This is a genomic window from Frigoribacterium sp. Leaf263 (genome assembly GCF_001422285.1).
Taxonomy (GTDB): Bacteria; Actinomycetota; Actinomycetes; order Actinomycetales; family Microbacteriaceae; genus Frigoribacterium.
The window spans coordinates 555493-612590 of sequence record NZ_LMMO01000004.1; the positions used below are offsets into that span (position 1 = coordinate 555493).

General features: G+C 69.9%; 50 protein-coding genes and 2 pseudogenes (2 of these 52 only partly in view). 34 read left to right on the top strand and 18 right to left on the bottom strand.

Annotated features, from left to right (window positions below):
* The 5 genes from ASF17_RS11970 to guaA all read left to right on the top strand — a co-directional run.
* Positions 1–210: the 3' end of a cation:proton antiporter regulatory subunit gene (locus ASF17_RS11970; protein ID WP_055800022.1), read on the top strand. The gene continues 321 nt to the left of window position 1, outside the view; the window shows 210 of its 531 coding nt (coding positions 322–531); the start codon falls outside the window, past its left edge; its stop codon occupies positions 208–210.
* A gap of 5 nt (positions 211–215) precedes the next feature.
* Complete coding sequence (locus ASF17_RS11975) at positions 216–1724, top strand: cation:proton antiporter (RefSeq protein ID WP_055800024.1); 1509 nt, start codon at positions 216–218, stop codon at positions 1722–1724.
* Between the two features lie 67 nt (positions 1725–1791).
* A complete protein-coding gene (locus ASF17_RS11980) occupies positions 1792–2619 on the top strand; it encodes an SURF1 family protein (protein WP_162236422.1) in 828 nt (275 codons plus the stop codon).
* 63 nt (positions 2620–2682) lie between these two features.
* Positions 2683–3147, top strand: coding sequence for a DUF3817 domain-containing protein (locus ASF17_RS11985; RefSeq protein WP_055800026.1), 465 nt, complete (start codon positions 2683–2685; stop codon positions 3145–3147).
* A complete protein-coding gene (gene guaA, locus ASF17_RS11990; protein ID WP_055800029.1) occupies positions 3144–4730 on the top strand; it encodes a glutamine-hydrolyzing GMP synthase in 1587 nt (528 codons plus the stop codon). Before ASF17_RS11985 ends, guaA begins: the two co-directional genes overlap by 4 nt.
* A gap of 277 nt (positions 4731–5007) precedes the next feature.
* Here the strand turns inward: guaA and ASF17_RS11995 are convergent, their stop codons facing one another.
* Positions 5008–5853, bottom strand: coding sequence for a Bax inhibitor-1/YccA family protein (locus ASF17_RS11995; protein WP_055800032.1), 846 nt, complete (start codon positions 5851–5853; stop codon positions 5008–5010).
* A gap of 204 nt (positions 5854–6057) precedes the next feature.
* Between ASF17_RS11995 and ASF17_RS12000 the strand changes: the two genes are divergently transcribed.
* From ASF17_RS12000 to ASF17_RS15355, 6 genes and pseudogenes are all read left to right on the top strand, one after another.
* Positions 6058–7044, top strand: coding sequence for a glycerophosphodiester phosphodiesterase family protein (locus ASF17_RS12000; protein ID WP_055800035.1), 987 nt, complete (start codon positions 6058–6060; stop codon positions 7042–7044).
* A 103-nt stretch (positions 7045–7147) separates the two neighbouring features.
* A complete protein-coding gene (locus tag ASF17_RS12005) occupies positions 7148–9589 on the top strand; it encodes an ATP-dependent helicase (protein ID WP_055800038.1) in 2442 nt (813 codons plus the stop codon).
* A gap of 347 nt (positions 9590–9936) precedes the next feature.
* Positions 9937–10083, top strand: a pseudogene (locus tag ASF17_RS16155) (AAA family ATPase); the annotation flags it as partial.
* 49 nt (positions 10084–10132) lie between these two features.
* On the top strand, positions 10133–10390 hold the full coding sequence (locus tag ASF17_RS16020; RefSeq protein WP_235476591.1) for a hypothetical protein: 258 nt from the start codon (positions 10133–10135) through the stop codon (positions 10388–10390).
* A gap of 110 nt (positions 10391–10500) precedes the next feature.
* Positions 10501–12555: an ATP-dependent nuclease gene (locus tag ASF17_RS15350; protein WP_082475371.1), complete on the top strand. Its 2055-nt coding sequence runs from the start codon at positions 10501–10503 to the stop codon at positions 12553–12555.
* Between the two features lies 1 nt (position 12556).
* The gene (locus ASF17_RS15355; protein ID WP_162236423.1) at positions 12557–14452 is read left to right on the top strand and encodes a UvrD-helicase domain-containing protein; all 1896 of its coding nucleotides are present in this window, start codon (positions 12557–12559) and stop codon (positions 14450–14452) included.
* A gap of 443 nt (positions 14453–14895) precedes the next feature.
* On the opposite strand, the gene ASF17_RS12015 is transcribed toward ASF17_RS15355, so the two are convergent.
* Entirely contained in the window at positions 14896–15126 is a 231-nt protein-coding gene (locus tag ASF17_RS12015) for a hypothetical protein (RefSeq protein WP_055800044.1), read from the bottom strand.
* A 110-nt stretch (positions 15127–15236) separates the two neighbouring features.
* The gene (locus ASF17_RS12020) at positions 15237–15446 is read right to left on the bottom strand and encodes a hypothetical protein (RefSeq protein ID WP_055800046.1); all 210 of its coding nucleotides are present in this window, start codon (positions 15444–15446) and stop codon (positions 15237–15239) included.
* Between ASF17_RS12020 and ASF17_RS15630 the strand changes: the two genes are divergently transcribed.
* Positions 15433–15663, top strand: coding sequence for a hypothetical protein (locus ASF17_RS15630; protein ID WP_156357413.1), 231 nt, complete (start codon positions 15433–15435; stop codon positions 15661–15663). The genes ASF17_RS12020 and ASF17_RS15630 overlap by 14 nt on opposite strands.
* Before the next feature lie 870 nt (positions 15664–16533).
* On the opposite strand, the gene ASF17_RS12025 is transcribed toward ASF17_RS15630, so the two are convergent.
* Positions 16534–16767 carry a hypothetical protein gene (locus ASF17_RS12025; RefSeq protein WP_055800049.1) on the bottom strand — a complete coding sequence of 78 codons (234 nt, stop codon included), beginning with the start codon at positions 16765–16767 and terminating at the stop codon, positions 16534–16536.
* Between the two features lie 43 nt (positions 16768–16810).
* Positions 16811–17221 (bottom strand): ester cyclase, encoded by a 411-nt coding sequence (locus tag ASF17_RS12030; protein WP_055800052.1) that lies wholly within the window; start codon positions 17219–17221, stop codon positions 16811–16813.
* Between the two features lie 238 nt (positions 17222–17459).
* Between ASF17_RS12030 and sucC the strand changes: the two genes are divergently transcribed.
* The 8 genes from sucC to ASF17_RS12075 all read left to right on the top strand — a co-directional run bounded on the left by sucC (position 17460) and on the right by ASF17_RS12075 (position 28624).
* Positions 17460–18623, top strand: a complete 1164-nt coding sequence (sucC, locus tag ASF17_RS12035; protein WP_055800055.1) for an ADP-forming succinate--CoA ligase subunit beta — start codon at positions 17460–17462, stop codon at positions 18621–18623.
* A 15-nt stretch (positions 18624–18638) separates the two neighbouring features.
* Positions 18639–19526, top strand: coding sequence for a succinate--CoA ligase subunit alpha (gene sucD, locus ASF17_RS12040; RefSeq protein ID WP_055800058.1), 888 nt, complete (start codon positions 18639–18641; stop codon positions 19524–19526).
* 147 nt (positions 19527–19673) lie between these two features.
* Complete coding sequence (locus tag ASF17_RS12045) at positions 19674–21365, top strand: cell division protein PerM (protein ID WP_055800061.1); 1692 nt, start codon at positions 19674–19676, stop codon at positions 21363–21365.
* A 57-nt stretch (positions 21366–21422) separates the two neighbouring features.
* Complete coding sequence (purN, locus tag ASF17_RS12050; protein WP_055800064.1) at positions 21423–22016, top strand: phosphoribosylglycinamide formyltransferase; 594 nt, start codon at positions 21423–21425, stop codon at positions 22014–22016.
* Positions 22013–23635, top strand: coding sequence for a bifunctional phosphoribosylaminoimidazolecarboxamide formyltransferase/IMP cyclohydrolase (gene purH, locus ASF17_RS12055; protein WP_055800069.1), 1623 nt, complete (start codon positions 22013–22015; stop codon positions 23633–23635). Before purN ends, purH begins: the two co-directional genes overlap by 4 nt.
* A 408-nt stretch (positions 23636–24043) precedes the next feature.
* Positions 24044–25879: an ABC transporter ATP-binding protein gene (locus tag ASF17_RS12065; RefSeq protein WP_055800076.1), complete on the top strand. Its 1836-nt coding sequence runs from the start codon at positions 24044–24046 to the stop codon at positions 25877–25879.
* A complete protein-coding gene (locus ASF17_RS12070) occupies positions 25876–27801 on the top strand; it encodes an ABC transporter ATP-binding protein (RefSeq protein ID WP_082475317.1) in 1926 nt (641 codons plus the stop codon). Before ASF17_RS12065 ends, ASF17_RS12070 begins: the two co-directional genes overlap by 4 nt.
* Before the next feature lie 34 nt (positions 27802–27835).
* The gene (locus ASF17_RS12075; protein WP_055800080.1) at positions 27836–28624 is read left to right on the top strand and encodes a GNAT family N-acetyltransferase; all 789 of its coding nucleotides are present in this window, start codon (positions 27836–27838) and stop codon (positions 28622–28624) included.
* Positions 28625–28652: 28 nt separating this feature from the next.
* Here the strand turns inward: ASF17_RS12075 and ASF17_RS12080 are convergent, their stop codons facing one another.
* The 3 genes and pseudogenes from ASF17_RS12080 to ASF17_RS12090 form a co-directional block, all read right to left on the bottom strand.
* On the bottom strand, positions 28653–29102 hold the full coding sequence (locus tag ASF17_RS12080) for a hypothetical protein (RefSeq protein WP_055800082.1): 450 nt from the start codon (positions 29100–29102) through the stop codon (positions 28653–28655).
* A gap of 81 nt (positions 29103–29183) precedes the next feature.
* The gene (locus ASF17_RS16105) at positions 29184–29585 is read right to left on the bottom strand and encodes an MGMT family protein (protein ID WP_082475318.1); all 402 of its coding nucleotides are present in this window, start codon (positions 29583–29585) and stop codon (positions 29184–29186) included.
* Between the two features lie 73 nt (positions 29586–29658).
* Positions 29659–30111: pseudogene (locus ASF17_RS12090) on the bottom strand (GNAT family N-acetyltransferase); the annotation flags it as partial.
* A 119-nt stretch (positions 30112–30230) separates the two neighbouring features.
* Between ASF17_RS12090 and ASF17_RS12095 the strand changes: the two are divergent.
* The 6 genes from ASF17_RS12095 to ASF17_RS12120 all read left to right on the top strand — a co-directional run bounded on the left by ASF17_RS12095 (position 30231) and on the right by ASF17_RS12120 (position 38885).
* On the top strand, positions 30231–31505 hold the full coding sequence (locus tag ASF17_RS12095; RefSeq protein WP_055800089.1) for an ROK family transcriptional regulator: 1275 nt from the start codon (positions 30231–30233) through the stop codon (positions 31503–31505).
* 218 nt (positions 31506–31723) lie between these two features.
* Positions 31724–33115 (top strand): extracellular solute-binding protein, encoded by a 1392-nt coding sequence (locus ASF17_RS12100; protein WP_082475320.1) that lies wholly within the window; start codon positions 31724–31726, stop codon positions 33113–33115.
* A gap of 4 nt (positions 33116–33119) precedes the next feature.
* Positions 33120–34100 carry a carbohydrate ABC transporter permease gene (locus ASF17_RS12105; RefSeq protein ID WP_055800094.1) on the top strand — a complete coding sequence of 327 codons (981 nt, stop codon included), beginning with the start codon at positions 33120–33122 and terminating at the stop codon, positions 34098–34100.
* A gap of 2 nt (positions 34101–34102) precedes the next feature.
* Complete coding sequence (locus ASF17_RS12110) at positions 34103–34939, top strand: carbohydrate ABC transporter permease (protein WP_055800098.1); 837 nt, start codon at positions 34103–34105, stop codon at positions 34937–34939.
* Positions 34940–35033: 94 nt separating this feature from the next.
* A complete protein-coding gene (locus ASF17_RS12115; RefSeq protein WP_055800101.1) occupies positions 35034–38138 on the top strand; it encodes an alpha-mannosidase in 3105 nt (1034 codons plus the stop codon).
* A 120-nt stretch (positions 38139–38258) separates the two neighbouring features.
* Complete coding sequence (locus tag ASF17_RS12120; protein ID WP_055800104.1) at positions 38259–38885, top strand: NAD(P)-dependent oxidoreductase; 627 nt, start codon at positions 38259–38261, stop codon at positions 38883–38885.
* A gap of 120 nt (positions 38886–39005) precedes the next feature.
* Here the strand turns inward: ASF17_RS12120 and ASF17_RS12125 are convergent, their stop codons facing one another.
* Positions 39006–39878, bottom strand: a complete 873-nt coding sequence (locus tag ASF17_RS12125) for a hypothetical protein (RefSeq protein ID WP_055800107.1) — start codon at positions 39876–39878, stop codon at positions 39006–39008.
* 160 nt (positions 39879–40038) lie between these two features.
* Here ASF17_RS12125 and ASF17_RS12130 point away from each other — a divergent pair, with 160 nt between their 5' ends.
* The 4 genes from ASF17_RS12130 to ASF17_RS12145 all read left to right on the top strand — a co-directional run bounded on the left by ASF17_RS12130 (position 40039) and on the right by ASF17_RS12145 (position 45539).
* Entirely contained in the window at positions 40039–40707 is a 669-nt protein-coding gene (locus ASF17_RS12130; protein ID WP_055800110.1) for a response regulator transcription factor, read from the top strand.
* Positions 40704–42506 carry a HAMP domain-containing sensor histidine kinase gene (locus ASF17_RS12135; protein ID WP_082475324.1) on the top strand — a complete coding sequence of 601 codons (1803 nt, stop codon included), beginning with the start codon at positions 40704–40706 and terminating at the stop codon, positions 42504–42506. Before ASF17_RS12130 ends, ASF17_RS12135 begins: the two co-directional genes overlap by 4 nt.
* Positions 42506–44350 (top strand): AMP-binding protein, encoded by a 1845-nt coding sequence (locus tag ASF17_RS12140; RefSeq protein WP_082475325.1) that lies wholly within the window; start codon positions 42506–42508, stop codon positions 44348–44350. Before ASF17_RS12135 ends, ASF17_RS12140 begins: the two co-directional genes overlap by 1 nt.
* 172 nt (positions 44351–44522) lie before the next feature.
* Positions 44523–45539, top strand: a complete 1017-nt coding sequence (locus tag ASF17_RS12145) for a M23 family metallopeptidase (protein ID WP_055800113.1) — start codon at positions 44523–44525, stop codon at positions 45537–45539.
* A gap of 10 nt (positions 45540–45549) precedes the next feature.
* On the opposite strand, the gene ASF17_RS12150 is transcribed toward ASF17_RS12145, so the two are convergent.
* The 7 genes from ASF17_RS12150 to ASF17_RS12180 all read right to left on the bottom strand — a co-directional run bounded on the left by ASF17_RS12150 (position 45550) and on the right by ASF17_RS12180 (position 50636).
* Positions 45550–45936, bottom strand: coding sequence for a YrdB family protein (locus tag ASF17_RS12150; RefSeq protein ID WP_055800118.1), 387 nt, complete (start codon positions 45934–45936; stop codon positions 45550–45552).
* A 67-nt stretch (positions 45937–46003) separates the two neighbouring features.
* A complete protein-coding gene (gene purU, locus ASF17_RS12155; RefSeq protein WP_055800121.1) occupies positions 46004–46879 on the bottom strand; it encodes a formyltetrahydrofolate deformylase in 876 nt (291 codons plus the stop codon).
* A 99-nt stretch (positions 46880–46978) separates the two neighbouring features.
* Positions 46979–47398 (bottom strand): DUF1304 domain-containing protein, encoded by a 420-nt coding sequence (locus ASF17_RS12160; RefSeq protein WP_055800123.1) that lies wholly within the window; start codon positions 47396–47398, stop codon positions 46979–46981.
* Between the two features lie 163 nt (positions 47399–47561).
* Complete coding sequence (locus tag ASF17_RS12165) at positions 47562–48236, bottom strand: NADPH-dependent F420 reductase (protein WP_055800126.1); 675 nt, start codon at positions 48234–48236, stop codon at positions 47562–47564.
* Between the two features lie 79 nt (positions 48237–48315).
* Entirely contained in the window at positions 48316–48564 is a 249-nt protein-coding gene (locus ASF17_RS12170; RefSeq protein WP_055800130.1) for a hypothetical protein, read from the bottom strand.
* A gap of 231 nt (positions 48565–48795) precedes the next feature.
* Positions 48796–50142 (bottom strand): MFS transporter, encoded by a 1347-nt coding sequence (locus ASF17_RS12175; protein ID WP_055800132.1) that lies wholly within the window; start codon positions 50140–50142, stop codon positions 48796–48798.
* A gap of 296 nt (positions 50143–50438) precedes the next feature.
* Positions 50439–50636 carry a hypothetical protein gene (locus ASF17_RS12180; RefSeq protein WP_055800134.1) on the bottom strand — a complete coding sequence of 66 codons (198 nt, stop codon included), beginning with the start codon at positions 50634–50636 and terminating at the stop codon, positions 50439–50441.
* A gap of 127 nt (positions 50637–50763) precedes the next feature.
* Between ASF17_RS12180 and ASF17_RS12185 the strand changes: the two genes are divergently transcribed.
* The 4 genes from ASF17_RS12185 (at position 50764) to ASF17_RS12200 (ending at position 54378) form a co-directional block, all read left to right on the top strand.
* On the top strand, positions 50764–51207 hold the full coding sequence (locus ASF17_RS12185) for a MarR family winged helix-turn-helix transcriptional regulator (RefSeq protein ID WP_055800137.1): 444 nt from the start codon (positions 50764–50766) through the stop codon (positions 51205–51207).
* An 87-nt stretch (positions 51208–51294) separates the two neighbouring features.
* Complete coding sequence (locus ASF17_RS12190; RefSeq protein WP_055800139.1) at positions 51295–51735, top strand: OsmC family peroxiredoxin; 441 nt, start codon at positions 51295–51297, stop codon at positions 51733–51735.
* A 442-nt stretch (positions 51736–52177) separates the two neighbouring features.
* The gene (locus tag ASF17_RS12195) at positions 52178–53683 is read left to right on the top strand and encodes a cryptochrome/photolyase family protein (RefSeq protein WP_055800142.1); all 1506 of its coding nucleotides are present in this window, start codon (positions 52178–52180) and stop codon (positions 53681–53683) included.
* Between the two features lie 65 nt (positions 53684–53748).
* Positions 53749–54378 (top strand): hypothetical protein, encoded by a 630-nt coding sequence (locus tag ASF17_RS12200; protein ID WP_055800145.1) that lies wholly within the window; start codon positions 53749–53751, stop codon positions 54376–54378.
* Positions 54379–54397: 19 nt separating this feature from the next.
* Here ASF17_RS12200 and ASF17_RS12205 read toward each other — a convergent pair whose 3' ends face one another.
* Together ASF17_RS12205 and ASF17_RS12210 are read right to left on the bottom strand one after the other, a co-directional pair.
* Positions 54398–55570, bottom strand: a complete 1173-nt coding sequence (locus ASF17_RS12205; protein ID WP_055800148.1) for a GDSL-type esterase/lipase family protein — start codon at positions 55568–55570, stop codon at positions 54398–54400.
* Positions 55571–55662: 92 nt separating this feature from the next.
* On the bottom strand, positions 55663–57098 hold the 3' portion of the coding sequence (locus ASF17_RS12210; RefSeq protein WP_055800150.1) for an ABC-F family ATP-binding cassette domain-containing protein. The gene runs 280 nt beyond the window's last position; the window shows 1436 of its 1716 coding nt (coding positions 281–1716); its start codon lies beyond the right edge, outside the window; the stop codon is at positions 55663–55665.

The window sequence follows — 57098 nt, forward strand, 5'->3', positions numbered from 1 at the left end:
CTGGGTGCGCGCGGCGTGGTCGGGCTGACCGTCGTCGCCGTCGTCCGCGGCGACGCCGCCAACCCCGCCCCCTCGGGCGACTTCAAGGTCTTCCCCGGTGACACCCTCGTGGTCGCCGGGTCCCCTGAGAAGGTCGCCAAGGCCTTCTCGTTCTACCGCACCGGCGAGCTCAAGCACCGTTCGCCGGTCGACGCTCCCCCCGGGGGCTGACGCCCGTGCACCTGGGTGAAGAGCTGATCGTCCTCGGCATCCTCCTGCTGCTCGCGTACGTGCTGGGCCGGGCCGGCAAGCTCATCGGCCTGCCGTCGATCCCCGTCTACATGCTGGTGGGGCTGCTGGCGAGCACGAACACCGGCTGGTTCCCGCTCAGCTTCGAGTCCGACAGCATCGAGCTGATCGCCATCTTCGGGTTGATCCTGCTGCTGTTCAACCTCGGTCTCGAGTTCGACCAGGACGAGTTCTTCTCGAACGCCGGGCGGCTGATCGTGTCCGGGGGCAGCTACATCCTCGTCAACATGGGCGTCGGGCTCGTCTTCGGCTTCATGCTGGGCTGGGGCACCCGCGAGGCCCTGATCATCGCCGGTATGACGGCGACGTCGTCGAGCGCGATCGTGACGAAGCTGCTGATCGAGCTCAACCGGCTTGCCAACCGCGAGACGCCGATGATCCTGGGCGTGACCGTCGTCGAGGACATCTTCATCGCCGTCTACCTGGCCATCGTGTCGGTCGTGCTGAGCGGCGAGACCGACCCGGGGCCGGTGATCCTCAAGCTGGTCATCGCCTTCGCGTTCCTCGTCGTCATGTTCTCGATCGCCCGGTGGGGCGGCAGGGTCGTGTCGCGGCTCATGCGCACCAAGGACGACGAGCTCTTCACGGTGCTGTTCTTCGGTCTCGCCGTCCTGTTCGGCGGTCTCGGCGAGGTGCTGGGCGTCACCGACGCCATCGGCGCGTTCCTCATCGGCCTCATCGCCGGGGCGACCCGCTACCGCAACCGCATCGAGCAGTTCGCGTTGCCCATGCGCGACGTGTTCGGCGCGTTCTTCTTCTTGAACTTCGGTCTCGGGCTGAACCCGGCGCTGTTCCCGACCGTCCTCGGCCCGGTGGCGATCGCCATCGGCATCACGGTGGGGCTCAACATCATCGCCGGGCAGTTCGTGGCGTGGCTCAACAAGCTCGGCCCTCAGGCGGGCATCAACACGGCGGCGATCCTGCAGAACCGGGGCGAGTTCGCGCTCATCCTCGCCACGTTGTCCATGGGCGCGGGGCTCGACGAGCGGCTGCAGCCCTTCGCCGGTCTCTACGTGCTGCTCATGGCCGTCATCGGCCCCCTGCTCGCATCGAACTCCGAGCGCATCGGGGGAGTCCTGCTGCGTTCGCGCAAGCGCGCCGAGCAGGAGGCGATCGAGAGGCGCCGCCGCGAGAAGGCCGCTCGCGGCACCGACGAGATCGCCCTGATGGAGGCGGCGCTCGCCGGAGCGGACGACGACGCGACGGGCGACGGGTCACCGGCCGACGAGGAGGAGCGCCGCCGTCGCGCGGTGCCGGTCTCGACCGCGGCGGACCGCCGTCTCGACGCGGGCGCCGCCGATGCCGCGTCCGATGCAGGCGACGACGACCTCGACGACCTCGACGAGATGGACGCCGCCGAGGCGGCCCTCTGGGCGGATCAGGCCGGGCAGCAGTCCGACCAGCGGGCCACGCGACCACGCGACCCGGAGTACTGATCGACCCGCGCCTCCTCGGCTCGCGCACCCAGCGGGGTCACCGGCACGCGACGGTACGATGCCGTTCGTGAGCCGCACCGACGAACGTCCCCTGACGACCGGTCCCGACGGCTCGCCGCTGCCCGAGACCATGTGGCAGGTGGCCCGCCGCGGTCGATGGATCGCGATGCTCGCCCTGTCGCTGGTCATCTCGGGCATCTTCGCCTGGCTCGGCCACTGGCAGCTCGAGCGCAGCATCGAGAGCGGTCAGGTCGCCAACCCGGAGACCGAGACGGTCAAGGTGCTGTCCGACGTCACCGAGCCGCAGACCCCGTTCTACGACAGGGTCGGCGGTCAGATGGTCAGCGTGACGGGCGAGTTCGCGCCCGACGACTTCCGCGTGATCTCCGATCGCGTCAACGACGGCGAGCTGGGCTACTGGCTGATCGGACGCTTCGTCGACGACTCCACCGGGGCCTCGGCGGCCGTCGCCCTCGGCTGGTCGTCCGACGAGTCCGACGCGACCGAGGCCGTCTCCGACGTGCCCGTCGGCACCGAGCTGACCCTGACGGGCCGGTACTCACCGAGCGAGGCGCCCTCCGACGGCGACTTCGAGGGCGGGCGCGAGACGGTCGTGTCGCTCGCCGCCCTCGTCAACGAGTGGAGCGGCTTCGACGGCGACGTCTACGGCGGCTACGTGGTGGCGGCCGACAGCTGGGGCGCCCTCGAGGCCATCGACTCGCCCGCCCCCGACTCCGACGTGTCGCTGAACTGGCTGAACATCTTCTACGCCATCGAGTGGGTCGTCTTCGCCGGCTTCGCGATCTTCCTCTGGTTCCGTCTCGTGCGCGACGCCTTCGAGCGCGAGATCGACGAAGCCGAAGAGGCCCGCCTCGAGGCCGACGCGACCTCCTGACCCACCCGGCCCCCGCCTCCTCGGCGACTCTCGGGCCGGTCGCCCCCGAGTAGAATCGACGCCATGCCTCCCAAGCCCCGGCAACGCGACATCCCGAAGATCCCGGGTGCGGTGAAGTTCTATCGCATCGCGGCGTACGTCACCGGCGTGATGCTGCTGCTGCTCATCTTCGAGATGGTGTTCAAGTACACGCCTCTGCAGCTCGAGATGCAGCTCGGCGGCGAGGGCGGGTTCCTCGTCCCGAAGGACTCCATCACCACCGGGTTCAACCTGTCGACGGCGATCCTCATCGCGCACGGCTGGCTGTACGTCGTCTACCTCTTCGCCGACTTCCGCCTCTGGAGCCTGATGCGGTGGCCGTTCTCGCGGTTCCTCATCATCGCGCTCGGCGGTGTCGTGCCCCTGCTGTCGTTCTTCGTCGAGAGCCGCATGACGAAGCTGGCGCTGCGCGAGCACGCCGCACTCGTGGCCGACGCGCCGAACAGACCCGACCAGACCACCCCGAAGCCCCAGGGAGCATCCGCGTGACAGAAGCCACCGAGACCGCCCAGAGCCCCGTGCTCGTCGTCGACTTCGGGGCGCAGTACGCGCAGCTGATCGCCCGACGCGTGCGCGAGGCCAACGTCTACTCCGAGATCGTGCCGCACACGATCACCGCAGCCGAGATCGCGGCGAAGAACCCGGTCGGCATCGTGCTGAGCGGCGGACCGTCGAGCGTCTACGAAGAGGGCGCGCCCGGTCTCGACCCGGCGATCCTCGATCTCGACGTGCCCGTGCTGGGGATCTGCTACGGCTTCCAGGCGATGGCCAAGGCGCTCGGCGGCGAGGTCTCGCAGACCGGGCAGCGCGAATACGGCGCGACCGACGTCACGCTGGTGCCGGGCGAGAGCACGCTGCTCTCGGGTCAGCCGCTCGAGCAGACCACCTGGATGAGCCACGGCGACTCCGTCTCGAAGGCCCCCGAGGGCTTCGACGTGCTCGCCTCGAGCGCGTCGACCCCCGTCGCGGCGTTCTCGAGCGACGCGCGCAAGCTGTACGGCGTGCAGTGGCACCCCGAGGTCAAGCACTCGTCGTTCGGCCAGGCCGTGCTCGAGAACTTCCTGCACCGTGCCGCGGGCATCCCCGCCGACTGGAACAGCGGCAACGTCATCGCCGAGCAGGTCGCGCGCATCCGCGCCCAGGTCGGCGACTCGCGCGTCATCTGCGGTCTCTCGGGCGGGGTCGACTCGGCCGTCGCTGCGGCGATCGTGCACGAGGCCGTCGGCGATCAGCTGATCTGCGTCTTCGTCGACCACGGCCTCCTGCGTGCCGACGAGCGTCGCCAGGTCGAAGAGGACTACGTCGCCTCGACCGGTGTCCGCCTCGTGACGGTCGACGCCGAGCAGCAGTTCCTCGACGCGCTCGCCGGTGTCACCGACCCCGAGCAGAAGCGCAAGATCATCGGGCGCGAGTTCATCCGCAGCTTCGAGGGCGCCGCCGAGGCGCTCGTGCTCGAAGCCGCCGCCGACGGCGAGTCCGACGTGAAGTTCCTCGTGCAGGGCACGCTCTACCCCGACGTGGTCGAGAGCGGTGGAGGCACGGGTACGGCGAACATCAAGAGTCACCACAACGTCGGGGGGCTCCCCGAAGACCTGCAGTTCGAGCTCGTCGAGCCCCTCCGCACTCTGTTCAAAGACGAGGTCCGCGCCATCGGCCGCGAGCTCGGCCTGCCCGAGGTCATCGTCGGACGCCAGCCGTTCCCCGGCCCCGGTCTCGGCATCCGCATCGTCGGCGAGGTGACGCACGAGCGCCTCGAGCTGCTGCGCGCCGCCGACGCCATCGCTCGCGCCGAGCTGACGGCCGCCGGCCTCGACGACGAGATCTGGCAGTGCCCCGTCGTGCTGCTGGCCGACGTCCGCTCGGTCGGAGTCCAGGGCGACGGCCGCACCTACGGTCACCCGATCGTGCTGCGCCCGGTCTCGTCGGAAGACGCGATGACGGCCGACTGGACGCGCCTGCCGTACGACGTGCTCGCCCGCATCTCGAACCGCATCACGAACGAGGTCGCCGGGGTCAACCGCGTCGTGCTCGACGTCACGTCGAAGCCGCCGGGGACGATCGAGTGGGAGTGACGCGCAGCGCCGCTCCCGAGATCTGACCGGTCTCCGCGACTGGTCCGAAGACGCCCTTCACGGTCTCGTGAGGGGCGTCTTCCGTCGGGCTGGGGCGCGTGCCGCTCTGCTCGAGTGGTCGGAACATGCTCGTCGCGGGTTCAGGAGGAGCATCTTCCGACCACTCGATGAGCCGAGAGAGCGACGCCCGGGCTGGACTGCTCGCGCACGCCGCTCCATACGGAAGCGGGGCCCGCTCCTCTCGGAACGGACCCCGCCTCGGGTGCAGCTGTGTCGCCTAGTCGCTGCCTCGCAGGATCGCGAGCATGCGCAGGATCTCGACGTAGAGCCAGACGACGGTCATGACGATGCCGAAGGCCGCCGACCAGGCGTAGATGCTCGGGGCGCCGCGCTCGACGCCGGTCTTGATCTGGTCGAAGTCGAGGACGAGCGAGTACGCCGCCATCAGCACGACGAGGATGCCCAGGATGAACCCGATCGGAATGCCGGCGATGTCGCCGCCGCGCAGACCCCACGGGTTGCTGTTCGCGCCGAAGGCCATGAGGCCGAGGTTCAGCAGCGAGAAGACGCCGTAGCCGATCATGCCGATCAGGAAGATCTTGGTGGCGCGCTTGGAGGCGCGCACCTTGCCGCTCTTGAAGAGCAGGAGCGTCACGACGAAGACGGCGGCCGTTCCGAGGAGGGCCTGCGTGACGATGCCGTCCCACTGGTTCTCGAAGATCGCCGAGATGCCGCCGACGAACAGACCCTGGGCCGCCGAGTAGGCGAGCACGAGACCGGCGGAGGGCTTCTTCTTGAAGATGTTGACCAGGGCGAGCACGAAGCCCGCGATGGCGCCGACGAAGGCGAGGGCGGGGACGAACCAGCCGATCGCGGCGCCGACGAGCACGACCGCGAAGGCGATGATCGTCTTCGTGATGGTGTCTTCGTACGTCATGCGGTCGGTCTGCGACGGGCCGGCCGAGGGCTGGGTGTAGAGGTTCTGCAGCTGCTCGGCGGTCATGCCGTTGTATTCGGCGGGCCGCTGGTTCTGAGCGGCGCCGGCCTGCTGCTGCCGGATCACAGCAGCGCCGTTCGCCGAGAAGGCCGGCGACTGACTGAAGCCGGGATTCGAGAATGCCATCAGGATCCTTGTCTTGGTGATCGTGTCGGTCGTCGAGACTCGTCGACCGTTGGTCAACCGTAACGGTTGGTCTGTCTCGGATGGCTGGGGATTCGCCTGATGAGAGCCGTATTCGCGCCAGGCGAACATGCAGTTCGTGCACTGTTCGCGTCGAGTCGGCCGTGAACCCGTCGACGAGCCGAGGAGGCGCGCTACCGTGGCGGCGTGACTCCCGTCCCACAGGTCATCGCCCACCGCGGAGCCAGCGGCCACCGCCCCGAGCACTCCGAGGCCGCGTACCGCCTCGCGATCGAGCTCGGCGCCGACGCGATCGAGCCCGACATCGTCGCCAGTCGCGACGGCGTCCTGGTGCTGCGCCACGAGAACGAGATCTCGGGCACGACGGATGTCGCCGATCACGCCGAGTTCGCCGACCGGCGGACGACGAAGCGCATCGAGGGCGCCGACGTCACCGGCTGGTTCACCGAGGACCTCACCTGGGCCGAGCTCTCGACGCTGACAGTGCGCGAGCGGCTGCCCGAGGTCCGCCCGCGCAGCGCCGAGCACGACGGGACGGGGCGCATGCTCCGTCTGTCCGATCTGGTGCGCCTCCTCGACGCCGCCGACCGGCCCGTCGGACTCGTCGCCGAGATCAAGCACGCGACCCACTTCGAGTCGATCGGCCTGCCGCTCGACGAGCTCGTGGCCGACGAGCTGCGGAGCGTCGGCTGGGCGGGCGACGAGCGGCTGACGATCGAGAGCTTCGAGCGGACCGTGCTCGATCGGGTGCGCGCCCGGGGGATCGGGGCGCGTTACGTCTACCTGATCGAGAAGCGCGGAGCTGCGGCCGACCTCGTGGCGCGTCTCGGGTCGGCGGCTCCGAGCTACGCGTCGCAGCTCGAGGCGCCGTCGCTCGCCCGGTTCGCCGCCGAGGGGCTGCACGGCGTCAGTCTCGACAAGTCGACGCTGATCGACGCCGCCGGGTCGACCGACGCCCGCGTCGTCGATCGCGCCCAGGCCGCGGGTCTCGCGGTCTTCGCCTGGACGCTCCGGGCCGAGAACGCGTTCCTCTCGCGGGCTCACCGCGGACCGGGAGGGCGGGGCGCGCAGGGTCACTACGTCGACGAGTTCCGCGCGCTCATGGCGCTCGGTCTCGACGGCGTCTTCGCCGATCAGCCGGAGCTCGCGATCGCGGTCCGCGACGGACTCTGAGGCGCCGATCGGAGCCGGGGAGCCGAGGAGGCGCGGTGCCTGACCGCGCGACCCGCGCCTCCTCGATCCCACTGTCGGTGGCCCCGTTTAGACTCTCCCCGACATGACGATCGTGCTCGACCCCTCAGACCCCACCGGCGCGTCCGGCGATCCGTTGACGGCCGGGCTCAACCCCCAGCAGAAAGAGGCGGTCGAGTACCGCGGCCAGTCGCTGCTGATCGTGGCCGGCGCCGGGTCGGGCAAGACGAGCGTGCTCACCCGCCGCATCGCGGGTCTCATCGCGACGCGCGAGGCCTGGCCGAGCCAGATCCTCGCGATCACGTTCACGAACAAGGCCGCGGCCGAGATGCGCGAGCGCGTCGGGCACCTGGTGGGGCAGGCCGGCGAGGGCATGTGGATCTCGACGTTCCACTCGGCGTGCGTGCGGATCCTGCGTCGCGAGGCCGAGCAGTTCGGTTTCACCAAGTCGTTCACGATCTACGACTCGGCCGACTCGAGGGCCCTGCTCAAGCGGATCCTCAAGCAGCTCGACGCCGACACCCTCGGCTTCACGGTCAGCCAGGCCTCGGGCAAGATCTCGAAGCTCAAGAACGAGCTGACCGACGTCGAGACGTACGCCCGGCAGGTCAACGCCGGCGACCCGCAAGACGTCATGTTCCTCGAGATCTTCCGTCAGTACACGCGCGAGCTGCAGCGGGCGAACGCGTTCGACTTCGACGACCTCATCGCTCAGACGGTGTTCCTGTTCCGGGCGTTCCCGCACGTGGCGGCGACGTACCAGCGTCGGTTCCGGCACATCCTGGTCGACGAGTACCAAGATACGAACCACGCCCAGTACGCGCTGATCCGCGAGCTGACGCGGCCGGTCGACCCCGAGCTCGTCGACGAGCTCGAGCGCGGCGGTCAGTTCGTGCAGACGATGCGCGACGGCAGCGGGCGCATCCCGGGGGCGTCACTCACCGTCGTCGGTGACAGCGACCAGTCGATCTACGCGTTCCGCGGGGCGGACATCCGCAACATCGTCGAGTTCGAGCGCGACTTCCCGAATTCGAAGGTCGTGCTGCTCGAGCAGAACTACCGCTCGACGCAGAACATCCTCGACGCGGCGAACGCGGTCATCTCGAACAACTTCGATCGCCAGGCCAAGAACCTGTTCACCACGGTCGGCGCCGGCGAGAAGATCGTCGGGTTCACGGGTTACACCGGTCATGACGAGGCGCAGTTCGTCGCCGACGAGATCACGGCCCTGCACGAGGCCGGCACGGCGTACAAAGACGTCGCCGTCTTCTATCGCACCAACTCGCAGACGCGTGCGCTCGAAGAGATCTTCATCCGCTCGGCCATCCCGTATCGCGTGCTCGGCGGCACGAAGTTCTACGAGCGGGCCGAGATCAAAGACGCCATGGCGTACCTCATCTCGGTCGCGAACCCGGCCGACCCGATGGCCCTGCGCCGCATCATGAACGTGCCGAAGCGCGGCATCGGCCCGGCCACCGAGACCGCCCTGCAGCGCTGGGCCGACACGAACGCCGCTGAGGCGCCGACGCCTCTGCGCGACGCGATGCGCAACGCCGATCAGCTCGGGCTCGGCCCGAAGGTGACCGGGGCGATCCGCGGGCTGGCGACTCTGCTCGACGAGGTGCAGAAGACGGCCGCTACGGCGCCGGTGCACGAGATCCTCACCGCTCTGATCGAGGGCAGCGGTCTGGTCGAGGTGCTGCGCGCCTCCCGCGACCCGCAGGACGAGGCTCGCGCCGAGAACATCGACGAGCTCGTGGCGGTCACGAAGGAGTTCCAGAAGAACAACCCCGACGGCACGCTGCTCGACTTCCTCACCGAGGTGACCCTGGTCGCCGCGGCCGACGACCTCGACGACACGAGCGGCACGGTCTCGCTGATGACCCTGCATACGGCGAAGGGCCTCGAGTACGAGGCGGTGTTCCTCACCGGCGTCGAAGAGGATCTGCTGCCGCACCGCATGTCGGCCAGCGAGCCGGGCGGGCCGGCCGAAGAGCGGCGTCTGTTCTACGTCGGCATCACGCGGGCCCGTCAGAAGCTGTTCATCTCGCTCGCGATGACCCGCGCCCAGTTCGGCGAGGTCAACGTGGCGATGCCGTCGCGCTATCTGCAAGAGATCCCGGCCGAGCTGATCGACTGGAAGCAGTCGCCCGGCATGGCGAACGGTCGCGGCGGCACGCAGCCGCGGGCGCTCAATGCGCGACGCGAGGGCACGGGCGGCGTGGGCGGTTTCGGGGGCACGCCCCGCGCCTCCGGCGGGTACGGCGGCGGCAGCTACGACCGCGCGACGGCGGCCTCGAAGACCAAGCCCAAGACCGAGTGGGCGAACCGCGTCACAGGCACGGTGCGAGACAACGGCGACCTCGAGCTCGAGACGGGCGACCGCATCTCGCACATCGACTTCGGCGAGGGCCGCGTCATGGCGGTCACGGGAGTCGGCGCCCGCCGCATCGCCGAGGTGCTGTTCGACTCGGCCGGCCGTAAGAAGCTGCTCATCAAGGTCGCACCGATCGAGAAGATGCAGTGAAAAAAGGCAAAGGGCCGGCCGGAGAGCACGCAATAGACCGCTGGACGAAGACAGGCATCTTGCTGCAGGAGGTCGATGGGTCGCAGGAGGCCGACTTTCTAGAAGACTTAGAACCATTCCATGCTGAAACCTCACGGTTGTCCATGCTCAGCGAAGACCTGGCTGAGGATTAGAGACCACTTCGGCTAAGACGCCCATTGGCTGGCACCACTGATGAGCGGTTTTTCCTCCGACCCACCGCTTAAGCGAAAAATTGTCACTAAGATCGACGTTGCAGCTGTATTCACTTAGAAGTCAACAGTCGGAGCAATACCGACGGGCTTGGCCAGGACGACGTCGGGGGAACTGTGCACATAAAGCTCATCGAGATCGAGAATTTTCGGAAATTGCGGTCAGTTCGAATTGATCTTGAGGATAAGACCACCTTATTTGTTGGTGCTAACAACAGTGGCAAGACGTCCGCTATGGACGCCCTCCAGCTGTTCCTCGACGAGCCGAATGCCTTTACGATAACCGATCTGACTCTGTCGAATCTCAACGTCCTTGATCGAGTTGGGCGTTTCTGGGAACAAAATGCTGATGCTGATGCTGATGCTGATGCTGGTGCTGGTGCTGGTGCTGGTGCTGGTGCTGGTGCTGGTGCTGGTGCTGGTGCTGGTGCTGGTGCTGGTGCTGGTGCTGGTGCTGGTGCTGGTGCTGGTGCTGGTGCTGGTGCTGGTGCTGGTGCTGGTGCTGATGCTGGTGCTGATGGGTCACCTACCAAGCAGCCGGTGCCAAAGGGCGAGGAGGCCCTGCAGCTAGATCCAAACGCGAGTGAAGGCCTACCAGAGCAGACACATCCCCTCAAAGGCGGTGCTGAGGCAGAAGGGGAGGAGGCTACCGCAGAGGCTCCGGATCTCACGAGCGCAGACATGGCGGCCTCAGCGCTTCGGAGTGTTCTACCAACTCTCGATGTCTGGTTGGCTGCTGAGGAAGCCGAGTTGCATCGAGTCGATGAGCTACTTCCTATCCTCGAAGACTTCACAGGAACGGCGGGTGTCCGCCTGGAATGGGCACCACGCGACATTGATGAACTCAGATCAGCCTTCTTGGAACGTCGAGACGGCGTCAAGGCGACACTTGCAGCTGGTGGACCAACAGACGAGCCCACGCATCTGTGGCCGAGTGGTCTGTCAGACTTCCTTTCGCGTAAAATGCAGGCACATTTCAGTGTGCGTGCCTACAAGCTAGACCCAAAACAGTTCGTCGAGTTTAGCGCAGACCCTGACAAAGGAGGTGCGAATTCTCCAGATGATGAGACGTTAAAGCCTCAGAAGTTGACGGAGACTGCGAGGCCACTAAATCGCAATCCCCTGACAGAGTTGATTCACATTGATATTGTCAATGCGCAGAGGCACTTGGGCGGAGAGGATCGGAATGGTCGACTCTCCCGGCAGGTTGCTAAGTACTATAATAAGCATCTTGACTTCGGTCTTGCGCCGGAGCCTCAAGATTTAGAGGCCATCCGGGCGACGCAGAGCGCATCAAGCCTATTTGACCTACGGCTGAGGTCAGCCTTTGAAGGCCCTCTAGCAGAGATTGCAAGGATGGGATATCCAGGAGGTTCGGATCCTCGCGTTGTTATCCGAACAAGCTTGCAGCTCGTGGACGGCCTTACCCATAACTCGGTTCTTCGTTATCAACTAGGCCCCGATTCAGACAAAGCGGATAATGCACTTGAGTTACCTGAAGGCATGAATGGCCTGGGGTATCAGAACCTAGTCTTGATGATCTTTAATCTTATGCTATTCCGAGACGGTCGACATAAGATAGGTAAGGCCTCAAGTTCAAGTGCGCAACCGGGCGTGGCGGCGACTCTCGCACCGATTCATCTTGTTCTAGTGGAGGAACCTGAGGCTCATCTGCACGCGCAAGTGCAGCAGGTGTTCATTAAACACGCGTATGCAACACTCAAGGGAGACGCTTCAAAGCATAGGCAGGATCTTGGAACGCAACTGATCGTCAGCACGCACTCGAGTCATATTGCTCACGAAATCAATTTCTCGGCAATACGCTATTTCAGGCGACAGGAGCAGAGTGTCGAGCCTGTGCCGCTAACGACAGTCCGCAGCCTGGCGGGAGTATTTGGTAATGGGACCGCCAATAGTAAATTCGTTCAGCGATACATAAAAGTGCAGCATTGCAACGTCCTCTTTGCTGACGGACTTGTTCTTCTCGAGGGTGCCGCAGAGCGCATTTTGGTACCGCATCTTGTTTCGTCCCATTTCAAGAAACTTGATCAAAGCTATATTGAATTTCTCGATATCGGAGGGGCTCATGCGCACACACTTAGACCGTTGGTGGAGGCATTAGGGATACCAACGCTGGTAATCACGGACATTGATGCTGCAACAGGAACCACCGCCAAGAAAGCGCGGCCAGCCTCCGGTCAGGGCCAAATCAGCACAAATTACACCCTCGCAAACTGGCTCGGGGAGGCAAATATTGATGCCTTGATTGGGCGCGACAGCGACTCTAAGACGGTTGTTTCCGGTTCGGGCGGCAGTGTCCATTTTGCTTATCAGACCTCAGATGCAGTTTTGCGAGGCGGGTCAGTCTTAGGGACTGCGATTACGTCTACATTTGAGGACGCACTTGCATTTGCTAACTTCGACATGGTAGAGACGATGAAAGAAAGTGGCCTCGCAAAGGCGTTCGCCACAGCCCTACAGGGTGCAAATAAAGACAACCTCGATGCCGTTACTGCGAAGCTCTTCAAAGCCTTGAGTGCAGGTGGCAAGGCTAAGTTTGCTATGGACGTCCTTGCTGCTATTTCTGAAACAAAACCGCTTCGCGCCCCTGGATATATTCACGATGGTCTTCTTTGGTTACAGGGCCAGGTTTCTCAATTGCCGCTTGTTGCAGGTCTTGATGAAGCAACTTCCGCGCCGGCGGTCAGTTCAGCTCCTGCACCCGGAATGGCATGATATGAGCGACCTACAGGTGCCTGCGCCCTCAATAGGGGCTGATGAACTTATTGCCACATACCTCACGCTTGATAAGCCGCAATCATTTTTCCTATCGGCAGGAGCTGGGTCTGGCAAAACATGGTCGCTTGTAGCTGCTCTGAACACAGTGCGTCGCACTCGGGGCAAGCGGCTGCTGGAAAATGGGCAGCGTGTTGCTGTGATTACTTACACGAAGGCCGCGAGCGAAGAGATCCGTGGCCGTTTGGGAAACGCAAGCATTGCTGACGTATCGACACTTCATTCATTTGCATGGAGCTTGCTTAGCGGATTTGACGAGGACATAAGGCTGTGGCTTCGCGATCACCTCGAGGTAAAGTTGCGGGAGCTTGTCCTTAAGGAGTCAATGGGCAAGGCAACCAGCAAGGCGAGTATAGAGCGACGGCTCAAGATCAAGCGTTACTCGAGGCAGATCGAACTCCTGCCTAGTGTGCACCAATTTACTTATAGTCCCGACCAGATTGTGCCTTCAAGGGGTGCGCTGACGCATGCTCAGGTGATTCAGGCAACTGCGGACTTCATTAGAACCAAGCACGTATTTCGTGAGATTGCAGTTGGGCGATATCCGATTATCTTCGTCGATGAGGCTCAGGATACGCAAAAGGTTCTTATGGATGCACTCTTGAGCTTAGCTGATGAATACAAGGGTAAGTTTGTTCTTGGCCTGTTCGGCGATATGATGCAGCGCATTTATTTTGATGGAAAGCCTGATCTTCAATCGGCGGTTGAGTCCTGGGAGCAGCCGCGGAAAACTATCAATCGAAGGTCGTCTCGGCGAGTGGTGGCCCTGGCTAATCAGCTTCGCAAGTCCGTCGATGGTTTGAACCAACAGGCGCTTGAGGGTGCCGCTGGGGGCACTGCGCATCTTTTCGTATCGAACGCGTCGTCCGCTGACCGTGTCGCAACCGAGAATGAGGTTGCAAAGCGGATGGCTGGGCTGACTGGTGATCAGGCGTGGCGATCGTTGGATGCTGGGCCCAAAGTGTTGATTCTTGAACACTCCATGGCTGCGTCGAGATTAGGTTTCACAGATTTCTTCGCTTCGTTCGATGTAGATGCAAGCATACGCTCAGCTATAACAAGCAGGGAGTCTTTAGATTCCGGGCCTGTTGGGTTCTTGGCTAAGCAAGTGCTACCTCTTTGGCGGGCCGTAGCATTGGATGATTCGTTTGCGGTCGACGAGCTCATAAGAAAGTATTCCCCGTTATATAATGCAGGTCATTCTTTGGATGCCCCTGTCAGTGACCAATTTCGCGTTCCTATGATTCGCAACGCTATACGTCAGCTCCGAACGTTGCTTCGGGGATCTGATCCTGCGATGGGTCCGGTGCTTCGTGTGATTCACGAAAGTCAAGTCTTCGAGTTGCCTGATCAACTTGCGGATGCGCTTTTTGTTAGTCAAGAAGTTGAGGCCATCGGCTCTGAAGGGCAAGTTGCGGATGATCGAGATGCCTTCGTCGACGCTTGGGCGGCGGCACTTCACACAGGTTTAGGCACCTTTGAGCGATACTACTCATACGCGACAGGGGCGTCTGTAGTCGATACGCAGCAGGGCGTTAAGGGTCTCGAGTTTGACCACGTGATGGTTGTCCTGGATGACCAAAATTCCCGCGGCCGTGGTTTCAGCTACGAGAAATTACTTGATGTGAAAGCGATGAGTGAAACGGATAGGGAGCACCTGGAAAACGGGGAGGAGACAACTATCGATAGAACGCGAAGATTGTTTTATGTTGCTTGCAGTCGGGCTCGATCAAGTCTTGCTGTAGTCGCGTACACGGCGAACCCGCAAGCGGCAGTGGATGCTGCACTGGAGGCAGGTCTATTTGCTGCGGATGAGTTTACCATCATCCCAAGTTAGCTCTGGCGGATAATAGGTCAGGAATGGTGTGCAGTGTTGCAGGGGGCGAGGCTTCGATTCGGTTTTCCTGATCGCGTGTTGTTATGGATCTGTCTCATCCATACGGCGTGTTGACGTCTCTGGTCTCAAAGATGCGTCTGGAATTTCTTGGGGCCTTTGTTTCACCCTGATTAATGAGGGTGTTTGTAATCTTGGTGCCCTCTAAATCCTGTCGATCTTGTCTGTTGAATATCGTGATGTTCTAATCAGGTAGCCAGCGGGCGTGTTGGCAAGCCTCAAGCCTGAAAACGCGCGACCGGCATAGCGGGGCGAGCGTGTCCGACCGTCGTCACCCCCAAGACGTTGGCACCCGTCTCGGTGACGTACTCCTTGCCGATCGGCGACGACTTGCCGGCCGCCAGGTAGAACGCCTGGCGTCCGTCCGGCAGTCGGTAGGTGCCGAGCTACGAGGCCCGGTCGCCGTTCCACCGATGGCCGGTGCCCAGACCGGTCGAGGTGATCGCCGAGGCGGGCAGGGCGCCGACCAGCGTGGCGCTGAGGATGCCCAGCGCCAGCAGGAGGGCGGTCCGAAGTCGTCTTCGTGGGGCCCGCGAGGGGGCGTTCGTGGATGTCCTGGGACGACGATGACGGGTGGGGCGGGCGTGCCGACGCCGCGCCTCCTCGGCCTGGACCATGACGGAGCGGGCCGCTCGGGGGAGGGCGCGGGGGAGGCTGTGGAACGACGGACGCCCCCGTCGCTCAGTGGCGGCGGGGGCGTCTTCCCTGGGGCGCGCTAGCTTCGTAGCTAGAGCTCCTTCGGGATCCCGACCTCGGTTGTCGAGGAGACTGCAGGGATGAAAGCTGCCACGAGCGTGTAAGCCACAGCTGCGGTGATGGCTACAGCCGCGAACGCGGTCCGGCGGTTCCCTTGTGTGCCTAAGGCTGCAGCGGCGTTGGCGATGATCAGCACCGCTCCTACAGGCGAGAGCATGATGGCGGAGATGAGGGTGATCACCCCCTGCAGCAGGATAAGGCTGCCCTCGATTGTGAGGCGTGCCCTAGATGGTGGTCTCGACATCCTCGGGACCTTCGGCATAAACAGCAGTCTCTCAATAGATACTGCAGGAGCGATCGCCGGAGGCTTTACCTGCGGCAGTTCCGATGAGACGCGTGCAGGGAAGCTGGGTTTGGACGTCCCATCCACCGACCCCCAAGATCAATTTTCGCTGTGACCAGATCTTGGCTCGGTTTCCAACGACTGCTGATCCCCGGCCTGTCTGGCCGGCGTCCCGCCAACCCAGTGCTGCTATCGAGGACCAGGATCGCGTGAACGTCGCCGAGGTCACCTTCGAACCGTTCGCACACCACGTCCCCTCCGTATAAGTGTCAAAAAGCGCGTTACCCGCAGCCGCCCATTGGGTGTTCTTCGCCCACGTTCCCCAGCAGCCGAGGGTGGAACTCACGTCAGTTGCGGCTGCCTCGATCGATGAGTAGTGGTCGCCCACTTCTCCCGCATGTGAAGCCGCTCGTGCGTTCGAATCGAGAGGCGTCAACAACAGGGTTTCCTCGGCCCTGGCCGGCAAGAAGTACGCCTCGAATGCAGAACGTTCGTCAGCAGAGAGCGCGTTGTATTCGGCAGACGAGTCCTCAGCTGAACTGACGCGCTCGAAGACTTGGATTGCCGCCGCCTCTCTGTTCTCGAACGATGAGCTCGAAACGGGTGCGGCTTGGGCCGTAGGTGCCAATAGTGCCGTTCCGAGAACGACTGCAAATACGGAGGCCGGTACAGCAACCCAAGGGAGTTTCATTATCAATTTCCTTTCCTGGTGCGGGGTGATCAACCCGATGGATCACTCCTTCCGCAGTGCCAAGGTTGCTTCCCGCACGTCCTGAAGGCCTCCCCCTAGAGGATGATATTAAAAACACGTCAGATTTATGTTCTGACGGCATTACTGAACTCACGTTGTTGACCGCGGTGCCATCCATGCCGATGCCCAAGCCCGTGCCGCTGGCCGCCCATACAGGCGTCGGCGAAGACGGGAACGATGGACGCCCCCGTCGCGCAGTGGCGGCGGGGGCGTCCGGTGGTTCAGGAGGCGCGCTCAGTCGGTCTCGTCGAGGTCGATCTCCTCGTCGGCGAGATCGTTCTCGGCTCCGTCGGGTGTCCCCTCACGGGGTGCGCCGCCGGTCGGGCCGTCGTTGTGCTCGCCGACGCCCGGGAAGACCGTCTCGCCGGCGACGGCGTCGTTGGTCGCGATCTGCTCGGATTCGGCGAACTCGTCGGCCTGGTCGTGGGGCTGGTCGCCGGAAGCGGCTGGGATGCTGGTGTCGCTCATGTTGAATCCTCTCGAGAAGTGACGGGTTGCGGGTGGGGCGATATCAGGCAAGGCCGAGCTGCTGCAGCAGGCCCGCCTCGTCGGTTGCCCCCCAGCGCTCGACGAGCATGCCGTCGTCGTCGAAGCGGCCGACCTGGATGCCGCGGACGGTGAAGCTCCTGCCCGTCGGCTCATGACCTTGGAACGGACCCGTGTGAGTGCCCGAGATCGTGAAGACGGCGGTGACGTGCTCGTCGTCGGCGACGAGCGTCTCCACTGCGAGGTCGACGTCGGGGAACGCTGCGAAGAACTCGCTCCAGAAGGCCTTGATGCCCTCGACGCCGGCCGGTGCGCCCGGGGCGGGGTCGTGATCGACGACGTCGGCGTGGAACCCCTCGCCGAGTCGATCGACCTGCCGCGCGGTGAGGATCTCGCCGAGCAGCTCCTGAGTCTCGATGTTCTTGTCTCTCGCCATGGTCGGCTCCGTTCCTTTCGCGTGGGTGGTCTCCCGTCTACTCCTCCACGGGGCGACGGACGGGCGCGTGCTCACAGGTCGCCGGACGGTTCACGTGCCCGTCAGGGCTCGGCGCTAGGCTGACCGGGGCCGTCGCCACGCCGTCGAGACCGTTCGATCAGGTGGCGACCGGCTTCCGCCGACACGTCGGCACGACCGAGCGAAGCAATGGCGCAGCGATGCGGATTGGAAGAACAGCGTGGATCTTTTCGAGTACCAGGCCAGAGACCTGTTCGAGCAGTACGGCGTGCCCGTGCTGCCGGGCATCACGGCCGACACCCCCGAGGAGGCGCGTGCCGCGTCCGAGAAGCTGGGTGGCGTGACCGTCGTCAAGGCTCAGGTCAAGGTCGGCGGGCGTGGCAAGGCCGGCGGCGTCAAGGTCGCGAAGACCCCCGACGACGCCGAGGCCGCCGCTCGCGACATCCTCGGGCTCGACATCAAGGGCCACGTCGTCAAGCGCGTCATGATCGCCGGCGGCGCGCAGATCGCGCAGGAGTTCTACTTCTCGGTGCTGCTCGACCGAGCCAACCGCTCGTACCTCTCGCTCTGCAGCGTCGAGGGCGGCATGGAGATCGAGCAGCTCGCCGTCGAGAAGCCCGACGCCCTCGCTCGCATCGAGGTCGACCCCCGCTCGGGCATCGACCTGGCCAAGGCCACCGAGATCGCGAAGGCCGGCGGGTTCCCCGACGAGCTGATCGAGAAGGTCGCCCCCGTGCTCGTCAAGCTCTACGCCGTGTACGAGGGCGAGGACGCCACGCTCGTCGAGGTCAACCCGCTCGTCCTGACCGAGCAGGGCGACATCGTCGCCCTCGACGGCAAGGTCTCGATCGACGAGAACGCCGACTTCCGTCACCCCGGTCACGCCGAGCTCGAAGACGCCGACGCTGCCGACCCCCTCGAGGCGAAGGCCAAGGCCGCCGGCCTCAACTACGTCAAGCTCGACGGCGAGGTCGGGATCATCGGCAACGGCGCGGGCCTCGTCATGTCGACGCTCGACGTCGTCGCGTACGCCGGCGAGGCGCACGGCGGCGTCAAGCCCGCGAACTTCCTCGACATCGGCGGCGGAGCGAGCGCCGAGGTCATGGCCGCCGGACTCGACGTCATCCTCGGCGACGCCCAGGTCAAGAGCGTCTTCGTCAACGTCTTCGGCGGCATCACGGCCTGCGACGCCGTCGCGAACGGCATCGTCGCCGCGCTCGGCATCCTCGGCGACACCGCCACCAAGCCCCTCGTCGTCCGACTCGACGGCAACAACGTCGACGAGGGCCGACGCATCCTCGCGGAGGCGGCGCACCCCCTCGTCACCGTCGTGGCGACCATGGACGAGGCCGCCGACAAGGCCGCCGAGCTGGCTTCGAAGTAAGGACTGAACAGAACAATGTCGATCTTCCTCAACAAAGACAGCAAGGTCATCGTCCAGGGCATCACCGGCGGCGAGGGCACCAAGCACACGGCGCTCATGCTGAAGGCCGGCACCCAGGTGGTCGGCGGCGTCAACGCCCGCAAGGCCGGCACCACCGTGACCCACGGCGACGTCGAACTGCCCGTGTTCGGCACCGTCTCCGAGGCCGTCGCCGAGACCGGCGCCGACGTCTCGATCGTCTTCGTGCCCCCGGCCTTCGCGAAGGACGCCGTGGTCGAGGCCATCGAGGCCGCCGTCCCCCTCGTCGTCGTCATCACCGAGGGCATCCCCGTGCAGGACGCCGCCGAGTTCTGGGCGCTCGCCAAGTCGAAGGGCGGCGTCACGCGCATCATCGGGCCGAACTGCCCCGGAATCATCACGCCCGGCGAGTCGCTCGTCGGCATCACGCCGGCGTCGATCTCGGGCTCGGGCCCCATCGGCCTCGTGTCGAAGTCGGGCACCCTGACCTACCAGATGATGTTCGAGCTGCGCGACCTGGGCTTCTCGACCGCCATCGGCATCGGCGGCGACCCGGTCATCGGCACGACGCACATCGACGCCCTCGAGGCGTTCGAGGCCGACCCCGACACCAAGGCCATCGTCATGATCGGCGAGATCGGCGGCGACGCCGAAGAGCGTGCCGCCGAGTACATCAAGGCGCACGTCACGAAGCCCGTCGTCGGCTACGTGGCCGGCTTCACCGCACCCGAGGGCAAGACCATGGGCCACGCCGGCGCCATCGTCTCGGGCTCGGCCGGCACGGCCCAGGCCAAGAAGGAGGCCCTCGAGGCCGCCGGAGTCAAGGTCGGCAAGACGCCGAGCGAGACCGCGGCCCTGCTGCGCGAGGTGTACGCGGCCCTGTAGAGCCGACCCGCGCCTCCTGAACGGGCGTGTGCGTCGAGACCGGGTGAGTCGTCATCACCCGCGATCGGCGGACACGCCCGTCTCGGCGTCCGGGCGACGGGCGGGGCACGCCGAGAGCGTCCGAGGGGCCGGGTAGGGTCGTCCACGATGAACCGCCCTGCCACCGCCGCCTTCGCGGCCCTCGAAGCCCTGCTCGTCGTCGGCATCGGCGTCGGGCTCCCGGTCGCGGTCATGAGTCTGCTCTGGGCGTTCCAATACGGGCTCCAGCTCGACTGGGTCATCTTCTGGCGCGCCTCCGTCGACACCTGGCTCGTCGGGCACGGCGTCGATCTCACGCTGCAGCTCAGCGGGCCGGCAGCCGAGGCGACCGGCGTCGCCGGGGCCGACGCCCCCATCGGCATCACCATCGCCGCCCTCGGCTTCTCGGCGCTGACGGTGCTGCTCGGTCTCCGCGCCGGTCGGGCCATCGCCGAGACCCGGCACCGGGTGACCGGCCTCCTCGTGACCATCGTGACGTTCGCGCTCATCTCGCTCGGTCTCGCCGCCACCGCCCAGCACGCTCTCGCCGCGCCCTCCCTCTGGCAGGCGCTCGTGCTGCCGCCCCTCGTCTACGCCGTGCCCGTGCTCGTCATGGCCGAGATCACCCGGCGGCGACGAGGTGAGGACCCCGGCCCCGTGGCCCTCTTCGTCACCCGACTCGTCGTCCGCGCGCCTCTCGCGGCCCGGGTCGTCGCGGCAGGCGGTCTGCGGGCCGGCCTCGCGACCGCCGCCGTCGTGCTCTCCGTCGCGGCGCTCATCGTGGCGCTGCTGCTGCTGACGCACTTCTCGCAGATCATCACCCTCTACGAAGGCGCGCACGGGGGTCTGCTCGGCGGCCTCGCGCTCACGATCGGGCAGCTCGCGCTGCTGCCCAACGTCATCGTCTGGGCCGCATCGTGGCTGATCGGGCCGGGTTTCGCTCTGGGCACCGGCTCCGCTGTCTCGCCCCTCGGCACGTCGGTCGGTCCGCTGCCGGCCGTGCCGTTCCTCGGCGCTCTGCCCACGGCCGATCTGCCCTTCGCCTTCGTCGGGCTGCTCGTGCCCGTCGTCGCCGCGTACGTCATCACGACCCTCCTGCGACCACGGCTGCAGGCGGCTCTGGCCGCGGCAGGCGTCGACGACGTCCTCCGCCGCGTGCTCGTCGGCGTGGCGGTCGGCCTCACGGCCGGTGTCGCGATCGGCCTGGCCTCGTGGGCGTCGGCCGGCTCGGCCGGACCGGGGCGTCTCGTCGACGTCGGACCGGACCCGTGGGTCGTCGGCGCGATCGCCGCGCTCGAGGTCGCCGTGCCCGCCGTCCTCGCCATGATCGTCACCCCGCCGCGGTTCGTGGGCGGCGTGGGGCTGCCGACCCGCGCCTCCTCGGTGTCCACCGACGGCACGACCCGCCCCGGGTCGGATCGCTCGGCGTCGACCACGGCGAGCCGCCTGCCGCGCGAGTTCGGCACCCCGCCGGTCGACGGCGCCGGAGGCGCGTGGGCGTCGGCCGGAGCCGTCACCGCGACCCGGGGTGACGAGGGCGACGACGACCGTGACGCCGCGCGCCTCGGCGAACGGGCCGGTGGCCCCGCCGACGCCGACGCCGACGCCGCCGCCACCGCCTCCATCGGAGACGGCGAGGGCGGCGCAGCGGCAGGCGGCGGCGCGACGGGTCGAGAATCGTCGCCGTCCGCCGTCGGCCGAGATGGCGACGACGGCCGCGACGACGGCCGCGGCGACGGCCGAGACCCCGATGAAGACCCCGCTCACGACCCCGACGACGACCCCGACGTGACGGACCGTCTCGACGGACTCACCCGCTGACGTGACGGCGCCCGGCGGCACCGCGAGCGACCCGAGGCGCCACGCTAGGCTTGCCGCGTGCTGAAGCTCGTGGTGCTCATCTCCGGTGGCGGATCGAACCTCCGGGCACTGCTCGAAGCCGCACACGACGCCGAGTACCCCGCGCGGGTCGTCGCCGTCGGAGCCGACCGCGACGCCGACGGGTTCCAGCACGCCGAGCACTTCGGCGTCCCCACGTTCTCGGTGCCGTTCTCGAGCTTCGCCGACCGCGGGGCCTGGGGTGACGAGCTGCTGGCGCAGGTGCGGCAGTGGGAGCCCGATCTGGTCGTGCTCAGCGGCTTCATGCGTCTCGTGCCGCCGCGCGTGGTCGAGGCCCTCGCCCCCCAGCTGATCAACACCCACCCCGCCTACCTGCCGGAGTTCCCCGGGGCCCACGGCGTCCGCGACGCCATCGCCGCCGGCGTCGAGCAGACCGGCGCCAGCGTCATCGTCGTCGACAACGGCGTCGACAGCGGCCCGATCCTGGCCCAGCGCCGCATCCCCGTGCTGCCCGGCGACGACGAGTCGTCGCTGCACGACCGCATCAAGCTCGTCGAGCGCGAACTGCTCGTGCAGACCGTGCTCGACATCGCCAACGGAACGATCGACCTCGAACAGGAGTCCACCGCATGAGCGGCCACGCCATCGACCCCACCCTCTACCGCGACCGCGACACCGTGCCCGTCCGCCGGGCGCTGATCAGCGTCAGCGACAAGACGGGGCTGCTCGACCTGGCGGGGGCGCTCGCCGCGGCCGGGGTCGAGATCGTCTCCACCGGGTCGACGGCGTCGACCATCCGCGACGCCGGTCACGAGGTCACCGACGTCAGCGCGGTGACCGGGTTCCCCGAGTCGCTCGACGGGCGCGTGAAGACGCTGCACCCGGCCGTGCACGCGGGGATCCTCGCCGATCTGCGGCTCGAGTCGCACGAGGCGCAGCTCGCCGAGCTCGACATCGCGGCCTTCGAGCTCGTCGTCGTCAACCTCTACCCGTTCGTCGCGACGGTCGCCTCGGGCGCCGACGCGCCGACGGTCATCGAGAACGTCGACATCGGCGGCCCGGCCATGGTGCGTGCCGCGGCGAAGAACCACGCCAACGTGGCGATCGTCGTGTCGCCGTCGAACTACGCCCAGGTCGTCGACGCGCTCGGCACCGGAGGCACGACCCTCGCCCAGCGCCAGCGCCTCGCCGGTGAGGCGTTCGCCCACACCGCGTCGTACGACACGGCGGTCGCGGCGTACTTCGCCGCCAACGTCGGCACCGGGTCGGCAGCGCCGGCCGAGGAGGCGCGGGTCGACTTCGCCCCCGCGGTCACCGTCTCGGCCGAGCTGCAGCACACCCTCCGCTACGGCGAGAACTCGCACCAGGCCGCCGCGATCTACGCGACCCCGGGTGCGCACGGCATCGCCCAGGCTCAGCAGCTGCACGGCAAGGAGATGTCGTACAACAACTACGTCGACGCCGACGCCGCCCTGCGCGCCGCCTACGACTTCGACGAGCCCGCCGTCGCGATCATCAAGCACGCCAACCCCTGCGGCATCGCCGTCGCCTCCGCCGACGCGATCGACCCCATCGCCGACGCGCACCGTCGCGCCCACGAGTGCGACCCCGTCTCGGCCTTCGGCGGGGTCATCGCCGCCAACCGGCCGGTCACGCGCGCGATGGCCGAGACGGTGCGCGACATCTTCACCGAGGTGGTGATCGCTCCGGGCTTCGACCCCGAGGCCGTCGAGATCCTCAGCGCCAAGAAGAACATCCGCCTGCTGACGCTCCCCGCCGACTACGCGCGCGACGGCCGCGAGGTCAAGCAGATCTCGGGTGGTCTGCTCGTGCAGGACGCCGACGTCTTCACCGGGTTCTCGTCGGAGGGCTGGACCCTCGTCGCCGGCGACGAGGCCGACGCCGCCACCCGCGCCGACCTCGAGTTCGCCTGGAAGGCCTCGCGGGCCGTCAAGTCGAACGCGATCCTCCTCGCCTCGGGAGGCGCGTCGGTCGGCGTCGGCATGGGCCAGGTCAACCGCGTCGACTCGTGCCACCTCGCGGTGGACCGCGCCGGCGAGCGTGCGGCCGGATCGGTCGCCGCCTCGGACGCCTTCTTCCCCTTCTCGGACGGCCTGCAGGTGCTGCTCGACGCCGGCGTCGCGGCCGTCGTGCAGCCCGGCGGCTCGATCCGCGACGACGAGGTCATCGCGGCCGCAGCGGCCGCCGGCGTGACCATGTACTTCACGGGTGAGCGTCACTTCTTCCACTGAGCCCGCCCCGCTCCGAGGCGGGTCCGACCTCGACACCCCCACCGCGATCCGAACTGATCGGTCTTGCGGTGGGGGTGTTCGCGCACCTATCCTGTAAGGCTGCTTGCAGTCGGTCGGAGACGGCCGTCGACGCCGACCTCCTGGGGGACATCATGACGATGACAGCGACCACGACGGTCGGACGCGACGACCGTGTCCTCTCAGCCCGCGCCTCCTCGGCCCTGACGGTCGTCGACTCCGAACCGGCTGCGGCGGCCTGACGCACCGCAGCGCACGACGAAGCCGACCGGGCGCCTGACGACGCCCGCCGGACGCGGCCTCCACAGGCCGCCGGCACCACGAGACACTCCCCAGGGGAGCGACCGCGCCCGCGCGGCCCCCTGCCAGATCACGACACTTGGATCAGTCATGCCAGCACAGTCCACCTCCACCCCGTCATCGCCCGGCGGCGACCGCAAGCCGTCGACGCTGCGTGCGCTCATGCGCCTCTACCCCTACGCCCGCCCGGCCGTTCCGCGCATCGTGCTCGGCATGGTCGCGGCCCTGCTCGCCGCGGTCGTGGCGCTGCTCATCCCCGTCGTGCTCCAGCTGCTCGTCGACGGGCCCCTGTCGAGCGGCGACCGCTCGCAGGTCTGGCCGGCGTTCGCGGTCGTGCTCGGCCTCGGCGTCGTCGAGGCGTTCATGATCGCGGCCCGGCGGCGCCTGGTGCTCACGCCGAGCACGCACGTCGAGGCGTCCATGCGCAACGCGCTCTACGCCAAGCTGCAAGACCTCCCGGTGGCGTTCCACGACCGGTGGCAGAGCGGCCAGCTGCTCAGTCGCTCGGTGAGCGATCTGAGTCTCATCCGCCGGTGGCTGGCGTTCGGGCTGGTGCTGCTCGTCGTCAACCTGCTGACCATCGTGGTCGGCTTCGTCGTGCTCTTCTTCTACAGCTGGGTGCTCGGGCTGCTCTTCGTGGTCGCGTCGATCCCCGTCTTCGTGGTCAGCCTCGCCTTCGAGAAGCGGTACTCGCTCGTCGCTCGTCGCAGCCAGGATCAGGTCGGCGACCTCGCGACGAGCGTGGAGGAGAGCGTGCACGGCATCCGCGTGCTCAAGGCCTTCGGTCGCGGCAAGCACTCGCTGCGCGAGTTCGAGAAGCAGGCGGAGGATCTGCGCGGCACCGAGATCGAGAAGGCGCGGGCCGTCTCGAAGCTGTGGCTGTGGCTGCTGCTCGTGCCCGACGTGGCGTTCGCCCTCTGTCTGCTGGGCGGCATCTGGCTCGCCGCCGACGGGCAGCTCACCGTCGGCCAGCTCTTCGCGTTCTTCGCGACGGCGACCGTGCTCCGGTGGCCCGTCGAGTCGATCGGGTTCCTGCTGTCGATGACCTTCGACACCCGGACGGCCGCCGATCGCTTCTTCGAGGTGATGGACAGCACGAACACGGTCACCGACCCCGCCGAGCCGCGCACGATCGCCGAGCCCCGCGGGCGACTCGAGTTCCGCAACGCGCACTTCAGGTACCAGGACTCGCCCGCCCAGTTCGCCGACCTCGTCGACGGCGTCGACCTCGTGCTCGAACCCGGTGAGACCATGGCCCTGGTCGGTCTGACCGGCTCGGGGAAGACGACGCTGCTCGCCCTCGTGCCGCGGCTCTACGACGTCACCGACGGGCAGGTGCTGCTCGACGGCGTCGACCTGCGCGATCTCACCCGCGAGGAGCTGCGGCGACACGTCGGCATGGCCTTCGAGGACGCCACGCTCTTCAGCGCCACCGTGCGCGACAACGTGCTGCTGGGTCGCCCCGACCTCGCCGACGACCCCGAGGAGGCCGACCGCGTGCTGCGCGAGGCGCTCGAGATCTCGCAGTCCGACTTCGTCGAGAGGCTGCCGCACGGCGTCGACACCCGCGTGGGCGAAGAGGGGCTCAGCCTCTCGGGCGGTCAGCGTCAGCGCCTCGCCCTGGCCAGAGCCATCGCGGCCCGGCCGGCCGTGCTGGTGCTCGACGACCCCCTCTCGGCCCTCGACGTCGACACGGAGGCCCGGGTAGAGGCGGGGCTCCGCCGCGTGCTCGTCTCGACGACGTCGCTGATCGTGGCGCACCGCCCGTCGACCGTCACGCTCGCCGACCGGGTCGCCCTGCTCGAGAACGGGGTCGTCACCGCCGTCGGCACGCACTCCGATCTGCTCGCCGTCAACGAGCACTACCGCTACGTCATCTCGTCGCTCGACGACGACACCACCACCCGAGACGAGGTGCTCGCATGAGCGACCAGAGGACGGACGACCGCGACCGCGACGACCGCGACCGTGACCGCGACGACGCCGGGCGCGAGGCGCTCGACGGCAGGACCCCCGCCGAGAAGCGCGTCGGGCGCGGCTCGAGCACCGAGGGCGTCCGCGGCGAGGAGCGCGACGACTTCACCCGCGACGAGAGCAGGCGGCTCCGGGGGCGCTCGCTGCGCCTCCTCGGCTCACTGGTGCACCCGCTGCGCTGGCGACTCGCGCTCATGGGCGTCATCGTCGTCATCAGCGTCGGCGCCCAGGTCGCCGGCCCCGCACTCATCGCGTTCGGCATCGACCGGGCTCTGCCCGCCCTGATGGACCGGCAGGACTGGGCGCCGGCGATCCTCGTCGTCGTGGTGTACCTCGTGACCGGGGTCATCGGCGCCGTGCTCATGGCGCAGTACACGGTGCTCTCGGCGCGGATCAGCCAGGCGATCCTGATCGATCTCCGCAAGCGGCTGTTCCTCCACACGCAGCGGCTGAGCCTCGAATTCCACGAGACGTACACGTCGGGTCGGATCATCTCGAGGCAGACGAGCGACCTCGACTCCATCCGCGAACTGCTCGACTCGGGCATCAACCAGCTCGTGTCGGGGCTGCTCTACATGCTCTTCACGGCGATCGCGCTCGTCGCCCTCGACCCCCGGAGCGGTCTCGTGCTGGCCGTCGCGCTCGTGCCGTTGGTCGCTCTGACCCGATGGTTCCAGGTGCGCTCGCAGAAGCTCTTCCGCGCGACGCGCGTCACGAGCGCGCGGGTGATCGTGCACTTCGTCGAGACCATGACCGGCATGCGCGCCGTTCAGGCGTTCCGCAAGGAGGGGCGCAACGAGAAGGAGTACGGCGGCTACGTCGAGGACTACCGCCAGGCCAACTCGAAGGTGTTCACCCTGTTCGGCACCTTCGACCCCGGGCTCGTGCTGATCGGCAACGCGACGCTCGCCGCGGTCGTCCTGTTCGGCGGGTTCCGGGTCATCGACGGCACCCTGGCGATCGGGGCGCTGCTCGCGGTCGCCCTGTACGCCAAGCGGTTCTTCGACCCCGCCGAGGAGATGGCCATGTTCTACAACGGCTACCAGTCGGCGTCGGCCGCGCTCGAGAAGATCTCGGGCGTGCTCGAAGAGCAGCCGAGCGTGCCCGACCCGGCGCATCCGGTCGACCTCTGGCACGCCACCGGCCGGGTGGAGTTCGACGACGTCGAGTTCGCCTACAACGCCGACACCGTCGTGCTGCCCGAGTTCGATCTGACGGTGCCCGCCGGTCAGACCATCGCCCTGGTCGGCTCGACCGGCGCCGGCAAGTCGACGCTCGCGAAGCTCATCTCGCGCTTCTACGACCCGACGCGCGGCCGCATCACGCTCGACGGGGTCGACCTCCGCGATCTGCACCCGAAGGACCTCCGACGCGCGATCGTCATGGTCACCCAGGAGGCCTATCTGTTCTCGGGGTCCGTCGCGGACAACATCGCGCTCGGCAAGCCGGATGCCACCCGCGACGACATCGAACGCGCCGCCCGGGCGGTCGGCGCGCACGAGTTCATCATGGCGCTGCCCGACGGGTACGACACCGACGTGAACAAGCGCGGTGGACGGGTCTCGGCCGGTCAGCGGCAGCTGCTGTCGTTCGCCCGGGCGTTCATCGCGGACCCGAGCGTGCTCATCCTCGACGAGGCCACCGCGTCGCTCGACATCCCGTCGGAGCGCATGGTGCAGGAGGCGCTGCAGACCCTGCTCGCCGACCGCACGGCGCTGATCATCGCGCACCGGCTGTCGACCGTCGCGATCGCCGACCGGGTGCTGGTGATGGAGTACGGACGGGTCGTCGAAGACGGCAGCCCCGCCGACCTCATCTCGGGAACGGGGCGCTTCGCGCAGCTGCACGCGGCCTGGCGGGACTCGCTCGTCTGACGCGGCGGGCCTCCACTCCGTTAGCGTGTCCCCGATGACTGACGCACAGCGGTACCTGCAGGCCTACGACGAGCAGCTCCGGACCGACGCCGAGACCCCGAGCGCCATCGCGGTCACCCTCGAGGGCCCCCTGCGTCTCGTGACCTTCGCCGGCGGTCGCGGCTTCGTCACGTACCGGGACCTCGGCGGCGCCGACGGCGACGCCGTGCGAGGCCTGGTGGCGAGCGCGATCGAGCACTTCTCGGCCGACGCCTCGATCGATCGCGTCGAGTGGAAGACGCGCGGACACGACCACGCGCCGGGGCTGCACGAGGCCCTCATCGCGAACGGCTTCGAAGCGGGCGAGCCCGAGTCGATCATGATCGGCCCGCTCTCCGCCCTGGCGGAGGCGGGTGACACCCCCGAGGGCGTCACCCTGCGACGGGTCGAGACCGAGCCCGACGTCCGTGCGATGAGCGCGATGGTCGACGAGGCCTTCGGCGAGTCCGTCGACGCGCGACAGGCCGACGCCCTCGTCTCACGGCTCGCACGGGCCGACGGCATGGAGCTCTGGGTCGCCGAGGTCGACGGCGAGATGGTGAGCGGCGGGCGTCTCGAGCCGGTGCCCAGCACGGACTTCGTCGGGATCTGGGGCGGCGCCACCCTCGAGGCGCACCGGCACCGAGGCATCTACCGCGCACTGACCGCGGCTCGCGCCCGCTCGGCGCTCGCCCAGGGCAAGACGCTCGTCCACAGCGACTCGACCGACGATTCGCGGCCCATCCTCGAGCGGTCGGGGCTCGTCCGGGTCTCGACGACGACCCCCTACGACTGGACGCGCTGACCGCGCTCACCTCGCTGACCGCGGAGCCTCACTCCGCGCCGGCGGTCCGCGTCGGCGCGGCGTCCCGCCACGCGTACACCTCGCCGTCGTCGGTCGTCACGGCCGACCAGTCACCGCAGACGACCCCGGCCGTCGGCAGGTCGGACGGCCACCAGTCGGGGGCGATGGGCGGTGCCGACTCGAGCGGGTCGGCAGGCGCGCAACCGGCCGCCTCGGCGAGGGGAGCGGCCGTGCGGAAGGCGAGCACCGCCTCCTGGGGGTCGTCTCGCAGGGCGACCGCGCGGATCGAGGTGGCGTCCGACGGCACCCAGCCCGCGAGGACGAACGACCGCGTGCCCGACTTCGGGGCCTCGCCGTAGCTGTCGAACTCGAAGCTCCTCTGCGGCGACCCGAGGTCGGCGAGCGAGCAGGCGGCGAGACCGGTCGAGAGCGTCGCGACGAGGGCGGCCGCGGCGACGAGGCGGGTGAGGGAGGGCATGCTCCGAGCCAAGCGCCTCGAGACGCCGGGCGGATCAGCCTGCGGGGGAGACCGTCTCATCCGTCAGGGTGATCGTGCGGGTCAGGGCTCCCAGGAGGCGCGCTCGAGATCCACGCGGAACGTGCCGGCCCGAGACCACAGCAGCGGTGTGCCCTCCGCCCGGTAGTTCTCGAGCGCCCGGCTCTCGTGATCCCGCGGGGCGTGCCCCGAGGCGCGGATCACCCGCCACCACGGCAGCTCGGAGCCCGCGTACGCCATCACCTGGCCGACGGCCCTCGACGCGCGCGAACCGAGGGTCGCCGCGACCGAGCCGTAGGTCATGACGCGCCCCGCGGGGATCGACTCGACGACCTCGACGACCCGGGAGACGAAGTCGGACCCGTCGCGCGCCGGCTCGGCCGGCTCGCCCGGTCCGGCCGGCTCGCCCGGTTCGGCCGGCTCGCCCGGCTCGGCCGGCTCGACCGAAGCCTCAGGCGACGTGATCGGACGACCCGTCCGCCGCCGACCCCGACCCCGACCCCGACCCCGTCCCGGACCCCGTCCCCGACCCGGGCACCAGGGTCAGCGCCGCGAAGTGCTCGCCGTACGGCGTCTCGCCGACGACCTCGAAGCCGATGTGGGCGAAGAAGTCGGCTGGCCCGTCGGCGCCGGGCTCGTACATGACCGTCAGCCGATCGAAGCCCCGGCTGCGCGCCTCCTCGGCCAGCGAGTGGACGGCGAACCGGCCGACGCCGCGCCCCTGCGCGTCGGCCTCGACGTTGATGCGCCAGATGCAGCTGCGCAGCGCCTCGTCGTCGGCGGAGGCGTCGAAGTTGCCCATGATGAAGCCGACGACGGCGCCCTCGGCGTCGACCACCACGCGCGGCCAGGCGGTCGTCGGGTTGACGTACGCCTCGGCGATCGAGTGCGACACCGGGGCGACGTACTGCTCTTGGCCCGGCTTGAGCGTCAGGTTGTTGGCCGCGACCACGGTGGCGGCGGACAGTTCTTCGAGGCGCAGATCCGACATGCCCTCAGGCTAATGGCGGTGGCGCTCACGGCACCAGCATCGCCGGGGGGCTTGTGCAGAGGCCGACGCGCACGGGCCCCGGCGGGCGGAGAGCCCCGCGGTCGTGGATGATGACGAGAATGAACCGAGGGACGAACCTTCCGGCGATCGGCGGCTTCAACCGATCCGTGGTGCTCGACGCGGTCCGCCGCGAGTCGGCGGGGCTGAGCCGCACCGAGATCGCGGCACGCACGGGGCTCAGCCCGCAGGCCGTGACCGGGGTGTCGCGTCGCCTGATCGACGCCGGGCTGATCCGCGAGAGCGGCACCGTGATCAGCGGCCCCGGCAAGCCCCGGACGATGCTGCAGCTGGAGGCGCGGGGCCGGTTCGCCGTCGGCGTCCACATCGACCCGGCGGTGCTGACCTTCGTGCTGCTCGACCTCGAGGGCGCCATCGTGGTGGACTCCCGCGAGCTGACCCCGTCGGCGTCCGAGCCCGACGAGGTGGTGGCCCTGATGGCGCGCGCCATCGACCGCCTCATCGTCGACAGCGGGGTCGACCGCGAGCTGCTGCTCGGGGTGGGCATCGCGTCGCCCGGCCCCGTCGACATCGGCCCCGGTCTCGTGCTCGATCCGCCGATGATGCCGCTCTGGCGGCACGTTCCGCTGCGCCGCGCTCTCAGCGAGGCGACGGGCCTGCCCGTGCTGCTCGAGAAGGACGTCACCGCCTGCGCCGTCGCCGAGCTGTGGCTGAGCGACGGGGCGAGCGGCGGGCGGAGCGACTTCGCCTTCGTGTACTACGGCACCGGCTACGGCACCGGGCTCGTGCTCGGACGCGACGTGCTGCGGGGTGCGAGCGCCAACGCGGGCGACACCGGCCACGTGATGGTCGACCACCAGGGTCATCGCTGCACCTGCGGTCGGATCGGCTGCGTCGGCGAGCTCATCACCCCGCACGGGCTCGTGCGCGAGGCCGAGGCCTCCGGCGTGCTGACGCGGGGCGACGTCTCGGAGGAGGCGCTGGTCGAGGCCGCGACGAGCGGCGACGCGGTCGACATGCGACGCATCGACGAGGCGTTCCGCGCGCTCGTCGCGAAGGCCGACGCCGGCGACCCGGGGGCGCTCGGCGTGCTGCACGGCGCCGGTCGGCACCTCGCCCGGGCGCTCGTCACGGTGGTCAACCTGCTCGACCTCGACGAGATCGTGTTCGGCGGACCGTTCTGGGCGCCGTTGTCGCGGCACGTGCTCGATGTGCTGCCGGCGGCGCTGCGCGACGACCCGGCCCTCATCGCCAAGCACCCCGTGAACCTCGTCGAGTCGTCGATCGGCGTCGACGTGGCGGCCGTCGGCGCGGCCTGCCTCGTGCTCGACCAGACGTTCTCTCCGCGGCCCGCGGCCCTCCTGATCACGGCCTGATCAGGGCCCGATCCGGTCGGACGAGGGGCGGGAGGCGCGGGTCGGCGACTGCGGGAGGCGCGCCTCCTTCGGGTGCCGACCCGCGCCTCCTCGGTCTGGCCCGTGACGGAATCGTCACCTGATCCGCTCTTGACACGAGTTACTCCATACGATGTAGTAATTGCATCGCGGCCGGACGGAGTTGCCCGGCGTCGTCGCGGATGGAGCAAAGGAGCACCATGTCACGCACGTTCACCTCGGCCAGAGGGCGCCGTCGCGCACTGGCCGTCGCCGCAGCAGCGGTCGCCACAGCGCTGATGGCCTCGGGCTGCGCAGGAGGAGGCGCCGGCAGCGGCGACTCCGACACCATCAAGGTCGCGTACCAGAAGTTCGGGACGTTCACCCAGATGGACGCCCACATGAAGGAGACGGCGAAGACCTTCGAAGAGGCCAACCCCGGCATGAAGGTCGAGTTCGTGCCGATCGCGGCGCAGAACGACGACTACTTCACGAAGCTCGCCCTGATGAACCGGTCGGCCGCCACCGCCCCCGACGTCATGTACGAGGACACCTTCAAGGTCAAGAGCGACGCGGCCGCCGGCTACCTGCTGCCCCTCGACGAGTACACCGAGTCGTGGGACGACTGGGACATGTTCTACGACAACGCCAAGCAGGCCGGCGTCGGCGAGGACGGCAAGACCTACGGGATCCCCATGGGCACCGACACGCGGGCCCTCTGGTACAACAAGGACCTCTTCGCCCAGGCCGGGCTGCCCGTGCCGTGGGAGCCCAAGACCTGGCAGGACGTCCTCGACGCCGCCGACACCGTCAAGGAGAAGCTGCCGGACGTCGTCCCGATCAACGTCTACTCGGGCAAGCCGCAGGGCGAGGGCGCCACGATGCAGGGCTTCGAGATGCTGCTCTACGGCACGCCGACCGGCACCCTCTACGACGACGAGTCGGGCAAATGGCTGACCGACTCGCAGGGCTTCGTCGACTCGCTCGGCTTCATCGAGGACGTCTACCAGGGCGGCGTCGGCCCGAAGCCCGAGGAGGCGCTGGACACCAACATCGGCACCATCGTCGCCGGCGAATGGCTGCCCCAGGGCAAGCTCGCCATCGACCTCGACGGATCGTGGTTGAGCGGCACGTGGCTCGAGACGGGCACCAACCCGTGGCCCGAGTGGAACGACGTGATGGGTCAGGCGCCCATGCCCACCCAGGACGGCGACGAGCCCGGCGCGACGAGCATGTCGGGCGGCTGGACCCTCGCGGTCGGCGCCAACACGAAGAACCCCGACAAGGCGTTCGAGTTCATCGCCGACGCCCTCGACAAGGAGGGCTCGCAGAGCTACGACATCGCCGCCAGCCAGATCGCCGTGCGGAGCGACGTCGCCGAGGACCCCGAGTACGTCAGCAGCAACCCGACCTTCGAGTTCTTCTCGTCGATCGTGCCCGTGACGCACTTCCGCCCCGCGACGACCGACTACAGCCGCATCTCGAACGAGATCACCGTGGCCATGGAGGCCGTCATGACGGGACAGCAGAGCCCCGAGGAGGCGGCGGCCGCGTTCGACGAGCAGCTGGTCGGGATCGTCGGCGAGGACGAGACGCAGAAGGCGACGGACTAGCCGCATGGCGACCATCGCCCCCACCCCGGTCGGTCGCGGAGGCGACCGGCCGGGGGCCCCCGGGCCGGGACCGAAGGGCGAGAAGCCCGGTCGTCGGGCCGGAGCCGCCAAGGCGCGCGCCCTCCGCACCGGCGCCCGCACCCTGCCGCTCGTGCCGGCGATGGTGCTGCTCGCGCTCTTCCTGCTCGGGCCCGTCATCTCGAGCCTCTACGGCTCGTTCACCGACGCGTCGCTCACCGGCTACGCCGCCGGCGGCGCGCAGTTCGTCGGGTTCCAGAACTACACCGACCTCTTCGTCGACCCCGACTTCCCGAAGTCGGTGCTGCTGACACTCGCCTTCGTCTTCTTCTCGGCCGTCATAGGGCAGAACCTCGTCGGGCTCGGCCTGGCCCTGCTCATGCGGAACGGCCACCGGGTCGTCCGCTCGGTCGTCGGCACGTTCGTGATCGCCGCGTGGGTGCTGCCCGAGATCGTCGCCGCCTTCGCCGCGTACGCGTTCTTCAACGACTCGGGCACCCTGAACACGGTGCTGTCGTGGTTCGGCGTGACCGGGGCGAACTGGCTGTACGAGCTGCCGATGCTGTCGGTGATCCTCGCCAACGTCTGGCGCGGCGCCGCGTTCTCGATGCTCGTCTACTCGGCGGCCGTCCAGGAGGTGCCGCCCGAGATCACGGAGTCCGCCGAGGTCGACGGGGCCACCGGCTGGCAGCGGCTCGTCTTCATCACGCTGCCGGTCATCCGCCGCAGCATCTCGACGAACCTCATGCTGACGACGCTGCAGACCCTGTCGGTCTTCACCCTCATCTACGTGATGACGGGCGGCGGCCCCGGCACCAACAGCACGACGCTGCCGATCCTCGCGTACCAGGAGGCCTTCCAGTTCTCGCAGCTCGGCTTCGGCACCGCCATCGCGACCATCATGCTGCTCGTCGGCGCCGTCTTCTCGATCATCTACATCAGGGCCCTGAAACCGGAGGTCGACTGACCATGGCCATGACCTCACCCAGCGGCCGCAGCATGAAGGCCGTCTCGAACGTCGTGCTGATCGTCATCGCGATCTGCTTCGCCGTCCCCCTCGTCTGGCTGCTGCTGGCCTCGTTCGACCCGTCGGCGACCCTGTCGGCGAAGGTGCCGACGGAGTTCACGCTCGACAACTTCACCGCGGTGCTGACCCCGGAGATCTCGTTCATCCCCCTGATGAACAGCCTCATCGTCTCGGGCGGCTGCGCGCTCGTGACGGTCGTCGTCGCGATCCTCGCCGCCTATCCGCTCTCGCGGTACCGCATGCGGATCAACAAGCCGTTCCTCTACGGCATCCTGTTCGGCACCGGGCTGCCCATCACGGCGATGATGGTGCCCGTCTACAGCCTGTTCGTCTCGCTCAACCTGATCGACTCGGTCGGCGGCACGGTGTTCTTCCTGGCCGCGACGAGCCTGCCGATGGCGATCTGGATGGCGAAGAACTTCATGGACAGCGTGCCGATCTCGCTCGAGGAGGCCGCCTGGACCGACGGCGCGTCGATGTTCTCGACCCTCACCCGCATCGTCGTGCCGCTCATGCGGCCCGGCATCGCGGTGGTGTTCATCTTCGTGTTCATCCAGGCCTGGGGGAACTTCTTCGTGCCGTTCGTGCTCCTCCTCAGCCCCGACAAGCAGCCCGCCGCCGTGAGCATCTTCAACTTCTTCGGCCAGTACGGGTCGGTCGCCTACGGCCAGCTCGCCGCCTTCTCGCTCGTCTACTCGGTGCCCGTGATCGCGCTCTATGTGCTCGTCTCGCGGACGCTCGGCGGCTCGAACGCTCTGGCCGGCGCCGTCAAGGGATGACGCGCCTCCTCCCCACCCCGCCCCGCTTCCTCTCGATCCACAGGACGACCGCCCCATCGCGCGCCGCGGCGCGCCCGTCAGGAGACTGATCCCCATGCACGACAACACCGCCCTCGTCGAGGCACGCATCGACCGATTCGTCCGCGACCGCATCGTCCCGGCGGTCTACCGCCGCGCGGTGCCGCTGACCCTCACCGCGTGGGAGGCCCCGGGCGAGCCGGTCCCGTTCGCCGACGCCGTGGGGCAGACCTTCTCGCCGTTCACCGCCGGTCAGGCGTGGAGCCGCCCCTGGGGCACGACCTGGTTCCACGTCACGGGCACCGTGCCCGAGGGGTTCGGCGACGACCCGTCGACCTCGATCGAGCTGGTCGTCGACCTCGGGTTCAGCATCCGTCAGCCGGGGTTCCAGGCCGAGGGGCTGGTCTGGCGGCCCGACGGCACCATCGTCAAGGCGATCGAGCCGTACAACGGCTACGTGCCGCTCGCCTCGGTCGGCTCGGGCATCACCGCGGGCAGCCCCATCGATCTGTACATCGAGGCGGCGTCGAACCCCGACATCGGCGGCGACGACTTCCACGGCGTGACCCCGCTCGGCGACCCGGCGACGGCGGGCGACCAGCCGATCTACGCCCTGCGGCGGGTCGATCTGACCGAACGCGACGACGTCGTCGCCGAACTCGATCGCGACGTGTGGACCCTGCTCGGGCTCATGCGGACCCTCGACCTCGGCTCGCCCCGCCGCCACGAGATCCTCCGCGCGCTCGACCGTCTGTGCGACGTCGTCGACCACGACGACGTCGCCGGGTCGGCCGGCGCCGGGCGCGAGGCGCTCGCCCCGGTGCTGGCCTCGCCCGCCGCTGCCAGCGCGCACCGGGTCGTCGCCACCGGACACGCCCACATCGACTCGGCCTGGCTGTGGCCCGTCCGCGAGACCCAGCGGAAGGTCGCCCGCACCTTCTCGAACGTCGTCGCCCTGATGGACGACGACCCCGAGTTCGTCTTCGCCGCGTCGAGCGCGCAGCAGTACGCCTGGCTGAAGGAGCGCTACCCCGAGCTCTACGCGCGGGTGCGCGAGAAGGTCGCCGAGGGGCGGTTCGTGCCCGTCGGGGGCATGTGGGTCGAGTCCGACACGAACATGCCCGGCGGCGAGGCCCTCGCCCGGCAGTTCGTCGCGGGCAAGGGGTTCTTCCTCCGGGAGTTCGGCATCGACAACGACGAGGTGTGGCTGCCCGACTCGTTCGGCTACACCGGGGCGATGCCTCAGATCGCCCGAGCGGCCGGGGCCAGCTCGTTCTTCACGCAGAAGGAGTCCTGGAACGAGACCAACCGCATGCCGCACCACACGTTCCTCTGGGAGGGGATCGACGGCAGCCGCGTCTTCACGCACTTCCCCCCGGTCGACACGTACAACTCCGACCTCTCGCCGGCCGAGCTCGCCCACGCCGAGCGCAGGTACGCCGAGAAGGGCTTCTCCAACGTCTCGATCGTCCCCTTCGGCTGGGGCGACGGCGGCGGCGGCCCGACCCGCGAGATGACGGCGGCGGCCCACCGGGCCCGGGACCTCGAGGGTTCGCCCCGCGTCCGCGTCGGGACCCCGGCCTCGTTCTTCGCCGAGGCCCGTGCGGAGCTGACCGACCCCGCCGTCTGGTCGGGCGAGATGTACCTCGAATTCCACCGCGGCACCTACACATCGCAGGCTCGCACGAAGCAGGGCAACCGCCGCAGCGAGCACCTGCTGCGCGAGGCCGAGCTGTGGAGCGCCACCGCCGCCGCCCGCGGGCTCGTCGACTACCCCTACGACGCGCTCGAGCAGATCTGGCACGTCGTCCTGCTGCAGCAGTTCCACGACATCCTGCCGGGCTCGTCGATCGCCTGGGTGCATCACGAGGCCGAGCGCCAGTACGCCCGCGTGGCCGCCGAGCTCGAGGCGATCATCGGCGCGGCTCAGCGGGCGCTCGCGGGTGCCGGTGCCGGTGGGGCCTCCGCCGAGGCGGACGGGTCGACGACGGTGACCTTCAACGCCGGGCCGGTGACCGCGGCGGGCGTGTCCGCGCTCGCGGGCACGACCGAGGGCACGGCCCAGGAGGCGGGAGTCGGGACGATCGCCCCGGTCGCCTCGGGCGACGGCTGGGTGCTCGACAACGGCCGCGTGCGGGCGGAGTTCGATCGCGACGGGCTGGTCGCCTCGCTGGTCGACGCCGCCAGCGGTCGCGATCTGGTCGCTCCCGGCTCGCGTCTCGGTCTGCTCCAGCTGTTCCGCGACACCCCGAACCAGTGGGACGCCTGGGACGTCGACGCCGCCTACCGCAACGTCCGCACCGATCTCGTCGAGGCGGAGTCCGTCGTCGCCGACGGGGGAGCCCTCGTCGTCACCCGACGGTTCGGCGACTCGACGATCGTGCAGCGCTGGTGGCTCGACGACGGCGAGGCCGAGCTGCACGTCGAGAGCGACATCGACTGGCACGAGCGCCAGAAGCTGCTGAAGCTCGCGTTCCCGCTCGACGTGCACGCCGACCGGGCGGCCAGCGAGGTGCAGTTCGGTCACGTGCAGCGGCCGACGCACGTCAACACCTCGTGGGACTTCGCGCGCTTCGAGACGGTCGCCCACCGCTGGGTGCACGTGGCCGAGCCCGGCTTCGGCGTCGCCATCGCGAACGACGCCACGTACGGGCACGACATCACCCGCACCACGCGCACGGCCGACGAGGGCGGCGACGGCGGCACGACCACCCTCGTGCGGCAGTCGCTCCTGCGGGCGCCGACGTTCCCCGACCCGCACGCCGACCAGGGGCGGCACGTGCTCCGCTCGTCGGTGCGCGTCGCCCCCGACGTCCTCGACGCCGCGACGGCCGGCTACCGGCTGAACCTGCCCGTGCGCCGGGTGCCCGGGGTCGCCGGGGTGCACGTGGCGCCGATCGTCACGTCGTCGTCGCCCGCCGTGCTGGTCGAGGCGGTCAAGCTCGCCGAGGACCGCTCGGGCGACCTGATCGTGCGGCTCTACGAGGCCCGCGGTGGTCGCTCGACGACCACCGTGACGCTCGACGCCGCCAGCGGGCTGGGCGACGCCTGGCGGACCGACCTCATCGAACGCGCTCTCGGCGAGGGCACGGCCGAGTCCGGCCGGTGGGGCGCCGGGACCCCGATCGAGCTGACGCTGCGACCCTTCGAGATCGTCACGCTGCGCGTGTCCCGGGCCTAGTCGCCGGCCCCGCCGCTGTCCGTTGGCGGCGGGGCCGGGGGGAGCTGGCAGGCGGGGGGAGTTGGATCGTCCTTCTGGTCTCGACGACCGGAACCGCCCCTCCAGACCCTAGGAGCCCTCGTGAAGGTCCTGCTGCTCGGCGCCACCGGGGGCGTCGGCTCCCACCTCCTCCGCGCCTCCGTCGCCGCAGGTCACGACGTGCGGGTGCTCGTGCGCGACGCCACCGCTCTCGAGACGAGCGACGAGGTCGACGTGGTGGTCGGCGACGCCACGACGCCCTCGCACATGGCCGAGGCCGTCGCAGGACGCGACGTGGTGCTCAACGCGGTGGGCTCGCGCAACTTCCGGATGCCGGTCGAGCTCGAGGTCGGTCGGGTGCTGCTGCCCGCGCTCGCCGAGGCCGGGGTCGGCCGGCTGATCGTGTGCTCGGCCTTCGGCGTCGGCGACAGCGAGCGGGACGCCGGGGCCATGCAGAAGATGTTCTTCCACAGCGTCCTCGGCCGCGTCTACGCCGCCAAGGAGGTGGCCGACGCCGAGGTCCGCGCGAGCGACCTCGACTGGACCCTCGTCTACCCCACCCGTCTCACCGACGGCCCCGCGACCGGCGACCTCGTCGTCGCCGAGCGGCTGCCCGCCGGCGCCTCGACGAAGGTCGCCCGCGCCGACGTCGCGCGCTTCATGCTGGCCCAGCTCGGCGACGACACCTGGTCGCGGCGCACCGCGGTCGTGACGGGCGCGCAGGGCTGACCCGCGCCTCCCGTCCCCGACCCGGACGCGGAGGATGCGCCGCGCGCTCGGGGCTGAGCGGCCGACCGACGCTGCGCGCGACGGACTCGCCGCCTGGTGAGCGACGGGCCCTCACCAGGGTCAGGAGCCCGAACCGGTCTCGGAGTCGGCGGAGGGCGTCTCGGTCGGTGCGGTCGGCTCACCCGTGGGCGGAGCCGAACGGGTCGCGTCGTCGTCGCCCTCGGCCGGGCCCTCGGCGCGAGGGGGTGCCGGCGCCTCCGCCGGGCCGCCCTTCGCCGGGCCGTCCGCTGCCGGGCCGTCCGCTGCCGGGCCGCCTTCAGTCGCGCCGCCTTCTGCCGGGCCGCCCTTCGCCGGGCCGCCCTCGGTGAGCGGGCCTCCGGCGCCGGGACCGCCGTCGGCCGCCGGGCCGCAGTCGCCGGGCGTCGGAGCGGTGCCGTCGGCGTCGGGGGACTCGGGTGCGCCGGACTCGGAGCCGGGCGCCGCCGGGGCGGTCGGCATCACGCCGTCGGCCGGTCCGGTCTCGCCCGTCGTCGGCTCCGACCCGTCCGACCCGCTCGACCCGTCGGACCCCGTCGCTCCGCCGGTGCCGCCCTCCGCCGAGTCGGAGGTCGAGGCGCTCGCCGGGCGGTCGGCGTTCGAGACCGCGACGGCGGTGCTCGTGCCGACGAGGGCGAGTCCGGCGGCGATGCCGACGCCCATCAGCAGTCTCCTGGTCGGCCGGCGACGGGCGGTCGTCGCGGCGGATGCGGAGGAGGGAGCGTCAGCGGCTGCGGCTCGGGCGTCGCCGGCCCCCGCGGCGGTCATCGGCAGCTCGCGGGTCGCCTGGTCGTCGGCCGGAGTCCGGTCGGCGGAACCGCCGGCGCCGGCGGCGGAACCGGCACCGGAACCGCCGGCACCGGAACCGGCGGAACCGGAACCGCCGGCGCCAGAACCGGCGGGGCGATCGAAGCGGGCGTCGAAGCGGTCGTCGTCGGGTGTGCGGTCGTTCGTCATGATGTCTCCTGCTCGTGTCGCCGACGGGATCCCGCCGGCTGACACCACTCTCGGAGCCGTTTCTGAAGCACGACTTAAGCTCCGTCGACCGGTCGGATGCCCCACCGGACTGCCAGCCCGCCCATAGCCGGTTCATACGCGGGCCGCTTAGCGTCGCCGGATGCTCAGCCCCGCCCGCATCCTCGTCGTCGACGACGACGAGACGATCCGCACCGCCGTCCTCGCCGCGCTCGACGCCGAGGGCTTCACCACGCGGGGTCTCGCCGACGGCGGTGCTCTCGCCGACGAGCTCGGGTCGTTCGTGCCCGATCTCGTCGTGCTCGACTGGATGCTGCCCGGCGCACCCGGGATCCGGCTCGCGGCGGTGATCCGCACCTCCTCGGATGCCGCGGTCGTCATGCTCACCGCCCGCGACGAGGTCGACGACCGCCTGCGGGGCTTCGCCGAGGGTGTCGACGACTACATCGTCAAGCCATTCGCCGTCGCCGAGCTGATCGCCCGCGTCACGGCCGTTCTGCGCCGTCGGGGCCGGATCCCGTCGGTGATCGAGATCGGCGATCTCGTGGTCGACCCCGATGCGGCGCGCAGCACCCGCGGGGGCCGCCCGCTCGATCTCACGGCGACCGAGTTCCGTCTGCTGGGGTTCCTCGCCGAGAGCCGCGGGCGCACCGTCTCGAAGACGCAGATCCTCACGCAGGTGTGGGGCTACGACGACTACGACCCCAATCTGGTCGAGGTGCACCTCAGCGCGCTGCGTCGCAAGATGGAGGGCTCCGGGCCGCGACTCATCCACACGGTCCGCGGGCTCGGGTACCGGATGAGCGCGTGAGAGCCCCTCACCCCCGACGAGCGTCCGGAGGCGCGGCGCCCGTCGTCGAGACCGGGTCGCCGGGACTCCGCACCGGGTCGCTGCGCGTCCGCACCGTCGTCGCGGTGCTCCTGCTCCTGACCGTGCTGCTCGGTGCGCTCGCCGTGACCGTCGAGCTGACCCTCGGCCAGCGTCTCCGGGCGCAGGTCGTCGACCGGCTGACCGACCGGGCCGCGGCCGCCGCGTCGCTCGTCGGCACGGTGGACGGCGACGAGCTCGCCGAGCGCCTGTCCGCGCAGGGCCTCTCGGTGGTCATCGAGGACGCCGACGGCGGCGAGATCGTCGCCGGCCCCAGCCCCGAGCAGCTCCGCGCCGGGCCGCCCGCCCTCGGCTCCGACGGACCGCTCGGCGGGCCCGGCCAGGGACCGGACCGAGGAGGCGCGGGGTCCGACGCATCGACCGCTCCCGTCGACGACGCGGCCGGCGCGGACGACACGACCCGCTCCTCCTCGGCGGTCGCCGTCTCGTCGTCCGAGGTCTCGTCGGACGACGAGGTCACCACCCTCGTCTCGCGGCTGAGCGACGGATCGACCATCACCCTGTCGACGGACTCCCGGTCGGTGGGCGAGACCCTGACCCAGCTGCGCTGGGTGATGCTCGGCGCGTCGGCGGCGTTCCTGCTCGTGGCCGCGGCCGGTCTCGCGCTCGTCGTCCGGGCGACGCTGCGGCCGCTCGACCGCATGACGGCGATGGCCCGGTCGATCGCCTCGGGCGACCGCGGCCGACGGCTGCGCCCGGCGCGACGCGACACCGAGATCGGACGGGTCGCGCTGGCCTTCGACGAGATGCTCGACGGGGTGGAGGGGGCCGAGCGGACGGCCCTCGAGGCCGAGAGCCGCGTGCGGGCGTTCGTGTCGGACGCCGCGCACGAGCTGCGGACCCCGGTGGCGGGCATGCGCGCCGCCGCCGACACCCTGGTGCGCTCGCCCCCGTCGGACGCCGACCGCGAGCGGCTGGCGGTGCACGTGGTGCGCGAGGCGGAGCGCGCCTCGCGCCTGATCGACGACATGCTGCTCATGGCGCGCGTCGACCGCGGCGTCGAGCTCGACCTCGAGGTCGTCGACGTCGAGGCGATCGTCCGCGCCGACGCCGAGCGGCTCCGCGTGCGGCGGCCGGGTCTCGACCTGCGGGTCGTGCGCGCGCAGGCGGGGGTCGGGACGGTCTCGAGCGCTGCCGGATCGGGATCGGGGTCCGGGTCGGGGTCTGGGTCGGGGTCCGGGTCGGCACCGGTGCTCGCCGCCGTGGATGCGGGGCGGATCTCGCAGATCGTCGGCAATCTGCTCGACAACGCCGCCCGTGCGACCGGCGGCACGGGCCGCGTCACCGTCGAGATCGAGGGGGTCGGAGGCGGGGAGGGCCGGTCGGGCGAGAGCGAGGCCCGACGTGAGGCCGGGACCGGGACCGGGACCGGGGCCGGGTCCGGGTCCGGGAACGAGACCGGAACCGGGACGGTCACGGTGACCGTCCGCGACGACGGGCCCGGCGTGCCGGGCGCGGACCGCGAGCGGGTGTTCGAGCGACTCGTCCGTCTCGACGCCGCTCGGCGGTCGGGCGACGGAGGCGCGGGTCTCGGACTCCCGATCGCGCGGGGTCTCGCGCGGGCGCACGGCGGCGATCTCGTCTGCGTCGAGCCCGGACCGGACACCGGGCTCCCCGGAGGCGCCGTCTTCGTGCTGACCCTGCCGGTCGGCGGCACGGCGCCGCTCGCGTCTCGAGACTCATGCCGCGGCCAGAATGCGTCGAGGAGCATGATGGCGTGATGCCCGCGCAGACACCCGAAGCCTCCGACGCACCCCGCACCGCACCCTCCGGCGAACCCGCACCCGCACCCGCACCCGCACCCGCCACCGCACCCGATGCCGCTCCGGCGACCGAACCGCCCGCCGAGTCATCCGCGACGACGGCATTCCGTGCGGCGCGCGACCACCTGCTCGACCTCGGGCGCGACCTCGACCGTGCGGGCTCCGAGTTCCGGTGGCCCGACGTCGGCGATCGCTTCAACTGGGCCGTCGACTGGTTCGACGTCATGGCCCGCGACGACGACCGCATCGCCCTCTGGCTCGTCGAGGAGGACGGCTCCGAGCAGCGCATCACGTTCGACGCCATGCGCCGTCGCAGCGACCAGGTCGCGTCGTGGCTGCACGGTCTCGGCGTCGCGCGCGGCGACCACGTCATGCTGATGCTCGGCAACCAGGTCGAGCTGTGGGAGGCGATGCTCGCCGTCATGAAGATCGGCGCCGTCATCCTGCCGACGTCGACCGTGCTCGGCACCGCCGATCTCGCCGACCGCATCGAGCGCGGGCTCGTGCGCCACGTCGTCGCGAATGCCTCCGACGCGGCCGCCTTCGAGGGGATCGACGGCGTCGAGGGCGTCACCCGCATCGCCGTCGTTCCGTCGGGCGGCTCCGCCCCGGAGGGCTGGACGGACTTCGCGGACTCGCACCGCGCCTCCTCGGTACGACCCGACGTCGTCACCGCGACCGACGACCCCTGCCTCGTCTACTTCACCTCGGGCACGACCAGCAAGCCGAAGATGGTCGTGCACTCGCACGCCTCGTATCCGGTGGGGCACCTCAGTACGACGTACTGGCTCGGCGTCCGCCCCGGCGACGTGCACATGACCATCTCGTCGCCCGGTTGGGGCAAGCACGCCTGGAGCTGCTTCTTCGCCCCGTGGACCGCCGAGGCCACCGTCTTCGTCTACAACTACGGGCGCTTCCGTCCCGCCGCGCTGCGCGATCAGCTCGAGCGGGCCGCCGTCACGTCGTTCTGCGCGCCTCCCACCGTCTGGCGCATGCTGATCCAGTCGTCGCTCGGCGAACGGCCCCGCGCCCTGCGCGAGGCGCTGTCCGCGGGCGAACCCCTCAACCCCGAGGTGATCGGCCGCGTCCAGCAGGGCTGGGGTCTCGACATCCGCGACGGCTACGGCCAGACCGAGACGACGGCCATCATCGCCAACGCCCCGGGCGGCACGATCAAGGCGGGCTCGATGGGGCGCGCGCTGCCCGGCGTCGACGTCGTGCTCGTCGACCCCGTCACGGGAGTCGTCGGCGACGAGGGCGAGGTCTGCCTCGACCTGACCACGCGACCCGTGAATCTGATGACCGGCTACCTGGGCGACTCGGCGCGCACCGAGTCGTCGATGCGCGACGGGCTGTTCCACACCGGCGACGTCGCCGAGCGCGACGCCGACGGCATGATCACCTTCGTCGGTCGCACCGACGACATCTTCAAGTCGTCCGACTACAAGGTGTCGCCGTTCGAGGTCGAGAGCGTGCTGATCGAGCACCCCGCCGTCGCCGAGTCCGCTGTGGTGCCCGCACCCGACGACGTCCGGCTGGCCGTTGTCAAGGCGTACGTCACCCTCGCCGCCGGGGTCGAGGCGTCGGCCGACACCGCGCGCGACGTCCTGGCGCACGCCCGCACGGGCCTGCCTGCCTACGAGCGCGTGCGACGCATCGAGTTCGTCGACGAGCTGCCGAAGACCATCTCGGGCAAGATCCGCCGTGTCGAGCTGCGGCAGCGCGAGGAGGACGCCGCCGTCTCGGGCGACCGGATCGCCGGCGAGTGGCGGGACTCGGACTTCCCCGGGCTGCGCGGCTGAGGCCGAGGAGGCGCGGGGTCGAGGAGGCGCGGCGTGGCGCTCGGACGATCCTGACGATTCGTCGACGACATGCGCCGAGCCCCTGGCCGTCCGTCGGCATGTTGCCTATGATCAGACGATCCACCCCGAGGAGACCCGTGACCCGCTGCGCCGACCTGACGACGTCCGTCTCGTGAGCGACCCCCGGCTCGATGCTCCGCCTCTGACCCGTCGCGAGGCGCTCGCGCGTGAACGCGCCGCCGCGCCCGAGGCCCCCTCGCCCGTCGCGACGCCCTCGGCCGCACGGCACCCCGCCGCTCTGCAGCAGCCCGCCGTCTCGCGCGTCCCCGTCCGCTCGACGCGGACGGTCTCGGCACCGGAGCCGCGCCTCCTGCCCGCCCGCCGTCCGAGCTTCATGGCCCGCCGCGCCCGCGAGGCCGCCGTGCCCGCCTTCGCGCTGCTCGCCGCGACCCTGTTCTTCTCGTCGAACGTCACGCCCGCGTCGGCGTCCGACCTGGGCGGCTCGGGCATCCCGGTGTCGACGTCCGCGCCCATGACGGGGCAGACGCTCGCCGCGTCGCTCGTCGTGCTGGCCGTCGCCGAGCGCGACTCGTACGGCGTCACCGACCCGCCGCCTCCGCCGCCCCCGCCGCCGCCCGTGGTGGAGGTCGCCGAAGAGGCCGTCGAGTCGACCACCGGCGGTGCCGTGTCGCCGACCGGCGCCCTCGGAGCGGCCGCCGGCGTCGCCTCGGGCGGCGGCACGATCGTCAACAGCGGCACGGGCGACATCCGCTGGCCGTTCCCGGGCAGCGTCGTGCTCAGCTCGGGCTTCGGCCCCCGCAGCGCTCCCTGCGCGGCGTGCTCGAGCATGCACATGGGGCTCGACATGACCCCGGGAGGCGGTACCCCGATCGGCGCCGTCGCCGCCGGCACGGTCCGCATCGCCGGCGTTCACGCTCAGTTCGGCACGTACGTCGTGATCGACCACGTCATCGACGGCGGACTCGTCAGCACGATGTACGCCCACATGCGCTCGGGCTCGAGCCCGCTGGTCGTCGGCCAGCAGGTCGGCGTCGGCGAGCTGGTCGGCCTCGTCGGACGCACCGGCGTCGCCACGGGCGAGCACCTGCACTTCGAGGTGCTGATGGGCGGTTCGACGCAGGTCGACCCCAAGGCGTGGCTCGACGCCAACGCCGGGCGGACGCTCTAGGCGCTGCTGCTCAGTCCGCCCGCGCCTCGCGGCGGAACGTCAGCACGCCGACGACGGCCGCGACCAGGGCGAACACGACCCCGACGATCGGGTATCCGAGCTGGAACCACGCCGCCGTCGCCGCGCCCATCACCGCGATCTCGACGATGGCCTTGCCCACCGCGTCGGTCGCGATGATCGCCTGCGGCGCGCGGAAGAGCGCCCACACGACGATCGCGAACAACGGAGCCCCGATCATGAACGCGATCGCCGGCCACGGGAACAACCACGCGAGGTAGCCCCAGAGCGCGAGCGTGAAGAGGGCGAAGAGTCCGGTGGCGAAGCGCACCACGCCGAGCGTCGTCGCGGCGGGTCCCCGGTTCGATGGCCCAGGATGCGCGGTGTCGGTCGGAGTCATCCGCCCAGCGTACGACCCGCCACCGTCGCCCGAGCGGGCACTTCCGGCCCCTCGCCGGCGACGAGCCTCAGCGGAAGACGATGGTGCGCGCCCCGTCGAGCAGCACGCGGTCCTCGGCGAACCAGCGGACGGCCTGGGTGAGCGTGCGGCTCTCCTCGTCCTGTCCGATCGCCATCAGCTCGGGGGCGCTGCGCGTGTGGTCGACCCGCACGACGTTCTGCTCGATGATCGGGCCCTCGTCGAGGTCGCTGGTCACGAAGTGGGCCGTCGCCCCGATCAGCTTCACGCCGCGGGCGTGCGCCTGGCGGTAGGGGTTGGCCCCCTTGAACCCGGGCAGGAACGAATGGTGGATGTTGATCGCCCGGCCCTCGAGCGCCGCGCAGAGCTCGGGGCTCAGGATCTGCATGTACCGGGCCAGCACGACCAGCTCGATGTCGTACCGGTCGACGACCTGCAGCACGCGGGCCTCGAAGGTGGCCTTCGACCCGGGGTCGGTCACGGGGTGGTGCTCGAAGCGCTTGCCGTAGAACTCGGCCAGGCCCGAGAGGTCGTCGTGGTTGGCGAGGATCAGCGGGATCTCGACGGGCAGCTGCCCCGCGCGCTGCCGGAACAGCAGGTCGTTCACGCAGTGCGCCGCCTTGCTCGCCAGCACGAGCGTGCGGATCGGACGCCCCACCACGTCGAGCTTCGCCTGCATGTCGTAGTGGGCGATCACGGGCGCCAGCGCCGCCTCGAACGCGGCGCGTTCACCGGGCGCCTCGACCTGCAGTCGCATGAAGAACGTGCCCGTGTCGTGACTCGAGAACTGGGCCGACTCGGTGATGTTGCCGCCGGCCTGCACCACGGCGCCGCTGATCGCATGGACGATGCCCGGTCGGTCGTGGCAGACCAGCGTCAGGGTCCAGTGCGTGGTGGGGGAGGAGGCGGTGGTCACGTCGGTCACCCGCCCAGGCTAGTGCGGCGCGAGTGTCCATGATGTGCGCCCAGAGGGTGGGCTCGCCCGCAGAACGCGGACACCAGCTCGGGCGCCGGAGCGCACGCGTCAGCGCGCGAGAGACCAGACGAGCAACGCGACGAGCGTCACGAGCGGGAACAGCCCCTGAGTCGACGCGGCGCGCCGCTTCGTGCGGTCGGACAGCGCCAGCACGAGCGCCGCGGCGAGCATCGAGCCGGTGCCCGCGACCAGGAGGGCGAGACCGGCGGAGGAGACGTCGTCGACCTGACCCGCGCCTCCTCGGCTGGTCGCGACGAGAACGACGCCGACCGCGGTCACGATCGCGAGGAACAGATTGTAGAAGCCCTGGTTGAAGGCCATCGGCTTCGTGTGCTCGAGCTGCCGGTCGTCGTCGATGCCGAACGTCGCGCGGACCCGCGGGGTCGACCAGAGCACGGACTCCATCACGAAGATGTAGACGTGCAGCAGAGCGGCCAGGGAGGCGGCGACGAGCGAGACGATGAGCATGGGCGTCAGCCTAGGGCCGGGTCGAGCGGATCGCTCCCTGCAGAACCACGCGAAAAGGGACGAGACGCCGCTGGGGCTGGCGGCATCTCGTCCCGAAACGCGTATCTCGTGAACTGACGTGGGGCGCGGCGAGCCGTCTCGACTGCTGGCCGCGCCGCGGGCGCTACGCCTCGGGGTGCGGTGCGGGCTCGGTCGTCGCGGTGGCGCGGGTGGCCTGCGCGAGGTTCTCGACGAGCTCGGAGCGGGTCTGCGACACGACGTAGGCGGGCTGGTCGCGCTCGACCCGCCAGCTGTCGCTCAGCGGCCCGACGTTGACCGTGTCGAAGCCGAGCTCGTCGTAGAGGTGCTGCACGGCCTCGGCGGCCTCCTCGAAGTCGCTCGAGGTGGCGAGGGCGCGACGGCCCTCGGTGCCGGCGGGCTTGCCGTCGGTCGTGATGTCCTTCGCCATGATGTGGTTGAAGCCCTTGGCGACCTTGCTGGTCGGCAGGTGGCGCTGCAGCATCTGCGAGACGGTGTCCACGCCGTTGTCGAGAGCGGCGATGTTCCCGTCGCGCTCGAAGTAGTAGTTGTTCGTGTCGATGACGATCTTGCCGGCGAGCGGCTCGACGGGCACCTGCTCGACGTTCTTGAGGGGCACCGTGACGACGACGATCTCGCCCGCCTCGCCCGCCTCCTGGGCCGTCGCGGCGCGCGCGTTGGGGCCGAGGTCCGCGACGAGGTCGGCGAGCGTCTCGGGTCCGCGCGAGTTGCTGATCACGACGTCGTAGCCCTGTTCGATGACCGCGCGTGCGACCTGGCTGCCGATGTTGCCTGCTCCGATGATTCCGATCGTTGTCATGCGCCCAGCCAACGCCCTCCCCGTCCCGCCATTGTCGGCGAGCGTCCAGCGGAGGTTCAGGATGCGCGGAGCCGGCCGGTCACGCGGCTCCCAGCCAGGCGGTCAGCCGCCTCCACGGCCCGCGGACGGCGGGCGTCGCCTCGGCGTCGTCCGCCGGGCCGGAGTCCGCTCGCGGCGCGAACCCCAGCCGACCGCAGTGCGTGCAGGTGACCACGTGCGGATGCACCGAGAGCCCGGTGCCGTAGTACGGGTTGGCGGCGAGGCGGGCGTCCTCGCCGCACGAGGGGCACGGGGTCGAGGGAACGGCGACGGGGCTCGAGGTGGGCATGCCGGCCTCCTGTCGCTCTGCGCCGAACCGCCCTGCGGGCCGCTCCGGCGGTGAGGTGCGGCGGTGGATCAGGACGCGTCGGCGGTGCCGTGCTCCGTCCAGTATTCGCTCTGCGCCGACTCGACGACGGCTCGGGGCGCGCCCCATTTCGGGGGCGATGCCCCGCGCGGTGCGGCCGGCCTCATTCGGGGCAGCCGGCGCGGCGCGGCCGACCCCGCGCGGTGCGGCCGCCTACGCGCGGGCCGAGCGCACCGCGAGCACGCGGTCGGTGACGAGCACGAGCCCGAGCACGACGACCGCGACCACGATGTACAGCACCGGCAGGGCGTCGAGCCCCGAGCCGTCGAGCACGAGGGCGCCGATCAGGGCTCCGCCGCCGATGCCGGCGTTGAAGCCCGTCGTGTAGAAGGCGCTGGCGAGGTCGCGCATCGTCGCGGGGGCGACCTGCAGCATGCGCGTCTGGAACAGCGGCGGCAGCGCCCCGAACGTCACGCCCCACACGACGAACGCGATGAGCGCGGGCGTCGGCTCGCCCTCGAACGCCATCATGGCGAACACCGAGACGGCGACCACGGCGATGCCGACCGGGATGCTGATGCGCGGGCGCTTGCCGAGGAACCACCCGACCATCAGGAGACCGACGCCTCCGGCGATGCCGAACGCGAAGAGCGCGGCGCTGAGCGACGACTCGGCGATGCCGGTCGACCGCACGAGATACGGCGCGATGAAGGTGAAGAACGAGTAGTGCCCGACCATGAACACCGCGGTGATGACGCAGCTGAAGACGACGCCCAGCACGGACGGCTTCGGCAGCGCACCCCGCCGCGGAGCGCCCGAGGAGGCGCGGGTCGGCACGATCGGCACGGATCCCGTCGCGGGGACCATCGTGGTCGCGGCCTCGACGTGGCTCGCCGAGTCGTCGGTCCGGGTTCCGGTGCCGGGGGTGCCGCCGGCGTCGGCGTCTGCGGGGCGGGTGCCGTCGCGGTCGGCCGCGCGCGCCTCCTCGGCGGTCCGGCCGGCGGCGGGCACCGGCGGCAGCAGGCGCCAGACGAGCACCGCTCCGAGGGCCATCGCCGCGGCGAGGATGCCGAACGCGGGGCGCCAGCCGAGGGCCTGGCCGAGCGCCGTGCCGAGGGGCACCCCGAGCACGAAGGCGAGGGTGCCGCCGCTCATCGCGACGGCCAGGGCGCGCCCGACCTGCTCGCGGGGCACGAGGTGCGCGGCGTAGGCGCCGCCGATCGCCCAGAACGTGCCGTGGGCCAGGCCGCCGAGGATGCGCGATGCGACGACCAGCTCGTAGGTGGGCGCGATCGCGGTGAGCGCCGCGCTGATCGCGAGCACCACGATCAGGCCGACGATCAGCAGATGGCGGGGGAGGCGCCGGGTCAGATGCGTCAGCGTCGTGCTGGTCAGCACCACGGTGAACGCGAAGACGCTGACGAGCAGGCCGATGCTCGACTCGCTGACGCCGAGCTCCCCGCTCATCTCGGGCAGCAGCCCGGTGGGCAGCATCTCGCCCGAGATCGACAGGAACGTGGCGACGGCCAGCGCGAGCAGACCGGCGAGGGGGAATTTCATAGGAGGTGCGGTGGGCGTCGAAGGACGCGCGGAGGCGATCGTCATGGTGAGGTCTCGGTCGTCGGCGGGCGCCGTTCCTGCTACCCGTGTGACACGGGGAGGATGGTGATCCCGACTGCGCGCTGTCGTGCGCGCCCGGGGCCGCGCGTGACGTGCGACCAGGAGCCATGGTACCCGAGGCCGCTCTCCGGCGTCTAGGAGGGTCGGCCGTCATCGAGGTGACTCGATCGGTGCCGTCCCCGGCCTGCTGGCAGCCGATCGGGTCGCTTCGACGCAGAGGATGCGGGAGGAGCGGGTCAGTCGGCGGGGCGGGGCTCGCCCTTGCCGGGGCGGACGGCGGCGGTGTCGGCGACGTCGATGCGGGTCACGCCGTCACCCCGGTCTTCGGTGGTGATGCGCGGGGCGGCGTCGCCCTCGTCCGACTTCGGCGCCCGGGTGAGCTGGTCGTGGCGCTTCTCGTCGTCGGTCATGCCGGTGGGGTCGTCGGTGCTCATGCCGTGCAGGCTACGCGACCGTGCCCGCAGAGGGTGCGCGGCTCTCGCAGGCCGCGCGCGCCTCCTCGGCCCTGGCCGATTTCGGTTGCACTCAACAAGGTTGTGGACGAGGTGTTACGGTCGAGTCATGTCCGACACCGCACGCACGCCCCTGCTCGACGAGCAGATCTGCTTCGCGCTCTACAGCGCGTCGCGTGCGCTGACCTCGCGCTACCGCGAGCTGCTCGAGCCGCTCGGCATCACGTACCCGCAGTACCTCGTGCTGCTCGTGCTGTGGGAGGACGGCGAGACCCGCGTCTCGGGTCTCGGCGAGCGGCTGCATCTTGACTCGGGCACGCTCTCGCCCCTGCTCCGCCGTCTCGAGACCCTGGGTCTCGTCACCCGGCGACGTGACGCTGTCGACGAGCGGGCCGTGCAGGTCGATCTCACGCCGGCCGGCGACGCGCTGCGGGCGCAGGCGGCGAGCATCCCCGAGAGGGTCTGCGAGGCCACCGGCCTGTCGGCGGCCGATCTCGGCGCCCTGACCGCGCAGCTCGGCGACGTGGCCGACAGCGTCCGCGCCGTCGCCTGACGCGGGCCGCACGGCCGCACCACAGGCACCACCCCAGACCAGCACCAGTTCCGCGAACACCCACCCGATAACGATCGAAGGAGCATCATGCCCACTCGCACCGCACGCACCGCCTGGAACGGAAGCCTCGAGACCGGCGAGGGCCAGGTCGAGATGACCAGCTCGAAGGTCGGCACTTACGGCGTCTCGTTCCCGAAGCGCTCCGCTGAGGACGCCAACGGCTCGACCAGCCCGGAGGAGCTGCTCGCCGCCGCTCACTCGGCCTGCTACGCCATGCAGTTCAGCGCCGTCCTCGGTCAGGCCGGTGGCACCGTCGAGGCCCTCGACGTCAAGGCCGACGTCTCGCTCGGCGCCGACCCGGCCGGCGGATTCCAGCTGACCGGCATCCACCTCACCGTCAACGGCGAGGTGTCCGGCATCGACGAGGCCGCGTTCCTCAAGGCCGCCGACGAGGCCAAGGCGACCTGCCCGGTCTCCAAGGCCCTCACCGGTGTCGAGATCACGCTCGACGCGACGTTCGAGAGCTGATCCGCACCTCCTGCGGAGACGACAGAACCCCCGCGTGAGCATCGAACCCCGTCATCCGGGGGTTCGTCGCTCACGCGGGGGTTCTCGTCTGCGGTGAGCGGGTCGCGGGACCGAGGAGGCGTGGGTCGCGGACCCGAGGAGGCGCGGCTCGCGGACCCGAGGGGGCGCGGCTCAGCGACCCGAGGAGCCGCGGCTCAGCGACGCGAGTATCCGCCGCCGGTCGTGCCGCCGCCGCCGCGCTTGTTCATGATCTTGCGCACGACGAACGTGATGATCAGGGGGGCGAATCGGCGAAGCAGGGATGCCATGGTGATCTCCAGAGGTCAGGGGCGGTCGACGGTACCCGGCCCGCGCCTCCTCGGCCTGGGTGCGGCCCCGGCGTCGCCGAACGCGGCCACGGCGTGCGCGCCGCGACACCCCGGCGAGTACCGTTCGACGCCTCATGGACCGCACCCGCTGGATCTTCCTCGACCAACTCGGCCCGCACTTCGACGACGGCGGCCCTCTGCTGCTCGTCGAGTCGAGGTCGTCGTGGCGGGGGCGCACGCTGCACCGGGCGAAGCTGCAGCTGCTGCTGTCCGCGATCCGCCACCGGGCGCGCGACCTGGGTGACCGCGTCGACTTCCGCCAGGTCGAGCACTACTCCGAGGTCGTCGACGGGCGTGACGACCTGCAGGTGATCGACCCCACCTCGTATCGGGCCCGGCGGCTCGTGCGACGGGTCGGCGCCGAGATCCTGCCGAGCCGCGGCTTCGTCACCAGCGAGGGCGACTTCGCGGCGTGGGCGGACTCGCGCGCCGGCAAGCGGCTGCTGATGGAGGACTTCTACCGGGTCGTCCGGCAGCGCACCGGCGTGCTGATGGAGGGGCAGGAGCCCGCCGGCGGCCGCTGGAACCACGATCACGACAACCGCGAGAAGCCCCCGAAGGGCGCCGCCTCGCTCGGTCTGCCCCCGCCCCTCTGGCCCGTCGAGGACGACATCGACGAGGAGGTGCGGCACGACATCGCCCGCTGGGAGCGCGACGGCGTGGTCACCCTGGTCGGCGACGACGGTCCGCGCCGGTTCGCCGCCACCACCGCCGAGGCCGAGGCGGCGGTCGCCGAGTTCGTCGAGGTGCGGCTGCCCGACTTCGGCCCCTTCGAGGACGCCACGCTCGGCGGCGACTGGACGATGGCGCACTCGCTGATCAGCGCCCCGATGAACCTCGGGCTGATCGACCCGCGCGACGTGATCGACGCCGTCGCCGCGGCGTACACCGCCGGCGACGCTCCGATCCGCAGCGTGGAGGGGTTCGTGCGGCAGGTCATGGGGTGGCGCGACTACATGTGGCATCTCTACTGGCGGCTCGGCGAGGACTACGCGACGTCGAACAACGCGCTCGGGGCGACCGAGCCGCTGCCCGACGTCTTCGCGACCCTGGGGCGCGACCCGTCGACCGGCTCGCCCACCGATTCCGCCGGTGACGCGGTCGTCGAGGCGAACTGCCTGTCGGAGACGCTCGACGGCCTGCACCGGCACGGGTGGAGCCACCACATCCAGCGGCTGATGATCCTCGGCAACTGGGCGCTGCAGCGCGGCGTCGAACCGTCGGCGCTCAGCCAGTGGTTCATCGACATGTACGTCGACGGCACGCCCTGGGTGATGCCCGCCAACGTCGTCGGCATGTCGCAGCACGCCGACGGCGGCATCGTGGCGACCAAGCCGTACGCCTCGGGCGGCGCCTACATCAACCGCATGACCGACCACTGCGGCGGCTGCCGGTTCGACCCGAAGAAGCGACTCGGGCCCGACGCCTGCCCGGTGACGGCGGGGTACTGGGCGTTCCTCGACCGCACGGGGCCGGTGCTGATGGGCAACCCGCGCATGCGCCAGGCGCTGTCGGGGCTGGCCGGTCTCGCCGACCGGGAGGCCGTCGTGCAGCAGGAGCGCGAGCGGACGCACTGGTAGGAGGCGCGGTTAGGCTGGCGGGGTCCGTCGCGCAGCGAGTCGGCGGCCGTTGCAGGGGGACCTCGATGCGCACCACCACCACGACCACGAAGACCGCGATGACGGTCCTGACCTCGGGAGCCGTCGCGCTCACACTGCTCCTCGCGGGCTGCACCGGCTCCGACGACTCGAGCTCCGAGTCGAGCGACCCGAGCAGCTCGGCGAGCGAGAGCTCGGCTGCGCCCGAGAGCGCCGACCTCTCGGGCGAGCTCGCCGTGACGACCTGCGCCGACGCGGGCGAGGCGCTCGGCTCGATCATCGAGGGCCTCGACCTGCAGGACGAGAGCACCGAGACCGATGGCCAGCTGCAGTGCTCCTGGGCCAACAGCGCGGCCAACGCCACGGGCGAGATCGACCCGAACGCGCAGGCCATCGTCGCCGTCGCCCAGACGCAGGAGCTCGACGAGGCGACCATCACCTCGCAGAGCGACCAGATCGCCGGGCAGGAGGGCGTCACCGAGGTCGACGACGCCCGCATCGGCGACTTCGGCGGGCGGGCCTTCGAGCTCGAGGCCGCTCAGGAGGGCGTCACCCTCTCGGGCGCGACCGTCATCACGCCGTCCGGCCTGTTCGCCCTCTCGGCGACCGGTGCCGGCGACGAGGCGCCGCTCTCTCCGACCGAGGCGCTCGACGCCACCCTGCTGCTGCTGAAGTAGGGGCCCGACGGGCCGCGCGTCAGCGGCCGAGCAGCTCGATCATCCGGTCGGCGACGACCCGCGCCCCGTCGTCGTTCGGGTGGACGCCGTCGGCGGACAGCAGCGACGAGAGCTCGCCGTCGGCCGCGGCGTCGGCGAGCAGGGCGTCGCCGAGCGGCAGGAGCACCGAGCCGGTCTGCTCGGCGACCGACGCGACGGCCGCCTGGTAGTCGGCGCTCGACCCCTGCCGGGCGAAGAGCCCGCCGAGGTCCGAGCTGAACTCGTCGACGAGCACGACGGTCGGCGGGTCGTCCAGCGCCTTGATCCCGTCGACGAGACCCCGGTAGCCGGTCTCGAGCTCGGCCGGTCCGATGTCCGCCGCGTCGTTGGCGCCGAGGGTGATGGTGACGAGGTCGGGCTGCGCGGCCGCGACCTTCGCCAGGAAACCGTCGAGGTCGGCCGTGAAGTCGGCGACCGTCGCGCCGGTGTGGGCCGAGTCGAACAGGGTGACGCCGCGATCGCGGTCGCCGTCGAACGCCGTGATGCCCTCGAACACGAAGCCTGCCGGCGCGTCGGGATCGACGAAGACCGTGACGGTGTGCACGGCGCTCTCGAGACCGCTCACGGTGGTGACGCCGGCCCCCGCGACCGGACCCGCGCCTCCCTCGGCATCGCTCGCGCCCGCGGCGCTCGTGTCGACCGGTGCGCCCTCGACCCCGTCGACCAGGTACCGGAACGGCCCGCCGCCCGGCGACCACCAGAGGTCGAGATCGCTGCCGGTCACCTGGTACGTGACGCTCGAGCCCGGTTCGAGGTCGACGCTGCGGTAACCGAGGCTCGGCGTCGTGTAGTCGGGCGTGACGGCGGTCTGATCGGTCTGCCAGGCGGCCCAGGTCGAGTCCGGCCCGTAGACGGCGTAGACGCCCGGGCGGTACCCCACGCCGCCGGTGACGCCGTCGACCGCGTAGCGCTGCTGCAGGGCGTCGCGGGTGAGATCGATCCAGCGGTTCTCGACGGACGACGCGCCCTGGCCCTCGGTCAGCGAGTCGCCGAGGGCCAGCCAGCGGGCCGAGGCGGTGTCGGTCTCGGCGAGGGCGGCGTCCCATGCGGCCCACGGGTCGGCCGTCGGGGTCGGCGCGGGCGTCGGCTCGCCGCTGCACCCGGCGACGAGCGCGGTCGCGGCGGCCACGGCGACGACCGCGAGAGCGCGCACGCCGCGGCGGCGGCCCGGTCGCGACGCCGGACGGGATGCTGCCCGTCGCGACGCCGGGGGAGTCGTCGGCGAGGCAGCCGAGGAGGCGCGGGTCACAGCTCCGTCACCGTCCCGTTCTCGACGCGCCAGTGCCGGTCGAGTCGCACGCTCTCGAGCATGCGGCGGTCGTGGGTGACGAGCAGCAGGGTGCCGTCGTACGACTCGAGCGCCTGCTCGAGCTGCTCGATGGCGGCGAGGTCGAGGTGGTTGGTGGGCTCGTCGAGCACGAGCACGTTGACTCCGCGGGCCTGCAGCAGAGCGAGGCCGGCGCGGGTGCGCTCGCCGGGCGAGAGCTCGTCGACGGGGCGCGAGACGTGGTCGGCCTTCAGGCCGAACTTGGCGAGCAGGGTGCGGACCTCCGACTGGGGCCAGTCGGGTACGAGCCCCTCGAACGCCTCCGACAGCGGGACGGTGCCCGCGAGCAGTGCCCGCGCCTGGTCGATCTCGCCGACGGCGATGCTGGCTCCGCGACTCGCGCCTCCTTCGGTCGGCTCCTGTCGCCCGAGGAGTCCGCGCAGCAGCGTCGACTTGCCGGCGCCGTTCGGGCCGGTGATGCCGATGCGGTCGCCGCCGTCGACCTGCAGCGAGACCGGTCCGAGCACGAACTCGCCCGTCGCGGGGTCGCCCTGGCGGAACACCGCGCCGCTGAGCGTCGAGACGACGGCGCTCGACCGCGGCGCCTCGCCGATCGTGAACTCGAGCTGCCACTCCTTGCGGGGTTCGTCGACCTCGTCGAGGCGGGCGATGCGGCTCTCCATCTGGCGGACCTTCTGGCCCTGCTTCTCGCTCGACTCGGTGGCGGCCTTGCGGCGGATCTTGTCGTTGTCGGGCGACTTCTTCATCGCGTTGCGGACGCCCTGGCTCGACCACTCGCGCTGCACCCGGGCCCGGCCGACGAGGTCGGCCTTCTTGTCGGCGAACTCGTCGTAGGCCTCGCGGGCGTGACGGCGGGCGGTCTCGCGCTCGTCGAGGTACGAGTCGTAGCCGCCGCCGAAGACCCGGTTCGACGCCTGGGCGAGATCGAGCTCGAGCACCTTCGTGACGCAGCGGGCGAGGAACTCGCGGTCGTGGCTGACGAGCACGACGCCGCCGCGCTGGCCCTGCACGAAGCGCTCGAGCCGTTCGAGGCCGTCGAGGTCGAGGTCGTTCGTGGGCTCGTCGAGCAGGGCGATGTCGAAGCGGCTGAGCAGCAGGGCGGCGAGACCGACGCGGGCGGCCTGGCCTCCGCTGAGGGCCGTCATCAGGGTGTCGGGGCCGACGGTGGCCGTGCCGGGGTCGGCGGACGACGTCGCGCTCGCGGTCTCGAGACCGAGGTCGGCGAGCACGGCGGGGAGGCGCTCGTCGAGGTCGGCGGCGCCGCTCGCGAGCCAGCGGTCGAGCGCGGTCGAGTAGACGTCGGACGGGTCGAGGCCGTCGGCGCGCGGGGCGGGGTCGGGGTCGCCGAGGGCGGCCGCCGCGGCGTCCATCTCGGCGGTGGCCTGGGTGCTGC

Excerpts from the sequence above, each read along its gene's own strand:
- ASF17_RS12190 (WP_055800139.1), top strand. The coding sequence starts at position 51,295 with ATGCCCACTCGCACCGCACGCACCGCCTGGAACGGAAGCCTCGAGACC.
- ASF17_RS12070 (WP_082475317.1), top strand. The coding sequence starts at position 25,876 with ATGAGCGACCAGAGGACGGACGACCGCGACCGCGACGACCGCGACCGT.
- ASF17_RS12095 (WP_055800089.1), top strand. The coding sequence starts at position 30,231 with ATGAACCGAGGGACGAACCTTCCGGCGATCGGCGGCTTCAACCGATCC.
- ASF17_RS12165 (WP_055800126.1), bottom strand. The coding sequence starts at position 48,236 with ATGACAACGATCGGAATCATCGGAGCAGGCAACATCGGCAGCCAGGTC.
- ASF17_RS12115 (WP_055800101.1), top strand. The coding sequence starts at position 35,034 with ATGCACGACAACACCGCCCTCGTCGAGGCACGCATCGACCGATTCGTC.
- ASF17_RS12175 (WP_055800132.1), bottom strand. The coding sequence starts at position 50,142 with ATGAAATTCCCCCTCGCCGGTCTGCTCGCGCTGGCCGTCGCCACGTTC.
- ASF17_RS12025 (WP_055800049.1), bottom strand. The coding sequence starts at position 16,767 with ATGAGCGACACCAGCATCCCAGCCGCTTCCGGCGACCAGCCCCACGAC.
- ASF17_RS12125 (WP_055800107.1), bottom strand. The coding sequence starts at position 39,878 with ATGACGAACGACCGCACACCCGACGACGACCGCTTCGACGCCCGCTTC.
- ASF17_RS12160 (WP_055800123.1), bottom strand. The coding sequence starts at position 47,398 with ATGCTCATCGTCTCGCTCGTCGCCGCCTCCCTGGCCGCTCTGCTGCAC.
- ASF17_RS12150 (WP_055800118.1), bottom strand. The coding sequence starts at position 45,936 with ATGACTCCGACCGACACCGCGCATCCTGGGCCATCGAACCGGGGACCC.
- ASF17_RS12170 (WP_055800130.1), bottom strand. The coding sequence starts at position 48,564 with ATGCCCACCTCGAGCCCCGTCGCCGTTCCCTCGACCCCGTGCCCCTCG.
- ASF17_RS12045 (WP_055800061.1), top strand. The coding sequence starts at position 19,674 with ATGAACCGCCCTGCCACCGCCGCCTTCGCGGCCCTCGAAGCCCTGCTC.
- ASF17_RS12080 (WP_055800082.1), bottom strand. The coding sequence starts at position 29,102 with ATGCCCTCCCTCACCCGCCTCGTCGCCGCGGCCGCCCTCGTCGCGACG.
- sucD (WP_055800058.1), top strand. The coding sequence starts at position 18,639 with ATGTCGATCTTCCTCAACAAAGACAGCAAGGTCATCGTCCAGGGCATC.
- ASF17_RS12065 (WP_055800076.1), top strand. The coding sequence starts at position 24,044 with ATGCCAGCACAGTCCACCTCCACCCCGTCATCGCCCGGCGGCGACCGC.
- ASF17_RS15630 (WP_156357413.1), top strand. The coding sequence starts at position 15,433 with ATGAGGGTGATCACCCCCTGCAGCAGGATAAGGCTGCCCTCGATTGTG.
- ASF17_RS15350 (WP_082475371.1), top strand. The coding sequence starts at position 10,501 with ATGGCGGCCTCAGCGCTTCGGAGTGTTCTACCAACTCTCGATGTCTGG.
- ASF17_RS12015 (WP_055800044.1), bottom strand. The coding sequence starts at position 15,126 with ATGGTCCAGGCCGAGGAGGCGCGGCGTCGGCACGCCCGCCCCACCCGT.
- ASF17_RS12140 (WP_082475325.1), top strand. The coding sequence starts at position 42,506 with ATGCCCGCGCAGACACCCGAAGCCTCCGACGCACCCCGCACCGCACCC.
- ASF17_RS12200 (WP_055800145.1), top strand. The coding sequence starts at position 53,749 with ATGCGCACCACCACCACGACCACGAAGACCGCGATGACGGTCCTGACC.
- purH (WP_055800069.1), top strand. The coding sequence starts at position 22,013 with ATGAGCGGCCACGCCATCGACCCCACCCTCTACCGCGACCGCGACACC.
- ASF17_RS12195 (WP_055800142.1), top strand. The coding sequence starts at position 52,178 with ATGGACCGCACCCGCTGGATCTTCCTCGACCAACTCGGCCCGCACTTC.
- ASF17_RS12005 (WP_055800038.1), top strand. The coding sequence starts at position 7,148 with ATGACGATCGTGCTCGACCCCTCAGACCCCACCGGCGCGTCCGGCGAT.
- ASF17_RS12030 (WP_055800052.1), bottom strand. The coding sequence starts at position 17,221 with ATGGCGAGAGACAAGAACATCGAGACTCAGGAGCTGCTCGGCGAGATC.
- ASF17_RS11985 (WP_055800026.1), top strand. The coding sequence starts at position 2,683 with ATGCCTCCCAAGCCCCGGCAACGCGACATCCCGAAGATCCCGGGTGCG.
- ASF17_RS12185 (WP_055800137.1), top strand. The coding sequence starts at position 50,764 with ATGTCCGACACCGCACGCACGCCCCTGCTCGACGAGCAGATCTGCTTC.
- ASF17_RS12100 (WP_082475320.1), top strand. The coding sequence starts at position 31,724 with ATGTCACGCACGTTCACCTCGGCCAGAGGGCGCCGTCGCGCACTGGCC.
- ASF17_RS12180 (WP_055800134.1), bottom strand. The coding sequence starts at position 50,636 with ATGAGCACCGACGACCCCACCGGCATGACCGACGACGAGAAGCGCCAC.
- ASF17_RS15355 (WP_162236423.1), top strand. The coding sequence starts at position 12,557 with ATGAGCGACCTACAGGTGCCTGCGCCCTCAATAGGGGCTGATGAACTT.
- ASF17_RS11995 (WP_055800032.1), bottom strand. The coding sequence starts at position 5,853 with ATGGCATTCTCGAATCCCGGCTTCAGTCAGTCGCCGGCCTTCTCGGCG.
- ASF17_RS12110 (WP_055800098.1), top strand. The coding sequence starts at position 34,103 with ATGGCCATGACCTCACCCAGCGGCCGCAGCATGAAGGCCGTCTCGAAC.
- ASF17_RS12105 (WP_055800094.1), top strand. The coding sequence starts at position 33,120 with ATGGCGACCATCGCCCCCACCCCGGTCGGTCGCGGAGGCGACCGGCCG.
- ASF17_RS12130 (WP_055800110.1), top strand. The coding sequence starts at position 40,039 with ATGCTCAGCCCCGCCCGCATCCTCGTCGTCGACGACGACGAGACGATC.
- ASF17_RS12075 (WP_055800080.1), top strand. The coding sequence starts at position 27,836 with ATGACTGACGCACAGCGGTACCTGCAGGCCTACGACGAGCAGCTCCGG.